The sequence below is a fragment of the Priestia sp. AB genome (assembly GCF_028369225.1).
GTDB classification, from domain to species: domain Bacteria; phylum Bacillota; class Bacilli; order Bacillales; family Bacillaceae_H; genus Priestia; species Priestia megaterium.
Genome location: NZ_JAQMYN010000001.1, coordinates 1091348 through 1149018, shown reverse-complemented (window position 1 = coordinate 1149018; position 57671 = coordinate 1091348). Strand labels below are relative to the sequence as shown.

General features: G+C 34.7%; 67 protein-coding genes and 2 pseudogenes (2 of these 69 running past the window's edge). 24 read left to right on the top strand and 45 right to left on the bottom strand.

What is annotated here, in order from left to right:
- Positions 1 to 5: the beginning of an ANTAR domain-containing response regulator gene (locus POF52_RS06030; protein ID WP_074676596.1), read on the bottom strand. 568 nt of this gene lie to the left of the window's left edge; only the first 5 of its 573 coding nucleotides appear in the window; it begins with the start codon at positions 3 to 5; the stop codon falls past the left edge of the window.
- Positions 1 to 1431: the 5' portion of a sensor histidine kinase gene (locus tag POF52_RS06025; protein WP_074676598.1), read on the bottom strand. Its footprint begins 3 nt before the window's first position; only the first 1431 of its 1434 coding nucleotides appear in the window; it begins with the start codon at positions 1429 to 1431; the stop codon falls past the left edge of the window. Before POF52_RS06025 ends, POF52_RS06030 begins: the two co-directional genes overlap by 8 nt.
- A 568-nt stretch (positions 1432 to 1999) precedes the next feature.
- A complete protein-coding gene (locus POF52_RS06020) occupies positions 2000 to 2281 on the bottom strand; it encodes a hypothetical protein (protein WP_176583137.1) in 282 nt (93 codons plus the stop codon).
- A 10-nt stretch (positions 2282 to 2291) separates the two neighbouring features.
- Positions 2292 to 2681 (bottom strand): SHOCT-like domain-containing protein, encoded by a 390-nt coding sequence (locus POF52_RS06015; protein WP_176583138.1) that lies wholly within the window; start codon positions 2679 to 2681, stop codon positions 2292 to 2294.
- Between the two features lie 11 nt (positions 2682 to 2692).
- A complete protein-coding gene (locus POF52_RS06010) occupies positions 2693 to 3058 on the bottom strand; it encodes a DUF2089 domain-containing protein (RefSeq protein WP_271990726.1) in 366 nt (121 codons plus the stop codon).
- A 225-nt stretch (positions 3059 to 3283) separates the two neighbouring features.
- Positions 3284 to 3589, bottom strand: coding sequence for a DUF2262 domain-containing protein (locus POF52_RS06005; RefSeq protein WP_334314398.1), 306 nt, complete (start codon positions 3587 to 3589; stop codon positions 3284 to 3286).
- Positions 3590 to 4587: 998 nt separating this feature from the next.
- Positions 4588 to 4740 carry a hypothetical protein gene (locus POF52_RS06000; RefSeq protein ID WP_176583140.1) on the bottom strand — a complete coding sequence of 51 codons (153 nt, stop codon included), beginning with the start codon at positions 4738 to 4740 and terminating at the stop codon, positions 4588 to 4590.
- Between the two features lie 45 nt (positions 4741 to 4785).
- Complete coding sequence (locus POF52_RS05995) at positions 4786 to 5676, bottom strand: prephenate dehydrogenase/arogenate dehydrogenase family protein (RefSeq protein WP_261590898.1); 891 nt, start codon at positions 5674 to 5676, stop codon at positions 4786 to 4788.
- A gap of 20 nt (positions 5677 to 5696) precedes the next feature.
- Positions 5697 to 6377, bottom strand: a complete 681-nt coding sequence (locus POF52_RS05990) for an RraA family protein (protein WP_176583142.1) — start codon at positions 6375 to 6377, stop codon at positions 5697 to 5699.
- Between the two features lie 436 nt (positions 6378 to 6813).
- On the opposite strand from POF52_RS05990, the gene POF52_RS05985 reads away from it, so the two are divergent.
- Positions 6814 to 7665: a MurR/RpiR family transcriptional regulator gene (locus tag POF52_RS05985; protein WP_013058390.1), complete on the top strand. Its 852-nt coding sequence runs from the start codon at positions 6814 to 6816 to the stop codon at positions 7663 to 7665.
- Positions 7666 to 8391: 726 nt separating this feature from the next.
- Positions 8392 to 9690 carry a CitMHS family transporter gene (locus POF52_RS05980; RefSeq protein WP_271990718.1) on the top strand — a complete coding sequence of 433 codons (1299 nt, stop codon included), beginning with the start codon at positions 8392 to 8394 and terminating at the stop codon, positions 9688 to 9690.
- A 258-nt stretch (positions 9691 to 9948) separates the two neighbouring features.
- On the opposite strand, the gene POF52_RS05975 is transcribed toward POF52_RS05980, so the two are convergent.
- Together POF52_RS05975 and POF52_RS05970 are read right to left on the bottom strand one after the other, a co-directional pair.
- Entirely contained in the window at positions 9949 to 10416 is a 468-nt protein-coding gene (locus POF52_RS05975) for a hypothetical protein (RefSeq protein WP_047933111.1), read from the bottom strand.
- Positions 10417 to 10510: 94 nt separating this feature from the next.
- Complete coding sequence (locus tag POF52_RS05970; protein WP_176583144.1) at positions 10511 to 11956, bottom strand: DHA2 family efflux MFS transporter permease subunit; 1446 nt, start codon at positions 11954 to 11956, stop codon at positions 10511 to 10513.
- A gap of 563 nt (positions 11957 to 12519) precedes the next feature.
- On the opposite strand from POF52_RS05970, the gene POF52_RS05965 reads away from it, so the two are divergent.
- Positions 12520 to 12714, top strand: coding sequence for a hypothetical protein (locus POF52_RS05965; protein ID WP_043978207.1), 195 nt, complete (start codon positions 12520 to 12522; stop codon positions 12712 to 12714).
- Between the two features lie 561 nt (positions 12715 to 13275).
- Here the strand turns inward: POF52_RS05965 and POF52_RS05960 are convergent.
- The 3 genes from POF52_RS05960 to POF52_RS05950 all read right to left on the bottom strand — a co-directional run bounded on the left by POF52_RS05960 (position 13276) and on the right by POF52_RS05950 (position 17053).
- A complete protein-coding gene (locus POF52_RS05960) occupies positions 13276 to 14973 on the bottom strand; it encodes an MFS transporter (RefSeq protein ID WP_271990710.1) in 1698 nt (565 codons plus the stop codon).
- 135 nt (positions 14974 to 15108) lie between these two features.
- A complete protein-coding gene (locus tag POF52_RS05955; protein ID WP_013084376.1) occupies positions 15109 to 15741 on the bottom strand; it encodes a TetR/AcrR family transcriptional regulator in 633 nt (210 codons plus the stop codon).
- Positions 15742 to 16237: 496 nt separating this feature from the next.
- Positions 16238 to 17053, bottom strand: a complete 816-nt coding sequence (locus POF52_RS05950; RefSeq protein WP_013084377.1) for a DUF2935 domain-containing protein — start codon at positions 17051 to 17053, stop codon at positions 16238 to 16240.
- Positions 17054 to 17217: 164 nt separating this feature from the next.
- Between POF52_RS05950 and POF52_RS05945 the strand changes: the two genes are divergently transcribed.
- Positions 17218 to 17697 carry a hypothetical protein gene (locus tag POF52_RS05945; RefSeq protein WP_016766325.1) on the top strand — a complete coding sequence of 160 codons (480 nt, stop codon included), beginning with the start codon at positions 17218 to 17220 and terminating at the stop codon, positions 17695 to 17697.
- A 270-nt stretch (positions 17698 to 17967) separates the two neighbouring features.
- Here POF52_RS05945 and POF52_RS05940 read toward each other — a convergent pair whose 3' ends face one another.
- Positions 17968 to 18201, bottom strand: a complete 234-nt coding sequence (locus POF52_RS05940; protein ID WP_074895612.1) for a cyclase — start codon at positions 18199 to 18201, stop codon at positions 17968 to 17970.
- A 218-nt stretch (positions 18202 to 18419) separates the two neighbouring features.
- Here POF52_RS05940 and POF52_RS05935 point away from each other — a divergent pair, with 218 nt between their 5' ends.
- The 4 genes from POF52_RS05935 (at position 18420) to bioC (ending at position 21605) form a co-directional block, all read left to right on the top strand.
- Positions 18420 to 18557 carry a hypothetical protein gene (locus tag POF52_RS05935; RefSeq protein WP_013084380.1) on the top strand — a complete coding sequence of 46 codons (138 nt, stop codon included), beginning with the start codon at positions 18420 to 18422 and terminating at the stop codon, positions 18555 to 18557.
- A gap of 309 nt (positions 18558 to 18866) precedes the next feature.
- Entirely contained in the window at positions 18867 to 20045 is a 1179-nt protein-coding gene (gene bioF, locus POF52_RS05930) for an 8-amino-7-oxononanoate synthase (RefSeq protein WP_271990698.1), read from the top strand.
- Positions 20042 to 20788: an alpha/beta fold hydrolase gene (locus tag POF52_RS05925; RefSeq protein WP_034649823.1), complete on the top strand. Its 747-nt coding sequence runs from the start codon at positions 20042 to 20044 to the stop codon at positions 20786 to 20788. Before bioF ends, POF52_RS05925 begins: the two co-directional genes overlap by 4 nt.
- Positions 20781 to 21605, top strand: coding sequence for a malonyl-ACP O-methyltransferase BioC (bioC, locus tag POF52_RS05920; RefSeq protein WP_271990693.1), 825 nt, complete (start codon positions 20781 to 20783; stop codon positions 21603 to 21605). Before POF52_RS05925 ends, bioC begins: the two co-directional genes overlap by 8 nt.
- A gap of 108 nt (positions 21606 to 21713) precedes the next feature.
- Here the strand turns inward: bioC and POF52_RS31110 are convergent.
- The 4 genes and pseudogenes from POF52_RS31110 to POF52_RS05905 form a co-directional block, all read right to left on the bottom strand.
- A pseudogene (locus tag POF52_RS31110) lies at positions 21714 to 22151 on the bottom strand (PTS sugar transporter subunit IIA); the annotation flags it as partial.
- 123 nt (positions 22152 to 22274) lie between these two features.
- Positions 22275 to 23666: pseudogene (locus tag POF52_RS05915) on the bottom strand (PTS transporter subunit EIIC); the annotation flags it as partial.
- Positions 23667 to 23698: 32 nt separating this feature from the next.
- A complete protein-coding gene (murQ, locus tag POF52_RS05910; protein ID WP_271990687.1) occupies positions 23699 to 24589 on the bottom strand; it encodes an N-acetylmuramic acid 6-phosphate etherase in 891 nt (296 codons plus the stop codon).
- A gap of 447 nt (positions 24590 to 25036) precedes the next feature.
- A complete protein-coding gene (locus POF52_RS05905; protein ID WP_013084386.1) occupies positions 25037 to 25879 on the bottom strand; it encodes a TrmB family transcriptional regulator in 843 nt (280 codons plus the stop codon).
- A 157-nt stretch (positions 25880 to 26036) separates the two neighbouring features.
- Between POF52_RS05905 and POF52_RS05900 the strand changes: the two genes are divergently transcribed.
- The 3 genes from POF52_RS05900 to POF52_RS05890 all read left to right on the top strand — a co-directional run bounded on the left by POF52_RS05900 (position 26037) and on the right by POF52_RS05890 (position 29636).
- Positions 26037 to 26984: a DMT family transporter gene (locus POF52_RS05900; RefSeq protein ID WP_271990680.1), complete on the top strand. Its 948-nt coding sequence runs from the start codon at positions 26037 to 26039 to the stop codon at positions 26982 to 26984.
- 651 nt (positions 26985 to 27635) lie between these two features.
- On the top strand, positions 27636 to 28409 hold the full coding sequence (locus POF52_RS05895; RefSeq protein WP_271990677.1) for an alpha/beta fold hydrolase: 774 nt from the start codon (positions 27636 to 27638) through the stop codon (positions 28407 to 28409).
- A 426-nt stretch (positions 28410 to 28835) separates the two neighbouring features.
- Positions 28836 to 29636, top strand: coding sequence for a DUF2935 domain-containing protein (locus POF52_RS05890; protein ID WP_271990675.1), 801 nt, complete (start codon positions 28836 to 28838; stop codon positions 29634 to 29636).
- Between the two features lie 357 nt (positions 29637 to 29993).
- Here POF52_RS05890 and POF52_RS05885 read toward each other — a convergent pair whose 3' ends face one another.
- The 3 genes from POF52_RS05885 to POF52_RS05875 all read right to left on the bottom strand — a co-directional run bounded on the left by POF52_RS05885 (position 29994) and on the right by POF52_RS05875 (position 32375).
- Positions 29994 to 31196 (bottom strand): iron-containing alcohol dehydrogenase, encoded by a 1203-nt coding sequence (locus tag POF52_RS05885; protein WP_271990673.1) that lies wholly within the window; start codon positions 31194 to 31196, stop codon positions 29994 to 29996.
- 92 nt (positions 31197 to 31288) lie between these two features.
- Complete coding sequence (locus POF52_RS05880) at positions 31289 to 31798, bottom strand: GNAT family N-acetyltransferase (RefSeq protein WP_271990670.1); 510 nt, start codon at positions 31796 to 31798, stop codon at positions 31289 to 31291.
- Between the two features lie 235 nt (positions 31799 to 32033).
- On the bottom strand, positions 32034 to 32375 hold the full coding sequence (locus tag POF52_RS05875; protein ID WP_271990668.1) for a hypothetical protein: 342 nt from the start codon (positions 32373 to 32375) through the stop codon (positions 32034 to 32036).
- Positions 32376 to 33056: 681 nt separating this feature from the next.
- Here POF52_RS05875 and POF52_RS05870 point away from each other — a divergent pair.
- On the top strand, positions 33057 to 33248 hold the full coding sequence (locus tag POF52_RS05870; protein WP_016766338.1) for a hypothetical protein: 192 nt from the start codon (positions 33057 to 33059) through the stop codon (positions 33246 to 33248).
- Between the two features lie 399 nt (positions 33249 to 33647).
- On the opposite strand, the gene POF52_RS05865 is transcribed toward POF52_RS05870, so the two are convergent.
- The 3 genes from POF52_RS05865 to POF52_RS05855 form a co-directional block, all read right to left on the bottom strand.
- Complete coding sequence (locus POF52_RS05865) at positions 33648 to 33815, bottom strand: hypothetical protein (protein WP_165572880.1); 168 nt, start codon at positions 33813 to 33815, stop codon at positions 33648 to 33650.
- A 195-nt stretch (positions 33816 to 34010) separates the two neighbouring features.
- On the bottom strand, positions 34011 to 34394 hold the full coding sequence (locus tag POF52_RS05860) for a hypothetical protein (protein WP_016766340.1): 384 nt from the start codon (positions 34392 to 34394) through the stop codon (positions 34011 to 34013).
- Between the two features lie 95 nt (positions 34395 to 34489).
- On the bottom strand, positions 34490 to 35092 hold the full coding sequence (locus POF52_RS05855) for a type 1 glutamine amidotransferase family protein (protein ID WP_013084414.1): 603 nt from the start codon (positions 35090 to 35092) through the stop codon (positions 34490 to 34492).
- Between the two features lie 226 nt (positions 35093 to 35318).
- On the opposite strand from POF52_RS05855, the gene POF52_RS05850 reads away from it, so the two are divergent.
- Positions 35319 to 36032, top strand: a complete 714-nt coding sequence (locus POF52_RS05850) for a hypothetical protein (protein WP_016766342.1) — start codon at positions 35319 to 35321, stop codon at positions 36030 to 36032.
- A 53-nt stretch (positions 36033 to 36085) separates the two neighbouring features.
- On the opposite strand, the gene POF52_RS05845 is transcribed toward POF52_RS05850, so the two are convergent.
- A complete protein-coding gene (locus tag POF52_RS05845) occupies positions 36086 to 36232 on the bottom strand; it encodes a hypothetical protein (RefSeq protein ID WP_016766343.1) in 147 nt (48 codons plus the stop codon).
- Positions 36233 to 36275: 43 nt separating this feature from the next.
- Positions 36276 to 37196, bottom strand: coding sequence for a CPBP family intramembrane glutamic endopeptidase (locus POF52_RS05840; protein WP_271990658.1), 921 nt, complete (start codon positions 37194 to 37196; stop codon positions 36276 to 36278).
- Between the two features lie 948 nt (positions 37197 to 38144).
- On the opposite strand from POF52_RS05840, the gene POF52_RS05835 reads away from it, so the two are divergent.
- On the top strand, positions 38145 to 38363 hold the full coding sequence (locus POF52_RS05835; protein ID WP_271990655.1) for a hypothetical protein: 219 nt from the start codon (positions 38145 to 38147) through the stop codon (positions 38361 to 38363).
- A 108-nt stretch (positions 38364 to 38471) separates the two neighbouring features.
- Here POF52_RS05835 and POF52_RS05830 read toward each other — a convergent pair whose 3' ends face one another.
- Both POF52_RS05830 and POF52_RS05825 read right to left on the bottom strand, forming a co-directional pair.
- Positions 38472 to 39032 (bottom strand): SMI1/KNR4 family protein, encoded by a 561-nt coding sequence (locus POF52_RS05830; protein ID WP_271990652.1) that lies wholly within the window; start codon positions 39030 to 39032, stop codon positions 38472 to 38474.
- Positions 39033 to 39051: 19 nt separating this feature from the next.
- Entirely contained in the window at positions 39052 to 39315 is a 264-nt protein-coding gene (locus tag POF52_RS05825) for a hypothetical protein (protein ID WP_176583159.1), read from the bottom strand.
- 259 nt (positions 39316 to 39574) lie between these two features.
- Here POF52_RS05825 and POF52_RS05820 point away from each other — a divergent pair, with 259 nt between their 5' ends.
- A complete protein-coding gene (locus tag POF52_RS05820; protein ID WP_271990647.1) occupies positions 39575 to 40687 on the top strand; it encodes a type II asparaginase in 1113 nt (370 codons plus the stop codon).
- Between the two features lie 153 nt (positions 40688 to 40840).
- On the opposite strand, the gene POF52_RS05815 is transcribed toward POF52_RS05820, so the two are convergent.
- The 6 genes from POF52_RS05815 to POF52_RS05790 form a co-directional block, all read right to left on the bottom strand.
- Positions 40841 to 41227: a hypothetical protein gene (locus POF52_RS05815; RefSeq protein ID WP_074892926.1), complete on the bottom strand. Its 387-nt coding sequence runs from the start codon at positions 41225 to 41227 to the stop codon at positions 40841 to 40843.
- A gap of 310 nt (positions 41228 to 41537) precedes the next feature.
- The gene (locus tag POF52_RS05810) at positions 41538 to 42401 is read right to left on the bottom strand and encodes a DUF4097 family beta strand repeat-containing protein (protein ID WP_271990643.1); all 864 of its coding nucleotides are present in this window, start codon (positions 42399 to 42401) and stop codon (positions 41538 to 41540) included.
- Positions 42391 to 42954 carry an HAAS signaling domain-containing protein gene (locus POF52_RS05805; RefSeq protein ID WP_271990640.1) on the bottom strand — a complete coding sequence of 188 codons (564 nt, stop codon included), beginning with the start codon at positions 42952 to 42954 and terminating at the stop codon, positions 42391 to 42393. Before POF52_RS05805 ends, POF52_RS05810 begins: the two co-directional genes overlap by 11 nt.
- Positions 42941 to 43270, bottom strand: a complete 330-nt coding sequence (locus POF52_RS05800; protein WP_013084425.1) for a PadR family transcriptional regulator — start codon at positions 43268 to 43270, stop codon at positions 42941 to 42943. The genes POF52_RS05805 and POF52_RS05800 overlap by 14 nt, the downstream gene beginning before the upstream one ends.
- Positions 43271 to 43553: 283 nt before the next feature.
- A complete protein-coding gene (locus POF52_RS05795) occupies positions 43554 to 43709 on the bottom strand; it encodes a hypothetical protein (RefSeq protein ID WP_271990635.1) in 156 nt (51 codons plus the stop codon).
- A 293-nt stretch (positions 43710 to 44002) separates the two neighbouring features.
- A complete protein-coding gene (locus POF52_RS05790; protein ID WP_271990632.1) occupies positions 44003 to 44905 on the bottom strand; it encodes a LysR family transcriptional regulator in 903 nt (300 codons plus the stop codon).
- 178 nt (positions 44906 to 45083) lie between these two features.
- On the opposite strand from POF52_RS05790, the gene POF52_RS05785 reads away from it, so the two are divergent.
- From POF52_RS05785 to POF52_RS05775, 3 genes are all read left to right on the top strand, one after another.
- Positions 45084 to 45599, top strand: coding sequence for a cyclophilin-like fold protein (locus tag POF52_RS05785; protein WP_271990629.1), 516 nt, complete (start codon positions 45084 to 45086; stop codon positions 45597 to 45599).
- An 81-nt stretch (positions 45600 to 45680) separates the two neighbouring features.
- Positions 45681 to 46850, top strand: a complete 1170-nt coding sequence (locus POF52_RS05780; RefSeq protein ID WP_271990626.1) for an MFS transporter — start codon at positions 45681 to 45683, stop codon at positions 46848 to 46850.
- 244 nt (positions 46851 to 47094) lie between these two features.
- Positions 47095 to 47376, top strand: coding sequence for a YrhK family protein (locus POF52_RS05775; protein ID WP_271990622.1), 282 nt, complete (start codon positions 47095 to 47097; stop codon positions 47374 to 47376).
- 88 nt (positions 47377 to 47464) lie between these two features.
- Here POF52_RS05775 and POF52_RS05770 read toward each other — a convergent pair whose 3' ends face one another.
- Positions 47465 to 47878 carry a general stress protein gene (locus tag POF52_RS05770; RefSeq protein ID WP_013084431.1) on the bottom strand — a complete coding sequence of 138 codons (414 nt, stop codon included), beginning with the start codon at positions 47876 to 47878 and terminating at the stop codon, positions 47465 to 47467.
- A gap of 236 nt (positions 47879 to 48114) precedes the next feature.
- Here POF52_RS05770 and POF52_RS05765 point away from each other — a divergent pair, with 236 nt between their 5' ends.
- Positions 48115 to 48525 carry a YndM family protein gene (locus POF52_RS05765; RefSeq protein ID WP_013084432.1) on the top strand — a complete coding sequence of 137 codons (411 nt, stop codon included), beginning with the start codon at positions 48115 to 48117 and terminating at the stop codon, positions 48523 to 48525.
- 187 nt (positions 48526 to 48712) lie between these two features.
- Entirely contained in the window at positions 48713 to 48847 is a 135-nt protein-coding gene (locus POF52_RS05760; protein WP_271990617.1) for a hypothetical protein, read from the top strand.
- A 239-nt stretch (positions 48848 to 49086) separates the two neighbouring features.
- On the opposite strand, the gene POF52_RS05755 is transcribed toward POF52_RS05760, so the two are convergent.
- The gene (locus tag POF52_RS05755) at positions 49087 to 50802 is read right to left on the bottom strand and encodes an NAD-dependent malic enzyme (protein WP_271990615.1); all 1716 of its coding nucleotides are present in this window, start codon (positions 50800 to 50802) and stop codon (positions 49087 to 49089) included.
- Positions 50803 to 51128: 326 nt separating this feature from the next.
- On the opposite strand from POF52_RS05755, the gene POF52_RS05750 reads away from it, so the two are divergent.
- Entirely contained in the window at positions 51129 to 52319 is a 1191-nt protein-coding gene (locus POF52_RS05750; protein ID WP_176583169.1) for a DHH family phosphoesterase, read from the top strand.
- 364 nt (positions 52320 to 52683) lie between these two features.
- Here the strand turns inward: POF52_RS05750 and POF52_RS05745 are convergent, their stop codons facing one another.
- The 8 genes from POF52_RS05745 to POF52_RS05710 form a co-directional block, all read right to left on the bottom strand.
- A complete protein-coding gene (locus POF52_RS05745; protein ID WP_013084435.1) occupies positions 52684 to 53154 on the bottom strand; it encodes a DinB family protein in 471 nt (156 codons plus the stop codon).
- Positions 53155 to 53415: 261 nt separating this feature from the next.
- Entirely contained in the window at positions 53416 to 53568 is a 153-nt protein-coding gene (locus tag POF52_RS05740) for a YjcZ family sporulation protein (RefSeq protein WP_013058439.1), read from the bottom strand.
- A 288-nt stretch (positions 53569 to 53856) separates the two neighbouring features.
- Positions 53857 to 53964: a YjcZ family sporulation protein gene (locus tag POF52_RS05735; RefSeq protein WP_016766356.1), complete on the bottom strand. Its 108-nt coding sequence runs from the start codon at positions 53962 to 53964 to the stop codon at positions 53857 to 53859.
- Between the two features lie 201 nt (positions 53965 to 54165).
- Entirely contained in the window at positions 54166 to 54504 is a 339-nt protein-coding gene (locus tag POF52_RS05730) for a CotD family spore coat protein (protein WP_271990602.1), read from the bottom strand.
- Between the two features lie 186 nt (positions 54505 to 54690).
- The gene (locus POF52_RS05725) at positions 54691 to 54879 is read right to left on the bottom strand and encodes a hypothetical protein (RefSeq protein WP_013084436.1); all 189 of its coding nucleotides are present in this window, start codon (positions 54877 to 54879) and stop codon (positions 54691 to 54693) included.
- Between the two features lie 130 nt (positions 54880 to 55009).
- Positions 55010 to 55753, bottom strand: a complete 744-nt coding sequence (locus POF52_RS05720; protein WP_271990599.1) for an HAD family hydrolase — start codon at positions 55751 to 55753, stop codon at positions 55010 to 55012.
- Between the two features lie 220 nt (positions 55754 to 55973).
- Positions 55974 to 56156: a hypothetical protein gene (locus tag POF52_RS05715; protein ID WP_271990597.1), complete on the bottom strand. Its 183-nt coding sequence runs from the start codon at positions 56154 to 56156 to the stop codon at positions 55974 to 55976.
- A 133-nt stretch (positions 56157 to 56289) separates the two neighbouring features.
- A complete protein-coding gene (locus tag POF52_RS05710; protein ID WP_013084439.1) occupies positions 56290 to 56496 on the bottom strand; it encodes a hypothetical protein in 207 nt (68 codons plus the stop codon).
- Positions 56497 to 56682: 186 nt separating this feature from the next.
- Between POF52_RS05710 and POF52_RS05705 the strand changes: the two genes are divergently transcribed.
- The 3 genes from POF52_RS05705 to POF52_RS05695 all read left to right on the top strand — a co-directional run bounded on the left by POF52_RS05705 (position 56683) and on the right by POF52_RS05695 (position 57620).
- Positions 56683 to 56847, top strand: a complete 165-nt coding sequence (locus tag POF52_RS05705; protein WP_271990595.1) for a hypothetical protein — start codon at positions 56683 to 56685, stop codon at positions 56845 to 56847.
- Between the two features lie 42 nt (positions 56848 to 56889).
- On the top strand, positions 56890 to 57096 hold the full coding sequence (locus POF52_RS05700) for a hypothetical protein (RefSeq protein ID WP_271990593.1): 207 nt from the start codon (positions 56890 to 56892) through the stop codon (positions 57094 to 57096).
- A 314-nt stretch (positions 57097 to 57410) separates the two neighbouring features.
- Complete coding sequence (locus POF52_RS05695) at positions 57411 to 57620, top strand: alpha/beta-type small acid-soluble spore protein (RefSeq protein WP_013084442.1); 210 nt, start codon at positions 57411 to 57413, stop codon at positions 57618 to 57620.
- The last annotated feature ends 51 nt before the right edge of the window (positions 57621 to 57671 follow it).

The following is a 57671-nucleotide window of genomic DNA, read 5'->3' as shown; positions in this document are numbered from 1 at the left end:
GTCATGGTGTCCCCCTCTTTCTAATGGGAACCTAGCTGATGCCATGGTGCCATTTGAAGTTCTCTCAATCGAAAATTGACCAGATAAATCGTGAGTAACCATCATGGTAACTATATCTAACCCTAAAGATGGCTTGGCTTCTTTTGAGTACCCAATACCATTATCTTTAATTGTAACCTCTATTTCATGGTTATTCTGTTGAAAAGAAACGTGAATGTTACCTTCTTCTCGCCCCTTAAACGCATGTTTCATACAGTTTTGAATAAGCTCATTAATAATTAACGCTATGGAAACAGCTTTATCCGACTTTGCAAAAAGCTGAGTGCCCGAATATTCAATTGAAATATTTTTATTTTCATCAGTAGCGCTATACACTAGCATATTACCAATTTTCTCAATCAAACTAAGAATATCTACATTATCTACGCTAGAGTTAGAAAGAATAATCTCGTACACAGAAGCGATACTTAAAATCCGGTTAAGACTCTCAATAAAATGAGCCTTGCTTTCTTCAGGCAGTCCTCTTCTCATCTGAAGCCTTAATAAACTCGCAATAGTCTGTAAATTGTTTTTGACGCGATGATGAATTTCTTGAATCATGACTGATTTGACAACAAGTTCTCTTTCTCGCTCTCTAAGTTCAGTCATATCTCGAAATGTAATAAAAGCACCATTCGTTGAGCTTTCTTGTTTTAAACTAACTTTTTTGACTTGAAATACCTTATTCAAAATAGTCACTTCTTGCATAAACAACTTTTCTGGATGATAAAATAACTCTTCTAAACAAGGGAAATATTCGATGATTTGATTCCCTACCTTACATTCTGAGGAACAGACTTCAGAAACCAAATTGAAAGAAGCTGAATTAAAATATAGAATGTTTAAATTAGGATCAATAAAGAAAAGTGCCTCTCCAATAAACTCTGGAATAAGCGAAGCATTTTCTGTCATCTCCATTAAAATTTCGCTTAACGTGTCATTTGTGTTTGATAACGTTTTCATTTTTTCTTGACGTTCAACCATTTCACTGATATCTTTTTCCATAATCAATGTAGCAATTACACGATTATTAAATCCTTTAATAGGAACCACACTTTGTTCTACCGTTTTTCCTTCTTGTGTTAAGGCGCGATTTAAAGACATCGGTTTTCCATTTTTCAGCGTGTAAAATACTGCCGGTTCAAACGCTTCGTACACAAATTTCCCTGCCACTGGACGTTCATAAACTGACGGTGCAGTTTCTGGTGCAGCTTCTGCCACTACAACTGCATGCTGTCCTTCTTTTGTTAAACAATCGATAAACACATTTGCTCGGTTTAAATCAGCAATAAGCGGCAAATTTTTAGCAACTTCATCAATCTTTTGAATATCAACTTCTGCTAGATTTGTATGAAGCCTGCATAAAGAATTTAAGGATAATGTATGAGTCATATGTAAACTCCTAGCTGCTTTTAAACATTTAAGCATTAAAATATTAGAATATAATAAGTATTATATTTTTCTGAACTTTCTTTGTCAATGACCCATTTTGATGCAAAAATATTTACTTTACGAAGGAAATCTTATTTCTTCTATGACTTATCACTTCTTTTTCTAAAGGTAAAAGTGGACGATCGTGGTCTATCTGCCAGTTGAATTCGCATAGATATAGTCCTTGGGCTTTGAATCTTTTTACATAAAAATTAGCATTCTGTTATTTTGTTAGTAATAGCTTATATAGTAAGTTTTGAATTTTTAAAAAAGATAAAATCATGTAGCAAAGGGGAGTTTTAATACGATGTCAGTGTGGATAGGAATATGGATTGCTATGTTTGTTGCCATATTTGGAGGCACATACTTCGGGTACAGATTAAAACAAAAAAAGGAAAGAAGCAGAGAAGAAAAGAGATTATACAGCACGATAGCAAACTGTATGATCTCTTTTTTCAGCCTTTTTTACATCTATATAGACGAATAAAGTTTTATTTTTACACGCGGGTAGGCACTTTGCAAAGCTACATCATAGTTTAACTCTTACCTCCGTACCGTCAGTAGCTTTGACATCTACTAGTACCATTCCCTTATGTTTCTTCAGTTCCTTAACAATAGGCTTTAGCATACTTTTATCTATTATCGGAAAAGTAAAGTTCAACTCTTTTCTTTTTAAATGTTCTTTTGTCCATTTATCCGCATGCTTCTGGATAAATTTCGAAAAAGCAACGCTAATAGCAATGTTTAAAAGAGCATATGGAACTGGAATGCTAAATCGAACATCTTTTGTTTTCACTTTTACATGAATCATAAGCAAACCATTACTCAATGGTGACTGAAACGGTATCTCCGTTCGCCGATTTAATATCAACAATTTGGCCATCTAACTCGTTTTCAATTGCTTCAACAATCAGGTTTATGTCTATATCTTTTACATATTTTTCCGATTGAGGAATACTTGCTGCGATACTGTGTCCCGCCATTAATACCAGCTTGACAAGCTTTATAGGCAAATTAACCTTCACATTATCGTTTTCAGTTGACACAACTCGAATTTTTAACGTTTTATCTAAATACGCATTCGGTTTCTTCAAAAGCTTATTGCCCGTTTCTTCTTTTTCTTTTAATACTTGAATTAGTTCTGATCCCTTTTCTGCATCAATTTTGCCTTCTTGAACCATTGTTAACACTTTTGTAATTTCCTCTTTCACAAAAATCACCCCTATTCTTCTTTTAAGAGCTTGATGGCTTCTTCGGCTGTAATTTCACCAGTTTCTAACATGGAAACAACTTTTTTCTCATCTACTTCGTTTTTCTTCTTTTCTACATATCCAAGAGATGAAATGATGTCAGTCAGCTTGCCTCGAACGGTTGGATACGAAACTCCTAGTTCTTTCTCAACTTCTTTGATATTTCCTCTGCATGTTAAAAATACTTCTACAAAATGCAGCTGATCACTCGATAAGGATGCCAACTTGGATAATTCAAACTCATTTTCAATCGTCGTGTGACAATGGCTGCACTGCAGCTTTGTAATTTTTAACGTTTCACTGCAGACAGGACAATTTGTAAGTACTTTATAAGCCATAATCAAATCTCCTTCTTTTAGTTAATTTGATTATATAACAAAGAATTAAAATTAAAAACAATAAAATTAAATTATTTTAACTAATAAATTCAAAAAATCAACTTACACTTTAATAATATTAATAACTCGTTTTGATTTACACACAAGATTAAATAAAAAAGAGAAGGATAAAACCCTTCTCTTAAAACACATACTTGTTTTTCAGCTATCATTCAATCCATCTATTTATCCTGCAATCTGAGCCCTAGTAAAAGTCTCATTTATATTTCCCTCTACAATGATGCTATGTCCTCCAAACATATCTCTATCAGAGAAGTAAAAATCAAAGTCACCTTCTGGATAAACGGATATAGTGTCTAAACTCATCAGATCCATAAACATTTCTTCTGTCATTTCCTCTATTTCATCCTCTTCCTGTATCCAATCGTTTGCTAAATCCACCAGTTCCGCTGCCGCATACATTCTAATTTTTTGACTCCATTTATCCTGCTCCTCAAAAAGTGTATGTGCTGTCTTCAGCGCTTTAAACAAACTTTATAACCCATATCCCGATTTAGTAGTAACGCTATAAACGGGTTCAACCCAATATATTGAAAATCAAGTTCTGCTTGGACAAATTGATGTAGCTTATACGATTGGATCATTAAACAATAAAAAGATAATGTATAAAGAAGTAGGAGTAGAAGAAATGGTTGTAATTGGTCGAGGAATTGATCAACACACAACATTTGATGTTATGTAAGACAAAAAAATATACTTGTACTATCTGATAAGTGCTTGTACATGACAATACTACATAATATTTATGTAAGCTTACAGATTGAGCAAGGTGCCATTATTAAAGTAGGCGCTCCAGAATTGCATTAATGGATATGGGTATTTCCTTAGTAGCTAAGCGTATCGCAAATCGTTATAACATAAACAATGATTTAGAAGTTCCATCACCTTATAGATACACTGACTTCTATCTCATCTCTCGCCTACATTATGAATTTACCCCTATAGAAAAACAGTTTATTGAGTTAAATAACTCCCTTAGCGACACTTTTAAAGGAATGGAAGTTTAACATCGAGGTTACAGTTCTTCCTGTAACCTCTTTTACAATTCCTTACCTGCAATTATCTTTTATATAAGTGTCATTATGAGGTGTTTTTTAATTTCCACAAGTTTGATCATGGGAAGCAGCCTTTCTAATTCGTGGGCCGCCATTGGCTATCAACACTATCTTATTTTTAAACATAACGTTTACATCTCTTTTATTGTCAAGCTCTGGAGAATTACTATATTTGCGTGTTCACTCATTTGGCTTGGCCTTCTTTACTATCTTTTTTAAGTAGATTTCCTAAACCCAAAAGAACTCAGTTAACAGCTAGAGTAGAAGCCGGATTATAACAACAGATAATTTCAGAAAAAATTTTATGGTTTTGTAATTTCATGAAAGTTTCTCTTGCCTCCCTTTCTGTGTTAAATTCAAACATGATAATATTATGTTCTCTTGAATAAGCATTGATTACAGTAACCACCCACATTAAAAATCTCCTAGGGCTGTTACAATTACATTTGATTCTGATAAATAAATATCTCTGGAATTCTTATGAGTAGCTGCTATACTTGTAGACTTATTTGGAATAAACCCCTTTTCTAACCAAATAGAACCGCTTTGAAAATCCCATGTTCCCAAGTAAATCTCCCCGTCTCTTACTATTGATATAATAGATTAGTTTATTTAATTGTTTACAGTAGCATCTTCTTTACATGCTTTGATAACATCCAACCAATGATCTGGCTTTTGTCCTTTAAACTTTTCTTTTAAATTAAATGAAGCCAATGTTTCTAACTTACTTTTTGCTGCTTTAGACATAACAGAATTTAAATTAGAAGCCTCTAGCATTTGAATAGAGCCGTCTAACTCAATTGATCTTCTTAATGCATGTATAGAGGTTCCAGTTACCAATCGGTTCATTGTTTCTCTAAAGCTCTTACTATCTAAAGTTTCACTAATAGAATCTAAGACTAATTGTTCTACATTAAATTCATGAGAAGCTTCTAATAACTCTAGATAAAGAGCAACTACACCTTTCATATAAATGCTGCGAATTAGCTTTACAGCAGAGGCATCACCAGGTTTTTCACTTACTTTAGTTATGTCCATACTGTACGGAGTCATTAATGAAATCAGTCGATCTACACCATTACCACTTGCTGAAATAGGAACCTTATGTTTATAAACTGGCAGGGGACCTAGCATTGCGGCATCTACAAAGAATGCATTCTTCTCTTGTATATTTATGTTAATTTTTTGCTTCACGATAGGAGTGGAAGCTGATACATCTACATAGATACATTCTTTCTTTATAAATGGTTTTAGCATCTCACTAACTTCAAGTGCTTTATCTGCGGGTACTGCTACTATTACTATATCCACTTGTTTTAAAACTTCTTCGGGTCTATAAAGAAGTTCTACTTGAGCTTGAGCAGCCCGTTCTTTAATTTGTGGACCATATGTAGGATGGTCTATCATAACATCATGAGCAAAAATGATTTCTAAACCTTCGCCTTTTAAGCCAACTGATAACTCAAAGGCCGCCTCTCCAAATCCAATAAAACCCAATTTCACTTTAAAGCTCTCCCTTCTGTTTATAATCCATATGCTTTCATCTGTTCTCTTAACCATGAAGGCTGAATGTTACCTCCAGATTCACCTTGCAGACGCGCTCTTTCAAATGCTTCGATCGTTTCTAAACGTGTTTTCTCATACTCTAGTTTTTTTTCTGCTTTAAAAAGAACCTCTTCAATCTTTTCTTTTGGAACTACAACAACTCCGTCATCATCACCTATAATTAGATCTCCTGGAATAACAGCTACGCCTCCACAAGAAATAGGTTTATGTAACTCACCTGGACCATCTTTAAGAGGACCATTCGGAATAAATCCTTTTGAGAAAATAGGAAATCCTGATTGACTAAGGGTCTCTTTGTCCCGAACTGCCCCATCTATAATAATCCCCTCAAGTCCAATAGCTTTAGCTGCAGCTGCCATTAATTCTCCAAGGTAAGCATTTGCCGTATGCCCCTTTCCATCTACAACTAGTACATATCCTTCTGTACCATCATAGATTGCCTGATGAAGAAATAAGTTATCTCCAGGTCTTAAACTTACAGTTAGAGCGGTTCCAATTACCTTCATTCCTGTAGATACAGGCTTAATTTTATAATCCATTGAGCCTGTACACCCCATTGCGTCGGATATAAGAGTTGTATTAAGAAGGTTTGCTCTCTTAATAATGTCTTCAGATAATACTGGTGCTAAATTACTCACTGATATACACTCCTCTTCGATTTTAATATATTCTAATCAATGCTCTACTCAGGATAACGCTTACAAAATTAAATTAATAAAATTAGATATTGCCCCCCTATTCGCAGAATATCTACAGTTTATTTGCTGCATTTTTGAAAAAGATAGAAAAACGTCGTAAAAAATAAATAAAGTAATAAAAATTACTACTTTTTTTATTTAAGTAATATTTATTACTATAATCTTAAATGTATCTTATCACCGGTGCCTAATAAAGTAAATCTATTTTTGTAAATAAAGCACAGGAAAAACATATCCTAAGCTTTATTGCTTAGAAGAAACATTTTTACATAAAAAAGTAAACATGCTAAAATTCAAGTAAGTATTGTGATAAATACTTTTTATATGCTTAAAAAAATAAAATTTACAATATAATCTGTTTAATTGGAGCGAAGGTATGGAAAATCCAATATTAAAATTAAAAGATAATATCTCACAACTAACAGAAACTCAACGGAGAGTAGCAGACTATATCCTTAAAAATCCTGTCGATGTAGCTTTTTTAACGGTTGATCAATTGGCTTTGACAGTAAAAACTAGTACGACCACGATAATGAGGTTAGCTTTTAGTCTAGGCTATTCTGGATATGCAGAGTTTCAAAAAGGACTTCAGGAGCTTCTACGTAACAATGCTGCTCCTCAAATCAGATTAGAAACAAATTTGAAGGGCTTAGATGAGAGTGATTTGTGGATGCGCTGTGCAGAAAGTCAATTCAATAACATTCAATCAACAGTAGAAATGATTTCTACAGAGAGCCTAAATAAAGCGTTAGAAATGATTGTCTCTGCAGACCGAATATTTTGTACAAGCGTTAGAAGTGGTTTACCCGTGGCACAGCATCTATCCTTTGGGCTTAATCGACTACTCGGAAACTGTGAGCTAATTGTCTCTGACTTAAGTGATTGGGTGGATAAAGGAATTACTTTAACTTCTAAAGATTTAGTTATTGCAACCTCCTTTCCAAGGTACGCTAGAAGAACTGTTGAGTTTGTAACAGCTGCCAAAAGTAACGATGCCAAGGTCATTTCAATTACCGACAGTTATTCTTCTCCTTTAGTTAAGTACTCAGATTTAGTACTGACTTGTAGCTCGAGTAGTATCGCTTTTCATAATTCACCTATAGCGTCGCTACTTGTGGCCGATTATCTTGTAAGTGCCATAGCTATAAATTATCCAGAAAAGACAAAGGATCGTCTCGATAAAATCACTTCAGTCCTTACAAAAATTAATTATCATTACACTGATTAAATTTACGAATGTGGTAAAAGCATGAAATATCGAATGTATAAAATAATTCGATATTTCATGTTTTTACCGCTTTTTTATTTTTTAAATTAAGTCTAATACTTCCCTTTCACCTTTCATTTCTATAAAAAAACATTTACTTTTCATTAGAAGCCATGATAGTATACTTTTAAATAGTCACAATTATTACAACAATTAAATAAAAAGTAATAATTATTACTTCAAATGATGGGTTGTAATAATGAATATAGTTAGTTCTGTAAAATCATTTTTAGATATCATCCGGAGATATCTGACTGCTCCCCTACTAAGATATTATAAAGTGACTATAAGTTTATTAATCCTAACACTTGTATTTTGCTTGTTAACACGCAAATGATGAGAGCACTACCTTTAGTTCTAAGCAATCATCAACAAAAGATTTTAGTAAAGGGGTGATTAGTTAAAGAAACACGAGAATAGAAAATAATCTATTAATGATTCTATATATACAGTGGGCTTAAGGGGGGAATTCACGCTAGATTTTTTGTAAACCCTTACATCCGTTCTGATAACAGGTTTCAAACCAATAATATGTAAAAAAATCCAATTGTTTTTACTAATGAATGATTGTGAAAAGCAGCTTTATAATAAAGAATGATAGTTAGATAGTTTAATGAGAATTTAAAAAGTATGACATTAAAGATAAACAAGAGGGAAAATGAAAGAAAGTTCTAGAGGGGGTATAATATGTTAACATTTTTAGGTTTTTCGATGATTGTAGTATTTATGTATTTAATCATGAGTAAGCGTTTGTCTGCCTTTAGTGCATTAACAGTGGTTCCTATTGTTTTTGCTTTATTGGGCGGCTTCACTGATTTAGGACCAATGATGATGAAGGGTCTTGAAACCATTGCTCCGACAGCAATTATGATTATCTTTGCCATTCTCTATTTCGGGGTGTTAATTGATACAGGATTATTTGATCCTTTAGTAGCGAAGATTATAAAGATGGTTGGCGGTGATCCTCTAAAAATTGTAATGGGTACTGCAGTACTTTCTTTAATAGTTGCTTTAGATGGTGACGGTACCATTACATATCTAATTGTAGTAACTGCATTTCTCCCACTATACAATCGATTAGGTATGAATAAACTTATTCTAGCCTGTATTCCTGCGTTAGCAATGGGTATTATGAATTTGACTCCCTGGGGTGGTCCTGCTGTACAAGCTACGGCGGCTGTAAAAGCAGATGTAACAGACTTGCTATTACCACTTATTCCTTCTATGATTGCAGGAACTATCTGGATTTTAGGGGTTTCTTATTTCCTTGGACGACGCGAGCGTAAAAGACTTGGAGTTATCAATATAGATACAGAATTTAATAATGAAATTGCTGCAGCTCTTGATGTAGGAATGGATGCATCAATAAAGCGTCCAAAATTATTTTGGTTTAACTTAGTTTTAACACTTTTACTTCTTACTGCTTTAGTTCTAGGGTTCTTACCATTACCAGCTTTGTTTATGATTGGATTTGCTATCGTGATGATTGTTAATTATCCAAATTTACAAGATCAAAAGGAACGCTTGCATGCTCATGCAGGGAATATATTAACGGTGGTTTCCATGATATTTGCTGCAGGTATATTTACTGGAATTATAGATGGAACAGGTATTGTTAAAGCTATGGCGGATACTTTAATAGCAGTTATTCCTAATGCTCTTGGCCCAAAATTAACAGTAATTGTTGCCCTTATAAGTATGCCATTCACATTTTTTATGGCAAATGCTCCCTTCTATTTCGGGATTATTCCTATTATGTCTGAAACGGCTGCTCATTTTAGCATCCCTCCACTAGAAATTGGTCAAGCTTCTTTACTAGGGCAACCCATGCATCTATTAAGTCCACTTCAAGGTTCTATTTATGTCTTAGTAGGACTCCTTGGCATTGATATAGGTGACCATATTCGCTTTGCTGCCAAGTATGCCATTGGAACAGCGTTAGTTATGACGATTGTGGCTGTATTATTTGGAATACTATCTATATAAATGATTTATGGGAACATAAAAAAGAGAGAGCTGATTCTTCAAAACAGCTCTCTTCTATATATTTAACTTTAAATTACATTAAAGATTGAAATATAACATAAGCAAATCACTAATCAATCATGACTGATACAGTATCTCCGTTTGTCAATTTGATCTCAACAGTTTGGACATCAAATTCATGTTCAATTGCTTGAATAATAAGGGGAGGTCTATATCTGCGAAATTTAAAAAAGGTGCCTACCCACTTAAGTTTTTAAATCAACTCCATCTTTTCGCCTTTTCAAATAAATACTGCACTCCATATAACAAATATGCTTTGTAATGAAGGTAGATAAAAAATTGAAAATGACTTAATCGGTTTAAACTTACAATTTTCAACCTTTTAAGAACATCAATAAAGTAAAAAGCAAAGATTCCATCAACTATAATATTCAGTAATAAAAACTTCTTAAAGTTTCCATACGAAGATTTAAGAAGCCACATTGAAAGAGGCATATAAGGCCCAATACTAAAAGGAAGTTCATCTTTTATAAACGAATCTTTTTTATCATAAAATTTCCACCACTTCCTCTGATGCCCATACAAATGATTAATAATTTCAAAGATAATAATAAAAATCCCTGCTAACGAATAACGTCTTATGCTGCGTTTTCCTATAAATAACAACGACAACCAAGGAATCGCTATTATAGATAGGTTAAATCCTAAGTGTTTTCTTGATATCATAAGTGAACTCACCTCAACGTACTTTATCTAGTTCTTCTTATAGTGTCCGCTTATTACAAAAAAACACAGACCATCCAATGGTCTGTGTTTTTTATTAATGTGCTTTTTGTTCAACATTGACTCTCTTGATAAAGAACGAGATAACCAATCCAACAATTGACACAATAATCGCAAAGACGAACGCGTGTTGAACACCGTTGGTAAAGGCAAGAATTTGATTTAGTGGATCCATTTTATCTGATACCGTCGCAAGGAAACTTCTTGAACCTGATGACAGAATGGAAATTCCAACAGCTGTTCCAATTGCGCCTGAAACCTGCTGCAAAGTGTTCATAATCGCTGTTCCATGCGGGTACAGCTCAGGTGGAAGCTGGTTTAATCCGTTTGTTTGAGCCGGCATCATAATCATCGAAATGGCTATCATAAGCGCAATGTGCAGAGCAACGATAAACCCTGTGGACGTTTCCAGCGTTACGGTTGAGAAACCGTACATGGTGCCGGCTACAATCACAAGACCAGGGATAACTAACCATTTGGGACCAAAGCGGTCAAATAATCCGCCCATAACCGGTGAAAGAATTCCGTTAATCACTCCTCCAGGAAGAAGCATTAGGCCAGCGGCAAAAGTTGATAAAGCTAATGATGTTTGTAAGTATAAAGGTAAAATCATCATCGCAGACAATAGTACCATCATGCAGACTAGAATTAATAAAAGACCAATTGTAAACATTGGATACTTAAAGGCTTTAAGGTCTAACATTGGCTCTTTCATCTTCGTTTGACGAATAGAGAATGCAACTAATGCAATAGCTCCAATCACAAGAGTTAGAATAACCTGTAGACTTCCCCAGCCTCCGCCTTCTCCGGCGCTGCTAAATCCAAATACGATTCCTCCAAAACCGATTGTTGAAAGAACAACAGAAATCATATCGATTTTTGGCTTTGTTGGTGTGGTAACGTTCTGCATAAAGAAAGCTCCAAACACTAAGGCAACAAATAACAGCGGAAGTGAAATCCAGAAAATCCAGTGCCATGTTAATGTTTTTAAGATTAAGCCTGATACAGTTGGTCCAACAGCTGGCGCAAACATAATAACAAGGCCGATGATCCCCATTGACTTTCCACGCTTATGCGGCGGGATAATAACAAGAATCGTGTTAAACATAAGCGGTAAAAGTAAAGCAGTTCCAACCGCTTGCACAACACGGGCAATCATGAGTACCCCAAATGTTGGTGCAACAGCGGCAATAAATGTTCCAATAATCGAGCAGATTAGAGATGCTATAAAAAGCTGTCTGGTTGTAAAGCGCTGAAGAATAAAACCTGAAATAGGTACCAAAATTCCTAACGTTAACAGATACCCTGTTGTCAGCCACTGTGCAGTTGTTTCGTGAATACCAAAGCCAGAAATTAGCTCTTTCAATGCCATATTTAGCGCTGTTTCACTAAATAAACCGATAAACCCAGCAATAAGAAACGACGTTATAATCGGCAGCACTTTGATGTTAGAGCTTTCGGCCACTGTTTGTTGATTACTCATATTAAATTGTCTTCCTCTCTTTTACATACTCTTTTTGGTGAACGTTTTTCTATCTCAATGATAAGTTGATTAGCAGACAAACAATGCATATTGATATAAAGATTAGTGATAAGTTTAAGGCATTATGTTGACTAAGTTTTTTCTTTCTCTTCTCTTTTGACCGAAGTGCTTTTTGTCTTCTAAATTCGTTTCTTTCCACAGATACCTCTCCATTTCATTTCTAAATCAACTTTAGAAACCTTCCTATGTAAACTAATTTCTATTCATAATCTGGAATTTTTAATAAGTAAGTTAAAACGAAATAGAACTATAAAATGAATTTCATTTTACATAACAGGAATATTGTAACACAGCTATAAGTACTGTTTCTATCTAAAATATACTAAATAACAACAGCTATATACCTAACTTAGTGCCCTGTGACAATTAAAATTTGTTTCTGTTATATGCTTTTTGTTCCGTTTGCCCTAACAGAATACAGCTAACTTTTTAATCATCAGTCAAAAGAAATAGTATCAGAAATGAGGTAATAGTAAAAATTGATACTATGGAGGTGTTTTCTTATGAAAAAGTATGAAGTAACATTTCATCTAATTAATGGTGAAATAAGTCATTTAGTTGAAGCTAAATCACTTATTCGTGCAAAGAACTACATACAGTATAGGTTTGAAGATAAAAGTAAAATATTGGATTTATCAAATGAGTTGGTCATTGTTAAAAGGAACGTCCAATACTTTACGGTAGTTGAAAAAGAATAATTAGCTATGTAAAAGGACGTTATCACAAAAGTAATGTCCTTTTATATGGATGTAATATCCTTATAGGGTAGTCTCTTTTTCCCATTCTGTCACTAAAATTTTTCTCCAACTTGAAGCCAAAATAGATTTGGCGCCCTCCAAGCGTATCTTTAATTTAAGCCTACTAATTTTCCTTTTTTGATAAAATTTCGCATTCCATACTTTTCTCCTTAAAAGTATTAGATCAACTAAGAAAAAAGCTAAATACATGCATTTAATATGCAGAGAGAAGCTCTCTGAGGAAATTATCTTTGAAACAAACAACTCGAATTCACATACTAAATATATCCAAATAAAAGGCTCTATTAAATTTTGGTATTGATATTAAGCGTAAAAACAGAACTCCCTATTTTATGAAAGTTCTGTTTTGTTTATTGGCTTACTATGTATATTTTCTGCGTCACAACGTAATTTATAAAAATCCACATATCTGTAAAGAGTACATATAGAAATGAAAAGAGCAAACTCTCTTACACGTGAGTTTGCTCTTTCTGTTCTTTATTCAAATTTCTTCAGTTTAACTTATTGTCCTATATCCTTCATCCTTTTAAGAGCTTTTCTATATTCTTGATCTCTCATACGCAGCATTTTATCAGCAGAAGGTTTAGGCTGACCAAACTTTTTTAAAGCTGCTCTATACTCGCTGTCACCAATGACTCGATTCGAAACAGCCTCTTTAGGCGAACGCTCAAAAACGGGAGTATCTTTTTTAATGTGAACCTCTTCGGTACTCTGCTTTTCTTTATTTTTTTCTTTATCATGCGGCTTATGAGCCAGCTTGTGGCCTTTACCTGTTAGGAACATCAAAAACGAAAGAATGAATACTACAATGCTTAATACACACGAAAACGTAGAAAATGTATGATAAGTAATGATTTCAGATTTTACATGTAGAGACTGAGTGAAATTTTCTTTACTAGCCACCTGGCTCTCTCCGCTTACCGTTGCAAAGTGACCTTTATACACCTTTGCAAAGACAATACTGCTGATTACAGGGATGACCGCAGATACTGTAACTCTTATAAATTGAACCGTGACCATCCGAGGGACTAAACTTGGTAGTGGTCCGCCTAAAGCTGCACCCATAAGACCTGCAGCAACTGTGAAACCCACTCCTGCAATTAAAGCGGCAAAGCTACTAACAAAGAGAAAAGCTGAAGCATGACCGTCTAAATAAATCCATTGTATGTTCACTCCCATAATAATGACCGCTCCTATAATACCTAATACGCCCGGTCCAACTTTATCATATAATACGGCACTTAATATGGCGGCAATTACTATTCCAGCAAAAAGCCCGATATAGATCAGTGAAGTGTCTCCTTTATCAAAACTAGATCCACTTTTAAGCAAGCCTTGTAGAGATAAAAGAGTTAAACTCATACTAACATTGCCTATAACAGCAATTAAGATAGCGAGAGCTGGTTTTCGAGAAGCCACTAATCTAAAGGGAATTAAAGGATTTTTAATATGCCATTCTGCGGCGAATAAAAAGCATAGAAAAATGATGCTTCCCACTATGCCTATCCATACATAAGTAGATGTCCACCCTGATTTTTGGAGATTAAGTAATGTAAACGTAATAAATGCAGTAACCATAAACATTAATGCTACACCGATGATGTCAAATGGTTCATGATGCTTGTGCTGTTGCTTGGCATGATCATTTGTTAAAAATTTGTAGCTGAAGCATATTCCCAGTAAGGAAAGGACGGCCGCTATATAGAATAACCATCTCCAGTGTCCGTAGCTGTTCACTAACATTCCGAGAAAAATGCCCACAACGCTAGATCCATAAAATCCGCCGATAAGAATCAGTAATGCCAAGTTCCGTTTCTGAATCGGAAAAGAAAGAACCAGCATTGGAATCATCATCATAAGTGCTAAACCTGTTCCTGTTCCTTGTAAAAAACGACCAATGCCCATTCCTAAGAAGCTGTTAGAAGCAATGCTTACAATAGCTCCTATAAAAAACAGACACATCGAAAGAACATACGTCCTTCTCTCCCCTAACTTATGTCGAAGAATAGGTCCAAACGGAATACAAAATGCAAAGCTCATAACCCCTATTAAAACCGGTGTTATCGAAATATAAGATTGATCATTAAACGTTTGTTGGAGAATTTCACGTATAGAATTTAATGAAGTGTTTAACATTAAACCAGGACCAATAGCTAAAACTGCCAGTAAAGAAATCCCCCAATGTTTTTCTATTTTCATACTACAATTCCTTTCTGCCTTTCATGATTGTAAAAAACTAAAAATGCGGCGTTCATGTTTCTTCAAACCATTACGGTAGCTATGATAAAGAAGAAAGATATTTATCCGCATTTGAACAAACTAAAAAATAAAGCTTCAGTAAGGAAGCTTTATTTTATTTTCTAAACCCGCCACTCGAATTGGCCCTAAAAGTGTTAGGCTGGTTAATTTATCAGCCATAAATGCAGGGCTGAATTTCATATCACTTTCTAACCAAGAACAAATGACACCTATATGAGCTGATGTGATATAGCTAATCAGAATATCTTCAGGGATATCAAGTCCATCCTCTGCTTCTCCAATTGAAGAGATTAGCTCTCCATACACTCTTTTCTTTACAATTTCCGTCATATGACTTCTAAATTGAGGCAATCCTCGATCACTTAGCATAACTTTAAAATAATCGGAATGGTCATAGATGAATTCAAAAAGCTTTAAGAAAGAGACGGATTCATCATTTTCTTCTACTGCTGCGGAATCCTCATTATTTTGTTTAGGCTTTACTTTCTCTATTAGCTCTTCTAGAACTTCATTCATACTCTGCATGAGAAAGTCTTGCTTATCTTGGTAATGCAAATAAAAGGTTCCCCGCGTTAATTCCGCTTTTTCCGTAATTTCTTGAATTGTAATGGATGTGACGTCTTTCTCTTTAAGAAGTTCGACTAAAGCGTCTCTTAAGTATTTATTTGTTCTTTTTATCCTAGGATCTACTTTTGTTTTTTTAGACATCGTTCGTCTCCTTGTATAACTTTTATTAAATATATGATTGTAACTTGCATAGTTGCAGTCATTGAGACCTTTTCTGATGATTGACTATTTAAACTATCCTGTATCATCAATGTACATTCTATACACGATGTAAACTAATGAACATTATGTATATTAAGTTTTACAAAGTATAACCAATCTGTCAATATCGAAAATTGGTTAAGAACAAATCTTTTGATCGTTATATATGGATTGCGTGAACTTGAGAGTGAAATCTTTTGTATGAAAGAAAAAGAACTGAAGGTTGTAACCAGTGATGTAAGATCTGCTTAGCTTTTATATAGCAAATTAATAAAATACAAACCACATCTTCTTTGTTTTCAGTAATTAATTCTTCTCGAGAAAGGTCTACCTTCTAAGGTAGACCTTTCTTTTTTATATCCATATAAATAACGCATACAGAAGTACAATATAATATAGAAACGAATCTAGATTCTATGAAATGGTTTACCTTATCTTAAAGATAAGAAATTCTTCGTAATGAGCATTGGTTGGCTTCTTGCTGCAACTCCGGAGCATAGTAACTCAATTTTTTAATAAAATAACAAGTCTCAGGAAAATGATGTATCAGAAACCTTAACGTCTCCTTATTTAATAGCTTGTTCTCCTTATACTTTTCAGTCATAGCATAAACAAACTGGCTCATCTCAATAGTTGTTTTCCCCACTTCTAAAGCAAATTCTGTTTGTCTTGCAAAACCTGGCTGCTTAAACCGCAAATAACCTTTTAAATGATGATTCTGTACAATGAATGCCTGAAATTTCCCGATATATAAATCTGCTTGTTTAGATATCATAATCTCAATCGGATCAAGCAGGTTTTTAAACAAAACAGCATGTCCAAGCTGATCTTCGAGCCATAAATCCATTAATTCGACTAAGCTAAGGGGAACCGGCTCCTTTCCTTTTACTAGATAAGATAAAAATCTTAAATATTCCTGATTTTCACTTAACGTACCATTAAGATAGGTTGGAGATAAGTTTAGATTCACTGCGTTTTCAATTCGAAGAGCCTGAAGAGACCCTTCAAAATCAAAATATCCTTTGGTAATTGGCCAGGCCTTTCTCGAGAATTCTATTAATGCAGGATCGTTGTGCATAACATCAGGGGATAAATAGTTCAGTTGTTTTAGCAAGTCATCAAACAAATGAATATATTGCTTAGCTGTTCGGACGTATTCGACTTCCTTCACCGATAAGTGATCTCGTACAAAATAAGCATGGTCCTGAATTATTTCTAACCAAAATAAATGTTCCTCCCATAATGAAATCATTACTAGCTCTCCCTTCGGTTTCCTTACTACTACATGTTTATTAGAAGCTTTAGAAGAAATGAACCAAAGTAATAAAAAACAGGATCTCTTATTTCATCACATAAACACTCATAAAAAAGGGAATATATATACATATCCATATTTTTAAAAAGGGAGAATATCAGTTGAAGAAAAAAGATAAATTGCTAATCATTTTAATGACGATTTTACCTTGGCTTAGTATTCCGTTTATTGGTAAAAAAGCGCTAAAAAGATTCCTTCCAGGGAGTCTTTTTATGAGTTTGTATCTTATTGCCGAAGGCAGGTTTGCAGAGAAGAAAAAATGGTGGTGGTTTCCGTACTCAATCAAGCCGAATGTTCTAGCAGAATTACCATTAATATTTGGCCCCTTTTTAGTTGGAGCTTTGTGGATATTAAAATATACTTACGGAAAGTTCAACTTATATCTTTTAGTAAATATACTTATTGATTCTTTTTTTACTTACTTCGGACTAAAATGGTTAAAAAAAATAGGATACGTCTCTTTAGCCCGGTTGACTAGATTTCAATTATCCATTGTTTTTTTAATAAAAACGTTCGTGCTGTATGGGTTTCAGATTGTTTATGAAAAGTGTTGCCACCTATCAAAGAATTCGTCTTTATAAATTTTGCAGTCTAAGATAAAAAAACAAAACAAAATGTCTATAAATGGGAGTATATTAAAGAAGAACATTAATGAACTAGATACTAATTGCTAAGTGGAATTATGATTTTTTAGATACTATGTAGTTGTAGTTACCTCAGGAAGCTAATGAATCCTATGTCTTAAGGCTTAAAAAGAGTGAAAATAAGGTTAAATAAAAAAAGAAGTCACCTTTTGGTAACTTCTTTTTTTACTATGCATATGTGATTAAAACAAATAACATATAAGTGTTTTATTTTTCACTATCTTCCTCAGCAGGTTTTCGTTTATGTTTCTCACTAATAATTTTTTTGTTCAGTATCCTTACCTCACCCACCATCAGCAGCCTCATATCTTTTACAATATATTTTGCTAATTCTTCATCAGAGATATCATCACCCTCAATATCGAGACGAAATTCCTGCCCTTGTATTCCACCGCCATTAGTAAAATCGACTTCAAAGTCAAAAATGACTCTTTTATCCATGTCTAATCCACCTTACTTTATTTTAATTACCTAATATATATTCGGTTTATGAAAACAAATTCCCGATCTAACTATCTAAGGAAGCATATTGTCTGATAAGTCCTGATAAAAGAACTTTTAAGTTCTAGAATGTTATTTAAAAAGGACAATGGGTTGAATAAGCTCCGCTCTATTAACTCATCTTAACAGTGTAACTATATTTGAAGGGAGATTTAAAAATGAGTCAGAAACGCGATAAAGGCAATAGTCAAAAAGGCAAATCAACTAGCAATACGGTAGATCCAGTAATCGCAGCAGAAGACGTGGAAAAAGCAATTTTTCCAACTAACAAGCCTCCTGGCAATGCAAAACCTTAAATAAAAATTAGAGCTGTATTATTAGCTGCCTATTTGGCAGCTTTTTCATTAAGAAAAGAAGTTAATTAATAAATACGAGTAGTGAACAAAGTATTAATTTTTCAGGTTTTATTTGAGTACTGAAGTAAGGTTGCACGTCTACTCATGAGATTAAAAAATGAACTGTAGGAAGCTATGTGGCGACAATTATCTAGTATCTCTTCTTTAAACTATTTTATCTTGACACTGTTCTAAAGGCGTGATTAGATATAATTGTTAACTTTAAATATAATTAAGTTAACATATATTTATTTCGGTGGTGAAAGTGTATTGAATTGGGAAGAAGATATTAAGAGAGAACTTGCCTATTTAGATGAGATTTTTCAAAAACGGCACCTTGTTACTACAGAATTTGCTGAACAACCATGGCTTACAGTCAATGGCCATAGGATGTTAAACCTTGCCTCTAATAACTATTTAGGCTACGCAGGAGATAAGGTGCTGAAGAAAGCAATGAGTGATGCTGTGATGACATATGGAATAGGAGCAACGGCTTCACGCTTAATAGTAGGAAATCACTCTCTTTATGAGAAAGCAGAACGAGCACTTGTTAATTGGAAGAAAGCTGAGGCAGGACTTATTATCAATAGTGGTTATAATGCAAACCTAGGAATCATCTCAGCCTTGGTTCCGCGTAATGGCTTCATCTTCAGCGATAAGTTAAATCATGCAAGTATCATTGATGGGGCCCTGCTGAGCCGTGCAAAGCTGCAACGCTATCGCCATAACGATATGAACCACCTAGAAAATTTATTAAAAAAAGTTCCCTTAGAGTCACGGAAGTTAATTGTAACAGATACTGTTTTCAGCATGGATGGTGACTTCGCCAAGCTCAAGGAGCTTGTTAAATTGAAAGAGCAGTATAACGCCCTACTAATGGTTGATGAGGCTCACGCAAGCGGTATATACGGAAAAAATGGTGAAGGATATACGCATTTTCTTGATCTGCAAGATAAAATTGATATTCAAATGGGAACGTTTAGTAAAGCGCTAGGGTCATTTGGAGCTTATGTTACTGGAAAACAGTGGCTCATAGCTTATTTAAAAAATAAAATGCGAGGATTCATTTATTCAACTGCTCTTCCCCCTGCTATACTCGGTGCAATAACAGTTGCGATTAAAAAGGTACAACAAGACATAGAGCGTCGCACACTTCTTCAAGAACATGCATTATTTTTTAGAAGAGCACTTACATACGAAGGATTTAACACATGCAAAAGTCAGTCTCAAATCATTCCAATTTTAACGGGAGGAAACAAAAGAACAATGCAGTTTGCAGAGCGTTTACAGAAAGAAGGAATTGCTGCTATTGCAGTTAGGCCCCCTACTGTTCCTGAAAACAAAGCAAGAATTCGTTTTACTGTAACAGCAGATCATACTCGAGAAGATTTAGATTGGGCCATAAAAAAAGTTTCTCTAATTGGAAAAGAAATGAGTGTGATTCAATGAAACAATCCACTATTATAATATTTCCTGGATGGGGAATGGAAAAAGCAGCGTTTCACCCAATCAGAAAATCATTGTCTACTATATGTAACGTTTTGTGTACAGACTGGAGAGGTGTAAAAGAACTAAGTGACTTTAGAGAGCGAGCAATCCAATTGCTTACTTCCACTCAAGGTACTGTTTATTTAATGGGTTGGTCATTAGGTTCCCTTGTAACGCTTGAACTTGCAAGTTTATACCCTAACAAGATAGAAGGACTCATATTGATTGGCGGAACTAGTCGCTTTACAAACGACGTGCATAATACATTTGGATGGGAGCAACGCATCGTTGAACGTATGAAAAAACAGCTACAGCGTAATAAAGAAAAAACCCTCACTTCATTTTATAATGCTATGTTCACTAAATCTGAAAAAGAAGAGAAATTTCATCATCAATTTATTGAATTTGCTCAGCGTAATTATAAGGGAGACAGTACGCACTCCCTCCTTACAGGGCTGGATTATTTACTCCAAAAAGATGTTAGAATGCAACTCGATCAAATTCAAACTCCTTGTTTGTTAATCCATGGAAGAGATGATCAAATATGTTTACCTGAATCTTCTTCTTTCATAGCTGAAAGAATTGGTGGAAAAGCTCAGCTGTGTATCCTAGAAAAAGCTGGCCATATTCCTTTTTTTACAAAGCCTCAGCACTGTACGCAACTTATAGAAAAATTTCTCGAAAAGGAGCTCATTTATGATTAATAAGCAACTTTTAAAGAAAAGGTTCAATAATCATGCTAAAACTTATGATGCTTATGCCGATGTACAAAAAAATATGGCAAATCAGTTAATAGATCAATTTTCTACCAATTTCTTTAGACAGGAAATAACGATTCTTGAAATTGGCTGCGGTACGGGTTATTTAACACAATTATTGTGCAAAAAATTTCCTAAGGCTGCTATTACAGCAGTTGATTTGTCATCAGGAATGATTGAGCTGGCAAAGAAAAAAGTAACGGAAGATCGAGTTTCATTCATATGCGGAGATATCGAGGAACTAAGTATAGAAAGGCAGTATGACCTTATTATTTCGAATGCAACATTTCAGTGGTTTAATAGTCTCCATACGACAATCAAAAAATTGTATAAACAACTTAATCCTGCAGGCAGCCTGCTATTTTCAACCTTTGGTAATGGTACATTTCAAGAGCTTCATTCATGCTACAGTCATGCGAAACAAAAGCTTGGTCTTTTCAGTAACAGTTCACCTGGCCAATCGTTTTTTTCTCTTGAAGAGTTGTCTCAAATTTGTGAACAAGCATTAGTTCCATTGAGAGAGCATCCATTTAAACTATCAAAAATGGAGAAACTAGAGGTTCAATACTTTCCGACCGTTCAGGCATTTTTTACATCAATAAAAAAAATTGGAGCAAGTAACAGTAACGAGGAAAGCTACTGTCAGCGCCCTTCCTTTTTTCGTCAGTTAATCAATTTATATGAAAATAATCATCGTGACGAAAATGGCGTAAAAGTAACCTATCATTGCTTAATGTTTAATATTACAAAAACGAACCAATAGCCAATCCAGCCCTGGTTACTCTCTAGAAGTGATGAATTGCCGCCAGTAAAAAAGGGTACTCTTCTATTTAGAAAAGTACCCTTAAATAATCAATTAGATTTAATTAACTTACTGTTTTTTAGAAACTAACTCAATAATATTTGTTATACCTTGCTCATTGTACCCTGTTTTTAATAACTGTATTTGATTATGTTCAGATAAATTTGTAAAAATGATTGGTGTAACAAGTGATTTAGCACTTTGTTTAATGTAGTTTAGGTCTATTTTTAAAAGCGGGGTTCCTTGTGTAACCTTTTCTCCCTCTTTAATTAGACATGTAAACCCTTTCCCATTTAAGTTCACTGTTTCTAACCCTACGTGAATTAATAACTCTAGACCTTGATCTGTTTTTAGACCTATGGCATGTTTTGTAGGAAAGATGCTAACAACCTCCCCATTGATAGGAGAAACAAGAGTATTATTAGTTGGTTCGATGGCAAAACCGTCTCCCATCATCTTTGAAGAAAAAACGGCATCAGGGACTTCTTCTAGAGGCACAATATATCCGTCAAACGGAAGGTTGAATGCGCTTCCTAAAGTTGTATCGTTCATTTCTTTTTTCTCACCTGTTGCAGCAACTTCAGTTTTTGTCTTCGCTTCAGATACTTCTTTGTTATTAGAGCCTTCTGTAATAGCCTCTTTTGGTATGCCAAATAAATATGTGCAGATGAACCCTCCAGCATATCCTGCAAGTAAGCCGATGATATATTTCAGCCATAAACCATGAGCAATTAATGGAATTAAAGCTAGGCCAGATGGACCGATAGCAATGGAACCAACATTTCCGAACATTCCAATTACAGCTCCTCCAATTCCTCCACCGATACAAGCAGTAATGAACGGGCGTCCTAATGGAAGAATAACTCCATAAATAAGCGGTTCTCCAATACCTAATATTCCGACAGGAAGAGCCCCTTTAATAATGGTAACAAGTGATTTATTTTTACGACACCGAACCCAAAGTGCTAAAGTTGCACCTACTTGTCCAGCACCAGACATTGCAAGAATCGGAAGCAAGATGGTCATACCGGCTGTGTTAATCATTTCAATATGAATAGGGATTAATACTTGATGCAGACCTAGCATCACCAATGGTAAAAATGCCACTCCTAGTACAAAACCTGCAAAAACCCCTCCACGTTCAAGTGTCCAATCTATTCCACCAATTAAATTACTAGAAATGAGACCTGCAAAAGGCATAATAAAGAAAATCGTTAACAATCCGACAATCAGAAGAGCAATTGTTGGCGTTACAATAATATCGATTGCATCGGGAATAAACCTACGTAAGAATTTTTCTAAAAATGAGAGTAACCATACAGCAATCAAAACGCCAATTACCCCGCCTTGCCCAGCAGTTAGAGGCTGGTCAGTAAAGATATTCATAATAGGAAACTCTTCTGTAACTCCCGTTAAAAGGGTAATACCTCCGATAACCCCACCCAGGGCCGGAGTAGCCCCAAACTCTTTTGCTGCGTTAATACCTACATAAATAACTAAATAGCTGAAGATTGCATTTTTAATTACATTAAGAATCGTCACGTATTGTTGCCAAGTATCTTTATCAAGATCTCCCGCGGTTATGCTATTGGCTAAAATAGAGGCAATACCAGCTATTAAACCTGCACCTACGAATGCTGGGATTAAAGGTATGAAAATGCTTCCAACTTTTCGTAAAAAATTTTTGAATGGCGTATTGTTTTTCTTTTTTAGCTCAGACTTCATATCTGTACCTTTTGAAGTCAAATCTTCAGATGAAGGAGCTGCAGAATCTTCTTGAAGTACAATACCAAATTGTTCAGCAACTTTCGTAACTACTCCTGGTCCTAGAATAATTTGATACGTATCATCATTGACAACTCCTACCACTCCTTTCACTTGTTTTATACTTGCTTCATCGATTCTATTATGATCCACTGGAGTGACACGGAGTCTTGTCATACAGTGTGTATAATTCGCTATATTAGAACTGCCTCCAAGAGCTTGAAGCAGTTCTTTAGCTGTTTGATGATGTTTACTCATAGTTGCTTCCATCTCCCTTATAGTTTCGCTACTTAATTCACGATCGCTTGACGGATAAATCCTTGTGTTTGTTCTAAGCGATGTAAAGATTCCTCATGTGAAAGGCCTGTCAAAATCATGACTATAGCAAGCTTAGAATTACAATTTGCTTTTGCTAAGTACTCTTCTGCCGTATCATACGTGCATGAAGTTGCTTCCATCACAATTCGTTTTGCGCGTTCTACGAGCTTTTCATTCGTCAGCTGAACGTCTACCATTAGATTTCCATACACTTTTCCGATACCTACCATGGAAGCTGTCGAAAGCATGTTACAAACCAATTTTTGTGCTGTTCCGGCTTTCAAGCGAGTCGAACCTGTTAATACTTCAGGACCATTTATTACTTCAATTGCAATGTTTGCTACCTTTCCAATATCAGAACCTTTATTGCAACTAACAGCTACTGTCTGAGCTTCAATTGAGTTCGCATATTCTAATGCTCCAATGACGTAAGGTGTACGACCACTTGCTGCAATCCCCACAACGATGTCCGCCTTAGTAAGTCGAATGTTTTGTAAGTCTTCCATGCCTAACTCTTTACTATCTTCTGCTCCTTCTACTGCTTTGATAAAGGCTTTTTCTCCGCCGGCAATTAAACCTATTACTTCATCTGGACTTGTACCAAATGTAGGCGGACACTCAACAGCATCAAGCAAGCCGATGCGTCCACTGGTTCCTGCACCTATATAAATAAGGCGCCCCCCTTGTTTCTTAGCTTCTATAATAGCTTCTACAGCTTTTGCAATAGAAGGAAGTTCTTTTTTTATCGCACTCGCAACTTTTTCATCTTCTTCATTCATGGTTGTAAGAAAATCAAAAATGGACATTTCATCCAGATTCATTGTTTTTTCATTACGAGTCTCAGTAGTTAAATGTTCAAGCATTTCTTATCATCCTATCTTTGTTTTTGTTTGAAATCGTTCTCAAGTACAGAATAACGTGTTTGAAATTAAATTTCAACAATTATTTTAAAATGTTAAAATTTAATTTCAAAAACTATAGTAATATGTGACTTTTAACAAACATCATATGACTAAATCTTAGTAAATAAGACAACTTTCGCTGTATAAAGATCAAGCATTTCTTATACCAATAATGACTCCTTGCCTACTGTAGGAAGGATTCTTTTTTACATACTTTCCTAAATAGGCCATTATGGTAACTAAAGATGTATACGATACATCGCTTAAAAACAGAAAAACCACTGACCTCAATCAGTAGTTTTTCTGTTTATTAAAAAGTAGTCAAATAATGCTTCATCCATCTTGAGTAGTTATCCAAAAATCATATGATAAGTAATTTTATTATTAGTATATATGCATTAATACTGGCTATTTAATCAAACCTAATTTTGCTGCTACGCTATAACCTGATGAGTTAAATTTAAATCGATTACGAAGTTCAATAAGGTTCGGCCCAAAGCTTGACTCTAAGATCTCTCGATGTTTTTTCATCATTTCATAGATATACAAGTCGTGAATGATAACTTCTGTAATTGGCATAACTAATCCCGGATGCATCGTCCAGGCAGCACGGCTGTCCTTACCAAGTGATAATATACCTGCAACTACTTCTCGATCATCAGCACTGAGAACAATCCATCGTCCGCCATATTCATTGGTTATTTCTTCGCTTGCATCATGCTGATGAACCTGCGCAAAATCAAATACTAAATCTCCATAGGATACAATTAAAATTTCTACGCCTCTTTTGGCTGCTGCTTGTAATTCTTCTTTTAGTTCCTGGGCATCTTCTGCCCATATTTCCAATAGAATACGACCTGTAGCTTCTTTTATAGCTTCCTTTGTACGATTTAGTATAGGCTCGTAACCTGTAATGTTCCAGATGTTTTCTCTATTTAAAGATACATAAGAATAATTTTCAAGAGCTTCTTCAGCTACTTCAAACGAGGATTCAGCTTTACGTTTTTTCAAGTTGATTAATTCATTAGGAGGTAACGGTGTATATAGAGCGGGATTTTCATGACTGATCATGACTTCTCCTCGATCCACTAGTCCCCCTAATACTTCATAAATTTTAGATCTGGGCACTCCAGAATTTAATGAAATAGCATACCCTGAAAGAGGAGATTTTTCTAGTAAAGCTAAATATGCTTTTGCCTCATATTCAGTAAAATTTACATCTTTCAAAATTTTTATTATATCTAGTGTCATGATTGGTCCTCCTTGATAATACCCGGATAGAGTCAATAATTTTAAACTAAGTATACCATTAGTACCCTTGACAGTTTGGGTTAAAAATTATAATTTAATTTTAGACGCTACAGAAGTAGCTACTATATAATTTTTAATACTGCTTGGAGGTGTAATAATGGATACAATGATAGCGAAACAACAAGAAAGCTTAACAACAAGAAAGGTTAGAAGAGGAAATGGTTTATACATAAGTGCTTCCGTAATAGCCGTCCTTTTATGGAGTACATCGTTTGTTGGAACAAAAATAGCCTATACATCTTTTCCACCCCTTACACTAGGAGCGGCTCGTTTTGTTATAGCTGCTGTTATTTTAGGATTTATTCTCTTAATCAGGAAAGATAAAATAAAGCCTTCATTCAAAGACATAGGGTTAATGTCTATAAGTGGTGTACTAGGTACTACCCTTTATTTTTCTCTGGAGAACATAGGAGTTGAACTAACAACAGCATCGAATGCCGCTATTATTGTAGCGTCGTATCCTGCTATAACGGTTTTAATGGAATTTCTCTTTTTTAGAAAAAAGACATCATGGGTAAAGGCCATAGGGATTGGAGTAGCGATGATAGGTGTATATCAAATATCCTACAGTCCTGAAACTCAGACAGATGATAAACAATTAATTGGTAATATTATATTAATTGCGGCAGGTTTTATTTTTGCTCTCTATAACTTCACAACTCGTAAAGTTGTCAAAAAATATTCCATGATTACGATCTCTTTTTATCAAACTTTGGCGGGAGCTATTACCTTTATTCCATTAGCCTTTATAGAGAAGTCAAGTTGGCAAACACCAGATATAAGATCATTTCTAACCTTATTGTACCTAGGCGTTTTCTGCTCGGTTATCGCTTTTTTATTATATAATTTTGGATTACGCAAATTATCTTCTAGTTCTGCGATGACGTTAATGAATCTTGTTCCTATTTTTGGTGTGTTATTTTCTGTTCTGCTCCTTAATGAAGTGGTAGGCATAAACCAATTTATTGGTGGAATCATTGTCCTTTTAGGTGTAGTTTTGAGTATGAGAGAACCGAGTAAAAAGCATGTTTTAGAAAATAAGTAAAAAATATGCACTATGTACACAAAAGATTCCTGATTAAGCACCAGAAGCTTTTCTTTATATATATATAAGTTATCAATAGCTTGCACAAACTAAAAAAGACGCTGCGATAGAGTCAATTACGACTACAATTCAATGAATGGGAGAAGACCATCTCTTTTGACTGGTAAGAGGTGGTCTTTTTCTATTTTTAAACTGTATATAATATATAGATTTAGTTAGGGTACTCACAATTATACGAAATAAGCCAACAAATACACTTAACATGAATAAAGTACGAAAACTTGATCAAACTATGAAATAAATGGAGAGATGTTCATTCTCAATTTCTCATTATGTAGTATAAGCAACCTATAAAAAGAGCTTCCCTTCGGCAGACCGGGGAAGTTTTTCTCTTTATATGATATATTTCATACATTTTTAGTCATCACGATTCACGTTACTAGAATTCTTATTAGCAAGAATACAGGACTTTTTTATAGTGAACGTAGTTTCTTCATAATAAATAATAAAAATTTTATTGATCTCAAACGGTCGAGAATCAACAAGGGACTATATTGAATTAACTGTAAGATAGTAAAGGATTATACCTTTTGTAAATTAGATTAGACTTAACTAAAAAGTACTCATCAACTGATTTTGGAGTGAAAAATAATGGCTTTTATTGAAACAAACACTAATCACTATCTGTATTATGAAGAGTATGGACAAGGCGCCCCTGTCATCTTTATTCATCCCCCTGGACTTGGATATAAAGTATTTCAATATCAACACGAGTTATCCAAACATATGAGAGTCATCTTTCCAGATTTAAGTGGTCATGGAAGAAGCTCAAAACCTAAACAGCCTGTATCAATTTCTTTTTATGCAAACGAGTTAGTACGTTTTATGGATTCGCTGCATCTAGACAAGGTGATTATATGTGGTTACTCTGCTGGCTGTCTAATTGCTCAAGAGCTAGCTATTCATTATCGCCATCGAATTGAATTATTAATACTTTCAGGAGCTTATCCTATAGTAAGAGATGTACCTGGACGGCTATTACATAAAACAGGAATGTATATGGTAAAAGAATATCCGAATATACTAATAACAAGCCTTGCTATAAGTCATACTCGAGACAAAACATTAAGAAAGAATCTAGTTAGTTACATGAGGAAATCAGACCAGGAATCCTGGTATCAGTATTATAATCATTCATTACACTATAACTGTGTAGACAAGCTTCATCGCTTAACAATGCCTTTATTGTTTATATATGGTGGAAAAAAGGATTGGACTGCTCACTATATGAAAGAGTATAAAAACAAGTGTAAGCATGCTGAATTCTTTGTTTTACCCAATCAAGGTCACCAACTGCCTACCAAACAGTGGACTCAGTTTAATGAGTTAATTACAGGATTTGTCTTAAATAGATCTCATTTATAAACCAAAGCAAAAAACCCTTTCTTTAAGTGTTTTTTTAACTATTATAAAATACATAACAAACAGAAAAAACTACTGAGCTTAATCAGCGGTTCTTCGGTTTGTTGAAAGGTAGTTATAGTGGTGATCGTTCGTCTAGAGTAGTTTGCTTAAAAGATTATAAATTAGAAAGCCTACTGATACGAAATGAATCAGTAGGCTTTTCCTTTAGCGTATTGTCCACTTGAAGCAATGGGATTAGAGAATCTCTTTCTACTTTACTCTTATAATCGGAAATAAAAAATGAAATATAATTGTTTTTTATAAAATGTATTTTGGTTTTGATAAAACATTCACCTTAAATGTGCTAGATTTTCTCTTATATATTAATATAAATAGGTTTTCTTTAATATGTATGGGAAGTGACGATCTTATTAAAGGAGGAAAACAATGAATAGTAGCTTTACTCAAAATGCAATTTTTGAACATACATTTTGGATTCAAATTTTGAAAGACCATTCCCAATTTATCTTAGATGCCTTGGCTGAAAAAGAGCAAGAAGAAATACAGGCGGCTAAAACTTTCATCCAAAATTTTAATAGTTTGTTAGAAGAAGTTAAAGCAGTCCATAACAACCTAGAAAGCATTACAATGAAAGCTAAAGCTCAAACAATAGCACTCAAAGAATTTAAACTTTCCTTATTAAGAAAGCATTTAACAACTGACTTTACGATTCACCTTACACCTACTTTTCTAAACCATATGGTCAACGAGCTGGATGAGTATTTATTAATTCTTAGCTACTTAGAACAACAACAAATTCCACCCATCTTTCATGAGCTTCACCATCATTTATTATGGATATTAGATGCTGCAGGACATGCTGGAGCTATTTCCGATAGTCTTGATGCAGTAGAAAAGCAACTAAAACAAAAGAGTATGCAATTTTCTACCCATTTTGAACATTTTTATCTGAAAGCCGTAGAATTAACTGGTTATTTAAGAACGAACCTTGAATCCTTTCCAGCATTAAAGAGAATGAACAAAGACGTTAAGTTAGAAATAGAGTTATTTCAAGTATTTCTTCATGAGATCGAAGAATTAGAATTATCGAACGAAATGCTTAGTACATTTTCTGCTTTAATGGCCGATCATATGATGAGGGAAGAATGCTATTATTTAACTAAGTTAGCACAATCAACCAAAACTGCAAAACCACCTTGTGACCCTACGTCATCTCATTACAAATAGGTGCCAATTTTACCCTTTATATTTGTGAACGATTTAAACGGAGAAATATATCCGATTTTATAAGAAAAGCTATCCCTTTGATTATTTTACAAAAAGGATAGCTTTGAAATGCTTGACGATGGTTTGAGCATCTGCCACGTGCACTTATTAAAAAGTTAGTATGTATTATTATCCTGATTTCTGGAGTACTTTTACTGATTAACACACAAAGAAGTGAAAGATATAAAAGAAGAATATAAACCATTAAGAGAGCGATGATTAAAAAGCACCTAAAAAGAATCCTTTGCTGATTATAAACTGGCTCCCCATTGTTAGACACAGCCTGACAATGGGGAGCCAGTATTTAATCTTTATCTTTTAATTTAAGCTCTCTACTTCAGAATTCCAATTTCTATCTACACGGTTAAAATAGGCTTGTTCAAGAATTTGCATATAATCAGCCTCGGTAATTAAACGGACATTACTTGACGTTGAGTTGTTTTCCATGGCCAACCTTACAATACTCGGAAAGTCTTCTTTCTTTACACCCGCTAAATCTTTTAATTTAGGAATGTTTAATAATTCTGTTAAGTCTATAATTCCTTGAATTAATTTTTCAACAGCTACTTCGTCTGAATCTGAATCTTTGGCAAAGCTCATATACCTTGCTAATTTTGCGTGCAGCTGCTTATTCTCCGTAGAATTAAATCGTAATACGTATGGTAAAAATACTGCGTTAGCAACTCCATGCGGGGTATCATAAAGTCCTCCAAGCGCTTCTGCTAGGCAGTGTACTGAGGCAACATCTGCAGATCCAAAACAAAGGCCAGCTAAGAGACTTCCTTCCAGCATATCTTGACGAGCCGCTTCATTTTTACCATCGGGGAAAACGATAGGCAATGCCGAAACAATGGTTCTCATTGCTTGAGCCCCAAGCGCTTGTGAAATAGGATTTGTGACTTTACAGGTATAGCCTTCAATCGCATGAACTAATGCATCAATGCCAGTCGCAGCCGTAACAGAAGGAGGAAGACTTAATGTTAGTTCAGCATCAAGAATCGCCAAGACAGGCCTTAATGTACTATGTTTGAGCGTCATCTTTCGGTGTGTAGCTGCTTCTGTGATAACGGCAGAACGAGTAACCTCTGAGCCTGTACCTGAAGTAGTTGGAATACAAATAACTGGTGCAATGTTTGAATACAGAAGTCGACCGTCTGCATAGTCAGATGGTTCCCCGCCGTTTGGGCCGCACAGTGCAATAGCTTTTCCTGTGTCCATTGCACTTCCGCCGCCAATGGCAACAACTGCATCTGCACCAAATTCACAAAATAATTTAGCACCTGCCAAACAATCTGTATCTCGAGGGTTCTGTTCAATTGAATCAAATACCGACACTCGATAACCAGAAGCCTCCAAGGCAGTTACAATTGGTGAAACTAATCCCGCACGAACTACACCAGGGTCACTAACGACTAAAATTGATGAACCAATATTTAAAGATGTTAGCATGTCTGGTAATTCTTTAGCTTTGCCCATCCCTACCTCGATTTGAGTAGAACAAAAATAGTTATAGGATTTCATTTCTATCTCTCCCTTTGTCTAAAATTAAATGCCTATCTTAAGAAGTACTAGCTTTTTAATTTCATAATAGCAAATGAATTTTAAAAATAAGCTTACTTATTCCATTCCGAAGCTAGTATACCCATAAAATATGTATCTACGTACTTCCCATCCACATAAGCATGATTTCTTAATTTCCCTTCGGTGACAAAACCAATTTTTTCATATAGTGCAATGGCATGTTTGTTTATTCCTCTTGTAGTTAAATAGATTTTATTTAGACGAAGCTGTTTAAATCCTAAATCAATCATTTGCTCCATAGCCATTCGACCGTACCCGTGACCTCTAGATTCTGAAGATAAAAGAATTCCTATACTAGCTCTTCCATGTCCATGGTCTATATCCTTGAGAAATACCCATCCAACTAATTCTTGTTCATCGCTTTTAATTCCTAAAATTAAATCGCTGTTCATTCTTTTCTTTTCTACTTCTTGTACCACCTCTTCATAAGTTAAAGGTGTTCTGCCTATCATTCGTATTGCCCGTTCATCATTTAACCATTTATGTAAGTATTGAATGTGAGTAGTTTCAAATGGCGTAAGATGTATTTTTTTTGTACTCATTGATTTATCTTCTCCTTCTAAAAAAGTTAACCACAAATTATAATTCATTCCATACTTGATTCAATAAATATCGCTAGCGAAAGCAAATATACATTTCTGATTACAATATACTTAACAGTCAAATTGAAATAAGTAGATACATAATTGAATGAAACCATTAATCTGTTTAAATAGAACACTTTTGTATGTAATTCTGGAATCAATAAAAAAATCCTCTCTTACATTTTACGTATACTTAATCTTTGTCTTTAATTAGGGTTAATTTATCGGTTTGAGATATTAAATCAATTATCTTATTTCCTTTTTCATAATAAGTAGAGGCCCCTTCTCGGTTCCTTTCCTTCCACCCTTTTGATTTAATTACTAATTTATATCCTGGCGGGATCCCGTTTTCTTCAGAAGCTTTAGACCAATCATATATGTTTACACGTTCTTTTCCTTTTACTAGTTTTGCATTTTTAGGGACAGGAAAACTGAAAAATTTATTAGATGGGATATAGGCAAAGAATGTAACAAAATAAAAAATCGCTGCTCCTATTAGTAGAATTGCTAAAACAGTCGTCACGGCTTTTTTCAACTTATTGCCCTTCTTTCAATGACATTTTTACAATGAGATGGATCTTATTGCATTAAGATTCCTTTTGTTTTAGATTTAAGCACCTTTTTGTACATTCGTCCTATATAGCTTTTTCAAACAGGAATAAAGAATACATTCGCTAATTATAAAGAGAAGAACGCTTATAAACGTAGTCGCTAAAAACTCAAAGATGTTAAGAATAGACATAGCGTGTCCCCACCACCAATATCTAAAATCCGTTCCGAACAAAGCGAAATGAATAAAAAGAGAAATTGCCTGAACTTCTCCTACTGATCTATAAGAATTTATAATAAGTATTTTTCCAGTAAAGAAACTAATTATGAAAGATAGAATAATGAATACAAAATAAAGAGAACCAGCCAATAAGGCTTCCTGTGGGGAATGCATGGTAACCTCCTTTTATATTGATTATTTTACCATTAATTATAATTAAAGGAAGTTAACTTTTAAGGATTTGCACCTTAAAAAATATTTAAATGGAAAAAGAGTCCTTTTGTAGCATCGTTGACACATTGTTTCTCAAAAAAGGATTAATTTTCCTCTAATCTAAAGTTCTTACTTCTGACTACCCCCACTACCCCAATCCGATGTAATATGAAGAAGGATTTTTACTTTTTAAGATAGAATAGTTTCTTAAAGAGTGATAAAGGAGTTGATTTCATGTCTAAACAAATAAAAGATAGAAAAGAAATAAAGCTTTTGGATTCTCAAATTTATTTATGTGATGAAATTAGAAAGTTGTTGAAGAAAAAAGAAAAAAGAAGTCTAGCCTTTGAACAAGAGTATACAGAACATGATATATTACACATTGCTTTAAACAGGTTAATGAGTGAGTTAATCTCTAGACATTAAAAACGTCACCTATCATTTTTGATATTTTTCGAGATAGATAAGTTTCATATAAATAATAGACAGAATATTTCATTAATATCTTTACTTTGTAAACGCTTTCGTTTATACTAAGTATAGGTTGGATGGCATGAGTGGCTGTCATAGTATTTAGCGTAGGCGGGGCTGATACGAGGGAACAGGACATAGAAGAAATGTCCTTTTTTGTTTGGGCAACATTTCTTAGAAACTAGGAAATGTTATAAAATACTTTCAAACGCTTTTTTTACTTAGTGTGCCCTATCCAGTCTGGAAATTGAAAAAGACCACCTCTTCCCAGTTACAAGAGGTAGCATTTTTTAAAATTGAATGAACAGTAGTCGTTAGATAATACTTTATTGCATCTTAAGTAAGTTGCTTAATTTAAGAAACAGTATTTATAGACAACATATTCACCGCTTTTTCTAAGAGTAAAATATCTTCTTCAACCATTCTTTTCATATCATCGAGATCAAGTTGAATATATTCTTCTTTTAAACGTTCTAATTCCCTGACGAACAGGGATCCCGTATAGTACCTATAATTTGTCACTAAGATTTATCCCCTTTGTATACTCTTAATAGATGTAATTCCCCTTTATTTAGATTAACAACCGATAAAAGCAAGATTTATAAAAAAATCCTTCCCTGGTGTAGGCAAAGGATTTTTAACTTTATTGGAATAAGGAGAATAGGTTATTAATGTGGTTAGATTTTCAGTTTCATATACATACAACGTTTTATCGTTCTACTTTGATGTTAAATCAAATTTATCTTCTTTCCCATTCCATTTTATTGTCACATGAAAAGGAGCGTTGCTGCTTTGAGTCGCGCATCCGCTGCAGCTCCCATTTAAATTAATTTCCCCTTCTGTCTCGTCATCCGTACCTGACAATGTGCTTGTTTCCCCTTCTACAACATAAGAAACTTTTCCTACTTTCTCCTTGTCTTTTCCTTTATAGATGATACTGCCTTGCCCGTTTTGAGTATTCTCTCCTTTATTTAAAAGATATAAAGCCTTCCAATGATCTCCTTCACCTTCGAAACGCACACTTTCTTCCTTGCTACCACAGCTGCTCAATACTAATAAAAGAATAGACATGAATCCTAAAAACAACAAATTTCTTTTCAATTTTGAATCCTCCTACACGGTAAAAAAGCAGCCATATATTCTATTGAGTAAATTTTTATTACTATCTGGCCTTTTTTTAAGTAATTTAAAGTGAGTTATTTTTCGATATGTTCTCCTGTTATCGGAATAAAACCATTTTTAAATAAAGCGTACCATTCTTCCAGTTCTTTACTCTTTAAAACATTTAATTTATTTAAAATGTCTTTCGAAAATTCTAATGCACCGCTTCCATTAGCTGTAATTAGACAGCCATCACTAACAGATTGTTTTTCTATATAATTTTCATCCCCTCGATAATTAGGTGCTCCTTCTTTCAAATAAGCTAATGAATTACCTGTATGTTTATTCTGATCAAGAAACCCATAGTTCCCTAAAAAGGTCGTTGCATCACAAATCGCTGCAACCGGAATGTTATGTTCAAAACAAAAGCTCACCAGTTTCTTTACCTGATGATTTTTCTTTTCTCTCCATCCCGTTCCCCCAGGTATAATTAACATCGCAAAGTCAAGTTTAAAAGGAAAGTCTTTTAGGCTGTAATCGGGAAGAACGGTCAATCCTCCCATTGAAGTTTTAGGGTGTTTGTCGATTGCCATTGTCTGAACTTGAAATCCTGTTCCCTGTTTATTTAACTCAGCTGTCACATAACTGGCTTCCCAATCAGCAAAACCATCTGTAATAAAGACCATCACTTTTTTCATACACATACCACCCCTAATTCTTGATTAGAAATATAACTAAGCACATGATCAATCACCTATTTTAATTTACCACTTTATATATATAGTGTAAAATAAAACCAGTATTAAACTATTACGTTTAAAAACATCTATCTATAATTGAACAATGTTTCCATCTAAATCATGGTTTCTCTTCTTCTGTTAAAGGGAATTAAACCCTAAAAGTGAACCTTAAAAGGAGACCACCATGGTTACAATTGAATCAATCATAATAGGTATTGTTTTTATCCTCATTCAACTATACGCATTAACGATCGTCGAACGTTCTCCAATCGGGGAGAAAAAGCTGCTCTCATTATCAGGCGGTGTAGCTATTGCCTATGTATTTATTTATATCTTACCGACGCTTCACAAGAAACAAGAAGAGTTTGGAGGATCGCTAGCCCTTGATACTGAATTATATTTTCTTGGTCTTCTCGGCTTACTCGTCTATTTTTCTGTGTATTCATTTGCTCAGACAAAAGCAGCCACACACCTAACGGAACTGACCGTGTACATGGTACAGGCTAGTTTTTTTATGGTTTATTCTTTTATCATTTCTTATGTCGTATTTTCAACCGATGTTAAACGAGTTGAATCAGTATTCTACGGACTGGCTATCAGCCTTCATTTTATCGGGTGGTCTTACCATCTTGGAAAAAAACATCCGCGCTTACACAAAACTAGAGGTCGCTATATGCTGGCCGGAGCAACTTTTCTTGGGTCCATTCTGGGCGTCTTCGGACCTTCATCAGGACTGCTTATTGAATCTATGATTGCTTTTAGTTCAGGTGCAATGTTATTCAACGTGATCAGTAAAGAGCTCCCTTTTGAAAAGCATGCGCATTTGCCTACCTTTTTAATCTCATCTCTTATCTACGCGGCTACAATGATTTCGTTAAAAGCTTTTTTTAATTGGTAGTTGCGTGCGCGTGTTTTTACAAAATAAAAAGAGTAGCCTTAAAGGCTGCTCTTTTAAAATATGGTTTTTATTACTAGATATACTGCAGCAATCGATGCAAGAACGATAAGTACATTCAAAATACGATGTTGAGTAGCTAAGTGGCCTCGCTTCATTTCTGCACGAGTCAACGGTTTATTTTCATCGTGATTTCCACTCACTCTGTTACATCTCCTATCCTGTTTAGTTATTGGTTCTGCTAATTTAAGCAATAAGCTGATCTTTGTCAGCTGCTTCTTCCTTTTTTATCTTCCCTCTACATAAGATATAGAAAACACTAAACATAACAATCGACCAAATAAGATTAGCTCCTGGCTCAGTGTCAGCTACCTTAAACAAACTCGGTATAGATCCGAAAACAGAATCGTCCGTTGTAAGGAACAGAGCGAGAAACATGTTGTTGGCTGCGTGTGCGCCAATGGTAATTTCTAAGCTTTTTGTTTTAATCGCGATATATGTAAGAGCAAAACCAGCTACAATATAATCTAGTCCCACCAATATAATGGATTTATTCATTTCAGGATTAGCAAAATGACCTATTGAAAACATTAGTCCAACAATAATCGCAAGTAAAATGGGACGCTTCACTTTCTTACTCACCCATTGAAGAAGAAGTCCTCTAAAGAAAAGCTCCTCCGTTGTTGTTTGAATAGGTACTAACAAAAATGTAATAAGTATTAATAGTACATACTCTTTCACACTTACATGGTTCCATGAATAATCCGAATGGTTAAACACAACATCAATTAATTGTGAAATGATTAGTAACAGGCTAAAAGCTCCAAAAGACCATATTACTTTCTTCCAATTCACACGTTTGTTAGCAGTGATTAATGATTTCATTTTTCGTTTGTGAATAAAACGAATGCCGATCCATAAACCAAAAATCCAGCATATGTACATAATATGAGATAACAGAAAATCAAGGTTAGCATTGATTCCCACAGCCACTCCGCTATCAAAATCAAAATATGATTTTCCACTTTCATCAGCTGCAACCATTATCATTTCAGCAATAATATAAATAACTGATCCTAACAGCATAAACACAGAAGCAAGGATTGTTGTACTTACATAACGCTTCCAGCTATTTTTTCCTTCTTCCACATTTAAATAGTTTTTCATTTTCTTCTTACTCCCTCAGCCTTCTCTTCTCAATTACACCGTTCTTCTTTACTTTGTTGTTGTCTAGGCAATGTAAAAATCTATTGGGACCCGAAGTCCTGCAATCATTTTAACTACCGCCTGCTTTTTACCTTTAAAGATAAGGAAAGAGACTGACAATATTAAGAAATTACAACTCTACCCATTACCTCTTTATATAAAATTTAGCGTCTTAAAAGCCGTTAAAAAACAGCTTTTTCTAAAAGAAGACTCGACACCAAGTCATCATTAACCTTTATATCTTGCTCATACGTGCCCGCATACACATAATTTTGAAGAAAATACTTGCTACTCAAGAATATATATCCTAGAACAACTAAAATAAATATTTTTTTCAACATCGTCCTCACCTTTTTATCTAAAGTTTTCCCCGCATGGCTGCTACTACAACCGCTAAGAGCTTATCCATAAACAGCTTTTCATTTTTTAACATTAGCTACCATTCTATCTAACATCGCAAAAATGATATAAGTTACAAATATATTACATTATTATTACAAATGTAACAATTACATTATAACTAAGAAAAAGAGGATAATCAATATGAAGTGTTTAGTAACATAAATAAAATTGCTAGATTAATATAATGCATCTAAATAAATCAAAACATTATGCAAAAGTACACACGTTTTCTGGTAGGAATATTTAAATATTAAATAAAAGTGTTTTTAACTCTTTTCATCCCATTATGGACTGATACAGTATAATTTTGGATTTTAATTGAATTTTTGGTTTTATATTCTATAATAGTGAAGGTGAACTAAAGAGGCTGGTGAAAAAGGTGGATTTAATATGGTTGAATATGTTAGCGGTGCAAAGTACTAATGCCACAGTCCAGAAGTTTAGACCGTTACAAAATAGCATAGAAAGCAACTATGCTATAGCACTTTAGAAGAAGGTGGAAATAAAATGATTTTTATACCTATATTATCTTTAATAATTGGTTTGTATCTGTTAGTTTCAGGAATTTTTATAATTATAAGGGATAAAAATATAAAAGGAAAAACTAAAAAAGCTTTAGTTTTTTTAGCAGTAGCATCGGATATAGCAACTGATCCAGTGTCATCTTCAGGATTTCGGGTTATGCTTGGTGCTGTTTTATTAATAGCGGGATTTATTTTATTATAAGAAATAACCCTTAATGATTCGTTGTATTTAGAAAGGTTCCTACCATTTAGAGATAGGAACTTTTTTATGATCAAATATACAGTCTTAAATACTGATTTAGTTTACTTATTATTTGCGGCTATAACCATTTTTTAATTGTTTTGAATCTAATGGTAGTACACGAAATAGCTGCTTTAGAAAATCATCGAAAGTGTCTGCTATTTTAATATACTCCCATTCTGTAGTGTCGTATGTTGAAGTTGAGAAGTTTTCTGCGATATACATAACAGCAGGATTTTGTGATCTATTGCGATAATCCAACACGACCCAATAGTGAAAATCTGTCCATAACACCACAAATTCACCGGTGAGACTGACTTCTTTTAATAGTTCTTTAGAAGACAAGATGCTTGTATCTTCTTTTTTAAAATGTATAGGGTCAATGTCACTAATCCTTGCTCTCCCTCCATAAGGAATACTTTCGGTATCTCCATCAGGTAACATAAAGTATGGGTAATTAAGTCCTCCACCATTTCTTATTTTCATTAAATTCAATAATGAACTAGGTAACTTAACCCCTAAAATAGCTTCAGCTTGCTTTATGATTTCATCATTTATCGGATAATCTATACGCTTATATTCACTATCATCGCTCCAAAAACTATCCCCTCGATAAAATTCTTTTTTCAAACCTTCACCTTCTTCCAACTTAAGTATTAAGTAATTGTTTTAATTCTTTTTTTAAGCTTTTATAATGCCAATGAATATGATCAAGTTCTATCTCTATTTCAATTAATTGTTCGATTAGCTTTTCTTGATTTAGTGAAGAACGAAGAGTTTCTCTAATTAAGCGATCAAGTTTATTACTGCTTTCGTAAATGTCGTTTAAATCAACTGCTAATTCCACATACTCTTTTTTTGAATCAAGTAAGGAAAACTTCTTTATTAGTTCATCTACAATGATCGGCTTCACTTTAACCGCTCCCTTTTAACCCTTATGTATTTTAGATATTTCCATCATCTATATTAGAATAGTTCACTTCCATAAATTTCTTCGTTTGTTACATTATTGACTCATTTTACCATACAGCGTGTACCTTTTGTTCTACTTTATTTGTTTGGAGAAAGATATTTCAAATACAGATCTTAATAAAACAGCACCTTGGATATTTTGAGTTCAAATTACTCATAATACCGTTACATGTCTTTTGCCTAAAAGGAGCTAAGTAGCGATGAAACTGAAAAGAATAGTAAGCATCAACTTTTTATCAAGCGTTATCTTATTTTCGGGACCTTTATCATTGGTCAATGCATCGGTAAATGATTCTAAAATGACTGTAAAAAATTCAGTGAAAGCAGAGCAGCCCAATATAAAGATTTTGGCCACTGGAGGTACGATTGCAGGCTCTTCTGAAAGCAGCACAGACACCACTGGATATGAATCAGGAGCTCTTAACATTAAAACAATTATCAAAGCTGTTCCTGAGTTGAAAAAAATAGCGAATGTAAGCGGAGAACAGGTCGTAAATATCGGAAGTCAAAATATAGATAACAGCATTTTGTTAAAGTTAGCGAAGCGAATTAATACACTATTAGCTTCTAAGGATGTTGATGGAATTGTCGTGACACACGGATCTGATACGATGGAGGAAACGGCTTATTTTCTAAATTTAGTAGTAAAGAGTGACAAACCTGTGGTTGTGGTTGGCTCAATGAGACCAGCTACCGCTATAAGTGCAGATGGACCGCTAAACTTATATAATGCAGTGAAAATTGCTTCTACCAAAGACGCACGAAATACCGGTGTTTTAGTAGCGCTCAACGATCGAATTGGTGCAGCTCGTTATATAACAAAAACACATACAACGGCAGTAGATACGTTTAAATCCCCTGAACAAGGATATGTAGGAGAAATAGCTGGAGATAAGGTAATATTTTATAACAAACCAACTCGCAAGCATACGACACAATCAATATTTGATGTATCAAAACTAGATAAGCTTCCTCAAGTAGACATCATATATGGGTATCAAAACGATTCTAGGAACTTTTATGACACAGCCGTAAAAGCTGGAGCAAAAGGAATCGTCGTAGCTGGAGCAGGAAATGGACTGCTATCTGATGCTGCCCTAACAGGTGCTAGAGATGCGGTAAAAAAAGGCATAGTTATTGTTAGATCTAGCCGGGTAGGAAGCGGAGTTGTAACACATGAAGAATCAGATGATAAAGATACGTTTGTTACATCGGATTCATTAAATCCACAAAAAGCCCGTATTCTTTTAATGCTTGCTTTAACGAAAACAAAGGACCCTAAAAAGATTCAAAACTACTTTAATGAGTATTAAATCAAAAATATCTTTCATCCTCTGTTTTGACTAAATTTTTTAAGAACAATTGGTAACGACAGCTTATAAGAAGGACATAAAGAGGTTGAGACATCACTAACATACTTTTGCCTCACCCTCTTTTAAAAATGAAAGAAACTATCAGCAGGTCCCTTATTCATTTACCCAGTTCTTGCTTTCTATAATTAAATGATGGGATGTGTTGTCTAGTACACGCCATACCAAGGTCTTGCCTTCTATATCTTTTAACTCAATAATGCCCTCTAGCTTATTGGTATTCACATGGACACGCTCCTCATCTATTCTTTGCGCACTTTTTAATCTTGTTCCAAATGTTGCAGGACTTTCTTCCGTTAGCTTTACAATGACATCTATCATACGTTTGTCAGAAACATAGTTTTTGCTGTTCTCGTAGTTCTTATCAGCAGGCTTAATAGCATGTTCTAACCCAGTTTCGTATTGGCGCCAATCAACAATTAAAAAAACCGCAAATACTAAAGACACTGTGAGTAACAAGCCGTACGCAACATATCGTTTCATTTATTTTTGCTCCTTTCGCAGGAATAGGTTGTATCAGAAAATAGTATCGTTTTATTTAAAGAAATATTCCTTTTTTACAGAAAAGATAAAAGAAGATATATTTTTTATAGACCTTCCCTGCTCAAGTTGCATGAACCAAGAGAGATTTGTATACGGCTCGTTTTTAGCTGCCACTATTACTTCACCATAAACTAAATTAAAAAAGGTTCCACTCATCAACGTTCAATGAATGAAACCTTTTTTTGATTATCTGCGGCTAGCTGTGCCTAAGCTTTTTTGCAGATGAGCTTTGTGCCATATAGCTAACAGGCTACTTTATTACTGAAATACTGCCGTTATGAGTGGCTAGTTTAATGATATTCTTTCCTTTTCCAATAACAGCATTACGATCATATTTATTCAGAATATCGACTTTTCCATTGTCCACGGAAACGTTAAATTGAACGTCACTTGGTTCTTTTTCCGTCGTAATTTTAATCTTTCCATTGTGGGTTTTAAAGTCAATATCTCGATCAAGTTCTTTTGTTTCTAAAGCGATGCTTCCGTTATGCGTTTCGCCTTCTAAATTACCTTCCACGTTACTCAGCGTTATTTCCCCGTTATTTCCTTTTGCTTGAACTGTTTTTGCTGCAGCATTTTTTATGCTTGTAAGTCCATTGTGTACGCTGGTGTTCAAGTTTTGTGAATCAATGTTCTCTAATTCTACACGCCCATTGTTTGCACGAATGGAAACATCTGCTGCACGTACTTTTTTAACAGATACATACCCATTGTTGCTGGAAATCCCCAATGAATTATACTGTTTTCTAGGCAGGTAAACGTTGATGGATAGCGGTTTTAATACACTAACAATGTCAAAATTAACCCAGCTGCGCTGTTGTTCATTGTAGGAGATGAAAAGCGTTGAATTTTTAACGGCAGTAGTGAAGTCTCTTTTTATATTAGGAGATGTTTCTCCTTTTAATGTTACTTTGATATTATCGCCTTTGATAGGGTACACATGAACACGAGTATTATCCGTATCGATGTTTACCATGGATACTTGATTGCTGTTGATCGTTTTTTCTTTTGAAATAGGTTCAGGATCAATAGCACGATACGTAAGGAGACTTCCTATAATCCCAACAAGGATGAGAATGCCTGCAAGAATGGAGAGTTTCTTTTTATTCAGCACGTTTTAAACCGCCTTTCACCAGTGATACATTGTATTTTAGATAACGCACAAAGCCTTTTATAGCTAGCTTCGTTACAACTAACATACCTAGCATAATAAAATAGCCAATTCCGCAAAATGCTACAGACATAAATAAATTAAAGAAAAAAAAGCCGCTCCCATGTACAATAGCCTCACCAAGAACTAGAATAGGAGATAGCAAGAAACATAGACCTATGGCCCAAGCTGACAAAATGAACCCAGCTAATGCCACGGCGGGCCCAAGAACAATTACTACATTGAAAAAAGCTAAACCAATTACGGCCCAAGTGGCTCTTAAAATATTTTGAGTTGTTGCCTTAGCTGTTGCTTGCTCAACGTGATAATCTGCCAGCAATTCTTTAGCTATTTGATTTGGAGAACCTAGGGACGTTACAATTTCTTCTTCTGTTTTTCCTTCTTCTAAGCCGATGGAAAAATGCTCTTCATAATCTTGTAAAATATCTGCCCGTTCTTTTACGGATAATGGTTTTAAAGATTCATTTAATTGCTGTAAAAATTTACTCTTCGACATTGTTCACACCTTCTTTAATTAATTGATTAACCCCTCTTGAAAACTCGTTCCATTCATCGACAAGTTTGTATAAATAATCTCTTCCTTTATCGGTAAGCTGATAATATTTCCTTGAGGGACCTTCTGTAGATTCTTTTAGGTACGTTGTGAAGTATTCTTCTTTTGTTAATCGGCGCAGAAGAGGATATACCGACCCTTCTGATATTTCAATTTGATCGGAGATTTTTTGAACTAATTCATATCCGTAGCGGTCTTTTTTATCAAGTAACACAAGGACACAAAGCTCTAAAACTCCTTTTTTAAATTGCACGTTCATTGTTCTTCACCCTTTTCTTTTCACAGTCCACTACTGTTTATTGTATAGTACTGATTCATAATGATTTCCTAATAATTACAATATATCACCAACTATTGTTTATTGCAAGGTACTGTTTAATATTTTTTTCGAATGTTAACCACTTTTACAGTCGTAAGCTATTTTTTACAAAGCAAGGTTCAACCTTCTTTTTCTAATTAGCTCATAGATGGAATTATTTTTAACGCGCCCAAAAGAAAAAGCAGTCTATAGCTATAGACTACACAGTAGCGATCAAGCCAGGCTATTTTTCTTTTGCTTGTTGGATAAATAAAAAGAAAATCTTTATTAAGATAAAATAATTTAGCGAATTTTTGAAAATATCCCCGCCTAAAGCCAATTGCGATAAGATCCATAAAGCGAATATCACTAGTATGGCTGGTATTATAAGCTTGTTCATACATCACTTATCCTTCGTCTAAGAGTAACAAAGCAACCTGGTCTCTCCATATTTTTTATACTGTAAAATCAAATCCATAAATAGCTTTAAAAGCATACTGATTGAATGTTTATAAGAGTATCACTTTTAAGATAAAATTTAACAGCTGTTATCGCATTTGATAGAAATGTCTTACGTGTATTTGATTTTTTTTGTAATAAATTAAAGAAAAAATGAACCATCATTTTACATTTTTATACAATAAAAACCAGCCAATTTTATGGCTGTTTTAAAGTAGAATGCTATCAAAAATTTCATTTTCCAGGTGATGCAAATTCCTCCTGCAGTTCTTTTAAAAACGCATTCGCCGCAGTTGAAAGAACATGATGCTTTTTCCACACAATATTTAAACCTGATTCAAGTCTTGGCTGTAACGGCCTGAAACAAAGGTTGCTAGTAGTAGATGTATTGACTATTTTATCAAGTGTTATGGCATATCCAACGCCTTCTTCAACCATAATGCCCGCATTATATGCAAGATTGTATGTAGTGACGATGTTTAATTTATGAAAATCTTCGCCAAACCAATCCGCAAATTCATTTTTTGAAAACGTCTGTTTCATGGCCTGTCGTGAACAAATCAGTGGAACGTTTACTAAATCCGCAGCTTGAATGCTTTCTTTGACAGCAAGAGAGCTGTCTTTTTTCATAACGACGCCCCAAACATCTTTGGCAGGCATATTAAGATAATTGTATTTTGAAATATCGGCTGGCTGAATTAAAATACCGAAATCAAGCAGACCCTTGTCTAGCCGTTCCGTTATATCTTCTTCGTTTCCGCTGTAGAGGTGATATCGTATATTGGGATAACGTACCTGTACATCTTTTGCTACTCGTGCAATGTGTTTCATTGCTTCAGTTTCCCCGCCGCCTATATAGACATCACCACCTATTGTTTCTTCCATCGAACTAAACTCTGCCTCTAATTTATGCATCATATTAACGATTTCTTCTGCCCTGTTTCGCAGAAGCATTCCTTCATCTGTCAGAATGACACTGTGACTGCTGCGAATAAATAGTTTTTTACCTAACTCTTGTTCAAGATCTTTTAATTGTCTCGACAAAGTTGGCTGTGTCACATGCAAAAAATCAGCAGCTCTTGTGATGTTTCCTTCTCTTGCAACCGTAAGAAAATAGCGCAAAACGCGAAATTCCATATACCGCTCCTCCTTTCACAATCTTTAGTGTATACGTCTCAGAAATGCTTATCAAGCATACCACGATATAAGATATAAGCATTTTCTATATTTAAAAGGAGCTATTAGAATAAATAGCAACGAAGTTCATATCACAAAAGCACCATTTTTAATTATTCCAAGTGGAAAGGAGCTTAAAATGAAAAAATTTTTATGTCTGTCTTCTATCTTAGTAACAAGCCTTGGCCTCTCTGCTTGCAGCAACAATAATTCATTTGCAGCGGACAGAGATCATAATGCAAGTAATCCTTCAAACCAAGCACCAGAACAGCCAAAAGAAAATCGTATTTCAGCTACAAGAATTAAATTAACGTTTAATGATAAAGAAGTCTTGATTAGGATGTACGATAACCCAGCAAGTATGGCTTTTTTAGCTCAACTGCCTTTAACCATAACTTTTGAAGATTATATAGGTAAAGAAAAAATTAGTATTTTACAAAAGAGATTATCAGCAGATGATGTACAAGCTGGAGATACATCAAAAAAAGGCGACTTTGCTTATTACGCTCCTTGGGGAAATGTAGCTATTTTTTATAAAGGTTTTGAGGACGCCACAAATGACCTTATCATACTAGGTCAAATTGAATCAGGAAAAGAAAACGTTAAAAATATTCATGGTGATTTTACAGTTACCATTGAAAAAGTGACTAAGTAAAAACATGACAGTTGCTCGTTAAACAGCCCGCTTTGAAGCAGCTAGAACAGAACACTTTTTAGAAAGAAGGAAATTGATTTTATGTCTAAACAAAATAAGCTACTTATATTTGTCTTAACCTTAGGAGCTTTCGGGATTATAAATACCGAAATGGGGGTTATAGGGATACTGCCCTACATTGCGGATCACTTTCATATCAGTGTATCAAAGGCCGGGTGGCTGGTGAGTCTCTTTGCACTTACTGTATCAATATCAGGTCCAACTATGCCGTTATTATTTTCAGGAATCAATCGTAAGAAAGCGATGTTGCTTGTACTTGGTATTTTCGTTTTAGGTAACATTATCTCTATCTTTACGTCTAACTTTGCTGTTGCAATAATTGCGCGTGTGATCCCAGCTATCTTTCATCCAATTTATTTTTCAGCAGCTTTTACAATGGCTGCAAACTCAGTCAGCAAGGAAGACGCTCCAAAAGCTGTTTCCAAAGTCTTTATTGGCGTATCTGCAGGTATGGTACTTGGTGTACCAATCGCAAGCTTTCTTGCAAGCACAGTTTCATTTCAACTATCAATGGCATTTTTCGCTGTCATTAACGCTATAGTATTTATTGCTACATGGGCATTCTTCCCTTCTATGCCTGTTAAGGAAAGACTTTCCTACGTAGCGCAGCTCAGCGTATTAAAAAACCCCATTACTTGGCTTTCCATTATGGCCGTCCTTTTACTAAATTCAGCAGTATTTGGAGTATACAGCTATCTTGCTGAGTATCTTAAAACCGTTACGAACATCTCTGGAAAACTAATTAGCTTTATATTAATTCTATTCGGATTGGCCAATATTATTGGAAACATTATTGCAGGGAAGCTGCTTACGAAAAATGCCATCAAAACGGTAGTAGTTTTTCCTTTTGCATTGGGAGTCGTTTACATCATTTTATTCTTCACCGGACAGTTCACTTGGCCTATGGCTATCATGACTTTAGTTTGGGGAATATTCGCTGGGATAGGAACGAACATTAATCAATATTGGATTTCATCAGCAGCTCCAAAAGCTCCTGATTTCGCAAATGGACTATTTTTAGCATCCGTTAACTTAGGAACAACGATTGGTACAGCTGTAGGTGGACTATTTATATTAGGACTGGGTACAGAATACGTCGTACTAGTGGGGATCTTGTCATCAGTATTGAGCGTAGTATTTATTTTACCAAGAAGCTACATGAATCGTCCTATAAAACAGCTTTCTAAATAAATAAGGCATCAATTCAATTCTTTTTAGGGATTCCTTTGTTTTCTTTTATTGCATCTATGAAGAGCGGAAATCTATTCTAGTCAATGCTTACACCATTAATAAATAAAAAATGGAGATTTGAGATGGAAAAATACACTAAAGTTACGCTTGTTCCCTTACCATCATATACCTGTTACAAAAGACGTTTTTTTATGACTTGCTAAGGGAATAAAAAAAGGAAATTCAAGAAAAAGAGGGAGTTACAATGTCAGAAATGGGAAGAAAAGAAGACTACGGGGAGATTGAAATAGGTAAATACGAATTGTTCTTTAAAAAGAGTTATAAAGTTATAAATACGATTAATGACTTCTTGATAGGCAGCTGGTTCCTAATTGGCAGTATTTTATTCTTCTATGATTCCTTAAAAAATATAGGGATTTGGTTATTTATTCTTGGAAGCGTGCAATTGCTCATTCGTCCAACGATTAAATTAGTACACGATTTTCACTTACGAAAATATTTAAAAGAAGGTTATCGCAATAAATAATCTTCTTTGCAAACAATTTTTCTTGTGAATTCTATATATCAAAAGAGGGTGTACGCGTTAGCGTACACCCTCTTTTGAATCAAATATATCACCCTAGGTCTAACCCTTTTTCATTCAATTTATGAGAAGTCACAGCAATTACAAACTTTCCATCATCCAAATCTTTTTTATGAGAGGTTAGCTCCTCTGTGGGAATACCTAAATTTGTTGCACGGTCTTCTTCATTTGAGTAATTTTGGACCACAAAAAATTTCTTTAATTTATCTAAAAAAGAATCCGGCTGGGCCCCTCCAGTCATATCTTCCTGAGTGACCTTATCTTGGTCAGCAGCAGATAGCTTATCCACGTTTACATTCGTTCTATAAGCTAGGTTGCCCGCTGCGGTCTCTTGATTAGTTAGAACTGTAATTTCATTATCCTCATACCCTATCATTCTTAATTTCTCAATTCTAGTTAATGTTTCTTCCGGCGACTCATATACACCTATAATACTTTTACTCATAAAACCTTCCTCCTTCATTAAGATCTTTTCTCCTTATTTTTTATGTACCCGCTATTCTACCCTTATTAACAATGGAGCCGTAGTTAAAGGAGTGAATCAAATGATTTTCCCTTTTTAAGGAATTCGATTAAATAAATGCTAGCTTGCTTAAGGCAAAACGTTTATCTAAAAAAGATTACCTCCCCTAAGACTGGGTATATATTCATTAAAAGATAATAAAAGGGAGATGAAAAAAGATGAAACATGTAAAGGCTCTTATTATAAAGTTTGTAATGAGCGCTGTAGTCTTAGGCATAGTATTTACAGGCATTTATAATTACAATTTTAGTGACACTATACTAATCGGTTTAGTCCTCACAGTTGTCGCTTATGCCCTTGGCGATTTGTTAGTATATCGCAATGCTGCTGATGATTCAGACTACAAAAAAAGAAACATTGTCGCCACAATTTCTGATCTTATTTTATCTTTTTTAGTCATCTGGATAATGGGGGCATCCTTTTTTGGAAATACCATAACCGTTATTCAGGCTTCTGTAGTATCAGCTATTGTTATAGCCGTTAGTGAATGGTTCTTCCATAAGTATCTAGATAAACATGTTCTTAACACCGATAACGATAAACATACCGATGCGACGTATAATAAATAACTTATTAACAAAAAGAGCAAATATCAAAAATAGACAAATTAGTAAAAAGAAAGACTGGAATAAAAGTATTGTAGTCAAAAGAAGATCCGAACGATGAATTGAGATTCTTGATAGAGAATCAACTTCGTTCGGATTTTTTTATGGGTATGTTGAACGTAGATTTCATATATATATTTACTTCTAGCTGTTGATTGAAGAGCAAGGCGAAGACTCCTGCGGGAAAAGCGGAACAGATGAGACCCCGCAGGAGCGCAAGCAACGAGGAGGCTCACCGGCCGCCCGCGGAAAGCGAGGCCTTGCACGGAAATCAACAGCGCTGTAATAAGTAATTCATACTAAAGCATTCATCCCAGTTGTTCGTCTTTAGATTGAAGTGATTTAGTTATGTCTCAACCTTCTTTTTTAATTCTGAGAGATGTATTTATGGTAGAGAATTCATATATTATATTAAGAAAAAGCCCACTCCCTTTCAGTTGAAAGAGATGGGCTCTTCTTAACGTTGGATGTATATGTTTACATCAACTCGAGAAAGGAATAACCTTGAAAAAATTCACTAAGAGATCAATTCGCTTCTGCATTACTTATTGGTCGGATAGTCTTGTATTCTGGTTTCCACATAGCTTTTTCTATTAACCTTTCTACATCCTGTTCGTGAACTCTAGATACACCATCTTTAATAGCAGCTTTTGCAACAGCTATAGCCACTGTTTTGGATACGTTTTGAAGATCTTTAATATGAGGAAGTAACGTATCACCTTTGGTTTGAGTTTCGGCCATATAGGCGACTGCATTTGCAGCTTCAGCGAACATCGTCTCTGTAAATTTTTCAGCTTTTACAGCAATTGCGCCCAGACCAAGACCGGGAAATACAAATGCATTATTAGCTTGGCCAATTTCATATGTTGTTCCTCTATACTCCACTGAATCAAAGGGACTTCCTGTTGCAATTAATGCTTTGCCATTTGTCCAATGTATAATATCTTTCGGGATAGCTTCAGCTAACTTAGTAGGGTTAGATAAAGGCATAATCACAGGTCTTTCTACATGACGAGCCATTTCTCTAATCATTTCTTCCTTAAATGCCCCTGTTACTCCCGATGTTCCAATTAAGATAGTAGGCTTTACTTGTTTGATTACTTCTAACAAAGGTATTTTATTTTCATTATCTTTTTTCCAATTTTTTATTTCTTCTACTTTACGGGCATAAGGCTGCTGGAATGAAGCTAAATCATTTATCTCCTTTGTTAACAGCCCTCTATAATCATAGGCCCAAAACCTATCATATGCTTCCTCTTCTGAAAGACCTTCAAGAACCATCGCACTGTGGATTCGATCAGCGTTTCCAATACCTGCGGAACCTGGTCCAAAGACAACAATACGATGATCTTTTAGGGAGGTCTTTGTAATTTTTAAAGCAGTCAATACAGCCCCTAATGTAATCACACCCGTACCTTGAATATCATCATTAAATGTTAAAAGATGATCTCCATACTCTTCTATAATGCGTCTGGCATTTTTATTCCCTAAGTCCTCCCAATGTAACAATGCTTTTGGGAACTTATTTATTATTTTATTTACAAATTGATCGATAAATTGATTGTAAGCTTCGCCTGTTACACGTTCATGGCGATTACCTAAATAAAGCGGATCTTTAAGTAATTCTTTATTATTGGTTCCTATGTCTAACACAATGGGAAGAACACGGCTCGGATCAATACCGGCAGCTGCTGTATATACCGCTAATTTACCCACTGCAATGTTAATTCCGCCTACTCCCCAGTCTCCTATTCCAAGAATGCTCTCAGAGTCTGTAACTACGATTAAATCAATATCTTCTGAGCTTAATTCTACATTTTCTATCGCTTTGTCCATTTTGTCCGCTTCGTCAATAGACAAATATAGACCATCAGGACGGTGATATTGATGGCTATATTCTTGAATAGCTTCTCCAACGGTTGGTGTGTAAATAATCGGTAGCATTTCACTTAAATGATCTTTTAATAATCGATAAAACAATACCACATTTCGATTATGCAAATCGTTTAATAAATTATTTTTTTGCAAATCATTTGATGCATTCTTAAACTGTTGATAAGCACGCTGTACTTGTTCTTCTAATGTCAGTACGGTAGGCGGTAATAATCCATCTAACTTGAGTTCTTCTCTTTCTCTTTTTGTAAATGCAGATCCTTTGTTTAGATAAGGTCTCGATAAAATATTTTTCCCTTTTAATGGTGTTTGAACGAAACTCTTTTGTGCTTCAGCAGAAGATCTCATATGTTATCCCCTTTCTGTTCTTAAAAGAACGTAAAAAACCAATGTTTTTCTTATATCATAGATCTCATTATGGGTAACCAAGATGTTTTCTTGTTACATACAATACCTTTAAACGAAGATGCTCTTCCCTAAACATATAATTAAGGCAGCACTCTAGTTTGTATTCAGATAGGTCAAGTGGAAAGAAGCTTTATATGTTATGCTTTTTGGACGTTAACATAGTTACCTAAAGAAAAATTAGTTTTACCATAGTGCTCTTCAGCAAACTAAAGCTTCAGCGGTTAAAAACCTTTCTCTCGTATCATAATAATTTCGAGGTGAAAGATATGTATAAACTGTTATCACATACGGATTTAGATGGAGTTGGATGCGGAGTTTTAGCAAAGTTAGCTTTTGGAGATAGAATAAAAATTCGTTATAACTCTATTGCATCGCTTAACCGTGAAGTAGAATGGTTTTTAGAAAATGAAGAAAGAAATACACATTTATTTATCACGGATTTATCAGTAAACGAAGAGAATGAAAAAAGACTTGAAGAGTTTTATCAAACAGGAGGAAAAGTCCAGCTGCTTGATCATCATAAAACAGCTCTTCATTTCAACGAATATGAATGGGGACACGTTGTCGTAGAAGACAACGAAGGGAGCTTAGCCTCAGGAACGTCCTTGTTTTATGAATACCTTATAGAAAATGAACTTATCCAGACTTCCAATGCGGTTGATGAATTTGTAGAACTAGTAAGGCAGTATGATACTTGGGAATGGGAAAAGAACAACAACCAAGAAGCACACAGGCTAAATGCTCTCTTCTTTTTAATATCTATTGACGAGTTTGAAGAAAAAATGGTTAACAGACTTCAAAACAGTGACCACTTCTTTTTTGACGAGTTTGAACAGAAGATATTAGATATGGAAGAAGATAAAGTAGAACGTTATATTCGTCGAAAAAGACGAGAATTGGTGCAAACCTCTATAGATGACTATTTGGCAGGGATCGTGTACGCTGAATCGTATCATTCAGAACTTGGAAACGAATTAGGAAAAGAATATCCTCACCTTGATTACATTGCCATGTTGAATATGGGAGGAAAACGAATTAGTCTTCGGACCATTCATGATCATGTGGATGTATCAGAAGTTGCTGGTCACTATGGAGGCGGAGGTCACGCAAAAGCTGCTGGATGTTCGTTAACTAATGAAGCTTATAACCAGTTTGTAAAAGATACATTTCATCTGGATCCTGTACGAGAGGATGCAAGAAGAAACCGATATAATTTGAAAGAATCTTCATCTGGTTCTCTCTACGAAACTCAAAATGATGATATGTTCCTTGTTTCTCTTCAGAATGAAGATGAATGGATAATTGAAAATAGCAAAGGGCTATCGATTCATACATTTAAAAGCTTTAAGGAAGCAGAAATCTTTTTAAAAAGGAATTATGCCGCCTGGTTAGTAAGAGATGATATCTTTGTAAAGTATTTAATAAGGTATATAAAAAAACTAAAGCACGGAGAATAAGCACCGAAACATATTTTGATTCATCTAATGAATGAAAGACCCAGAAAAGCTATTAAACGAAAATGAAGTAGCGTTCCCCCAGCTCCGCTTGAACGTTCAGGAGCAGGTTTGGATAATATTCCATGCGGAGCATGTTTTCAAGATCCAGAAGTCGCAGCGGCTATCTTCATGGAGATAGCCGCTGGTATAGTTGCTTATAGCTAATTAATTGGCTCGTCTATTCGGAAAGATATTGCAGCGATGTTTGGTCAAATTCACAGATTGCAAACAATGAGCTTTCTATAAATGCCAAAAAATGTTTCTTAGAAAATAGGGACATTATGGTAACTAGTTTTATCTATGATATACATATTATCTAATTTGTTTAATCCCATATCCTAGGTCGATCAACCTCCATGATTCTCAAATACTGTAAGAGTTGTCCAGCGTGTACGGATTCATGATAGCCTATCCGCATCAACATATCCCCTAAAGAACGAATATAACCAACATCTGAACGGTCTATTTTAATATTAGTTAAATCTTCTTCAGAAAAAGTAGTAATCATGTCTAAAAATTGTTGATGGTAGGATGCTGCAAACTCCAATTCATCCTTTATAGATTGTAAGGGTCTTTTTTCAAAAGGAGAATCAAATTCCTTTAAGCTGCCCAAATTTTCGATAGCTAGATGATAATAGTATTCTGACTCCAAGACATGACGAACCATTTCTATGCATGTCATAGCTTCTTTATCCGGCTTCCAATCGAGTTTATCATCAGGAATTGCTTGCCAAACCTTTATACTTCTTCTTCTAATCTCTTTTATATTTAATACTATTGCATCTGTTCCATTCATTTCCATACCTCCTCTTATCATCATTTTACATCATTTTCCCAAAACAAAGAGGTGAATTTTCAACTAAACTTATTTCAAATATTCATGGTTCTTATGCTGAGTATAATAACTTTCATCCTTAAACGCTTAGTAACAAGCTGTAAACCATTGGTTAAAACAGCAGGTATTAGTACTAATCACTATACATGTCCCTATTTAACAAATAAAAAAAGCTAGCATAAAGCTAACTTTTTTAAGTTAGAGAGAAAGGCAGGCTAATAATTAGCAACCGCCAAATCCTCCCCAACAAGCACAGCCAATAATGATTAATAAGATAAACAGCACGATAATTAAAGCAAAACCACTGCCACCGCCGTAACCGCAGCCGCCGCCATAACCATAGCCACAACCTCCGCCATAACCGCCAAAGAACATAAACTTCACCTCCTTCTCGTTCATACATTTAGCATATGATGAAAAACGAAATTTGCTCCACCAAGTGGATAGACTACGTTTTATATCACTATAAATAAAAAAATAATAACCTTTTAGTTTCTTTTACATACAATGAAGCATCCTCAGATCCCATATATGAGTTTTACTCCCTCTGCAATAGATTGTTTGAATTCCGCCCAATCAGTTCTATTGCGTACAAAAGCACTCCCTGCACAACCTAGAATAAAAAAGTCTTTCTCACATTAGAGAAAGACTTTTTTATTGTTATTAATAGCCAAATCCGCGGCCGTAACAGCTGCATCCAATAATGACAAGAAGAATAAACAGGACAACTAATAAAGCAAAACCAGAACCAGCTCCACCATAACTAGACATATAAACACCTCTTTTCGTGGTATTTAACTAAAGGAAAAAACTTTAAATATACATGGGTTAAGGTATTATATGTAGACATAGCTCATATCGATTGGATTGTGGTCAAAAATAGGCTACTTTGTTTAACGATAGCTAGATAACATTATAAATTTCACATAGTAAAAACCCTTCATTGTTAAAATGAAGGGGCTTTTTTGGCTATCAGCACCAAGGACGAGGTCTAGGAGGGCAGCTTGGAGCACAAAAATGTTGATGCGTTTCCTGACATACAACGGATTCTGTATACGGGAATGAGTGCATATATTTATAATTTTTTTGATAAACATTTGTGGTATGACTAGGATGCACCACTGGCACAAACACATCTTGACCAGTAAAAGATGTATTTTGTTTAACTGGGTCATACTGAGCAGGCATAGTTTGAGGAGGTAATTGGCCACATGGTTTAGCTGGAGGATAACCGCAGCTGCCTTGCTGAGGATACATAGCCCCTTGATAACCACCATAATTAGAGTGCTGATAAGGATAGTTGTTTCTCATATTAAAAATCTTCTCCTTTCTGTTAGTAGACTCCTCTTACTGTATGTGAAACAACCATAGAATGTTTGGACAAATACCTAAAGAAGACCCTAATTATTTAGGGTCTTTTCTACTAAGAGAAAAAGAAATGTGTATCCTTAGTAACATAGCTATGAGACTAAGAAATAAAAGGTTTTTTAATGCCCATTATTCCTCAAGATTAACATCCATCGCTCCGTTATCAATATTATTTAAAATGGTTTTGTTTTTATCGTCTAATTCATTACGTAAAAGTGAATTACGCGTCGCTTCGTATAAATCGTAGCTTCTTTCATCAACTGGAGAATTATGATCTTCACATATCATTTTTTCTGATTCTTTAGAGTGATCTGCCATATCAGTCACCTCCTCTGTATAGTATGTGAGTTGATTAGAAAAAACATAAGAACTTTATCTGGCTACCGTTGGGTAAGGTTTAATCAACGGTTAGCTGTTTCTATATATTGTGTTTACATATGACCTAATATTAGGTGGACACAACCGTTTCTTGAGCATGCTTTTGAATGATTTCTGGAACTTCCAGCAACGAATTAACGGTTATCAATTTACCTTTTGGCGCAACATCAATTTTAACTTGGTTGTAGCTCCACTCCAGTTCAGAAGGTACGTGAATCGCATGTATTCCAGCTTCTACTGCCGGTCTTATATCGGTTTTTAATGAATTGCCAATCATCCAAGTCTTTTTTGGATCGTACTTAATTTGGTTTAGTATTTCTTTTAATGCAGCTGTATCTTTTTGTTCAGAAATAAATACCCTTTTTTCAAAGTATTTAGCTAGCTCTAGCTGAACAATTTTTCTACCTTGATTTTCCTCGTCTCCACCTGTGTGTAAGTAGAGATCATGTCCTTGTTCTTTAAGCTTATCTAATACTTCATACATATTTGGCAAAGGCTCTATCGGTACTTCAAATACACTTTGACCAATTTTTTTGACTCTTTGGACTCTATCTTCATGGATATCTTGATGATTTTGTTCACTAAAAAATAAATAAGTAGCTACTAATGATTCTGGAAATCGGGAAGAGTGAAGGCCATACTTTTCGATACTTTTTAAATCTATCTCTAACTGCTTTTGTTTTATTTCTTCCTTAGTCAGATTCTCAAACCATTCCTGCAATTGAGCCACAAAAGCATTTATGGTGTCTCTAAAATATTTATTACAGTGAACAAGCGTATCGTCTAAATTAAAAAGTACGGTTTGCTTCTGCATTTCGTTAAATCCTTTCTACAATGGATGTACAGACAATATATGAAAAAACACTAACCACTTTTATTACCTATCCACATCTAACACGAAGGTGAATTTCTCAATACGTTAGGCACAAGCAATTGATTACTATACTGAAATGAGAATATTTAGTGGAAAGACCCTTCTAGCGTATAAAATAGAAGGATCTTTTTATAAGATAAAAAGCTGCAGGATATTCCTGCTAATAAATATAACGTTCAAAATGCTTTCTATTCATGCTCGTTTTGAACGTAGAGGTACTCAGTCCTGAACGATTTATTAGCGGTTGGCTGCCTTCGTCTTCTTTAGGTATATTCATTTCAAGACCTTGTATAGTGAAAGGATCGTACATGTACGTTGTTCGCTCAGATTCTGTGTGCGACATTAACTTCACCTCTATTAATAGTCCTCATTTTTTTAAATCATGTTAACTCGTTTACAACAGGTTCTTTAATGAAAATATCTGCGTTTCATAGGTCTTTCCGCTAAAAAAGATCCGCCGTTTTCTACTTTTTTTATTAAGTTGTAATTTCTTGTGGCTCTTCGCCTTCAAGGTCAGTAAAGAAATTTTCTAAGGTTTCCCTCGGATCAAGAGCACGCCCATCTTCTTCGACAATACGGTTAAGCGTAGGATCATTATTGCTATCTTTATTTTTATAGTTGTTATAATCAACTCTTTCTGCGATTCCTGAATTATCAACGCCTGTAAAGTCTTTCTTTGGCATAAAAACACCTCCTAGCCCTATTGTTTGAAAATTTGAAGATAAAATAAGTGGAAGGTTAAGTTATATTTTTATTTCCCCAGAATTAATTAGATACTTGTTGCAAAGAGCCATGTACAACATGCTTAATTGTTTTACGAACTGGGGAAACTAAAGCGTCAAAACTTACTTTACTGAGGAGGAATATAAGTGGAAGGAAATCCAAGCACAAGACAGTTTCAAGATGATTTAAAGCAGTATCAAATGCCAGATTCAGTAAAGCAACAAAAATCTGGAACTTATCGAGTTGGATTTGAATCAAACACTGGAATTGAAAAAGTACGGAATGAGCAAGAAGGAAAAGAAAAGAAATAAGCTTGATCAATTTATACTTTTACATGACGAGGAGGGCATCCCATGGATCAACAAAAAATGTTAGCAAATGAATTAAGTAACATGCTTACAGAAAATAAGCTGCCGATTACAATTGAAGAAGATATCCATGAAATCTGCAGAGGTTTACAATCAGGTGAAATCAGCGTGAATGATTTGAAAGAAAAAGACCCTTTTGTTGTAAATGCAGTCCAAGAAGCAATGGCTAGAATAACTAAACACACTTCTTAAAACAGCTATAAAAAGCAATCATTTTTATTAAGCCCAGGACTAACTCTTTAAAGAGTTAGTCCTTTGTCATTCAAATAATATACCCATGAACATGAAAAAAGAATGACAAACGAGTTGTCATTCTCTCTCCTACACATGGCAACCGTTTAGTTTTTAGTCACAAGGAAATGAAACATCTAATCCCACTTTTTACAGTGTCGGTTGTTTCTAAAAATTAGTATGTCATCCTAACAAGGAAATATACATCCATTATTTACCACGAATACATCTCTTCCACAATAGGAAACTTAAGAAAAACAAGGAGGTGACACAACATGGCAAACAATAACAGCAGCAACAACAATGAATTATTAGTATACGGTGCTGAACAAGCAATCGATCAAATGAAATATGAAATCGCTAGTGAATTTGGTGTAAACCTTGGTGCTGATACAACTGCACGTGCAAACGGATCAGTAGGTGGCGAAATCACAAAACGTCTTGTACAAATGGCTGAGCAACAACTTGGCGGCGGACGTTTCTAAGACAACTTTATAATTGATGGCTGAAGGAAGAATGGGGCTCCATTCTTCCTT

Coding starts and splice junctions, on each gene's coding strand:
- bioC (WP_271990693.1), top strand. CDS start 20,781: ATGATTAATAAGCAACTTTTAAAGAAAAGGTTCAATAATCATGCTAAA.
- POF52_RS05730 (WP_271990602.1), bottom strand. CDS start 54,504: ATGAGAAACAACTATCCTTATCAGCACTCTAATTATGGTGGTTATCAA.
- POF52_RS05710 (WP_013084439.1), bottom strand. CDS start 56,496: ATGCCAAAGAAAGACTTTACAGGCGTTGATAATTCAGGAATCGCAGAA.
- POF52_RS05755 (WP_271990615.1), bottom strand. CDS start 50,802: ATGAGATCTTCTGCTGAAGCACAAAAGAGTTTCGTTCAAACACCATTA.
- POF52_RS05985 (WP_013058390.1), top strand. CDS start 6,814: ATGGAAAATCCAATATTAAAATTAAAAGATAATATCTCACAACTAACA.
- POF52_RS05965 (WP_043978207.1), top strand. CDS start 12,520: ATGAAAAAGTATGAAGTAACATTTCATCTAATTAATGGTGAAATAAGT.
- POF52_RS05840 (WP_271990658.1), bottom strand. CDS start 37,196: ATGAAAAACTATTTAAATGTGGAAGAAGGAAAAAATAGCTGGAAGCGT.
- POF52_RS05820 (WP_271990647.1), top strand. CDS start 39,575: ATGAAACTGAAAAGAATAGTAAGCATCAACTTTTTATCAAGCGTTATC.
- POF52_RS05715 (WP_271990597.1), bottom strand. CDS start 56,156: ATGTCGCACACAGAATCTGAGCGAACAACGTACATGTACGATCCTTTC.
- POF52_RS05725 (WP_013084436.1), bottom strand. CDS start 54,879: ATGGCAGATCACTCTAAAGAATCAGAAAAAATGATATGTGAAGATCAT.
- POF52_RS06010 (WP_271990726.1), bottom strand. CDS start 3,058: ATGGCTTATAAAGTACTTACAAATTGTCCTGTCTGCAGTGAAACGTTA.
- POF52_RS05880 (WP_271990670.1), bottom strand. CDS start 31,798: ATGAGTACAAAAAAAATACATCTTACGCCATTTGAAACTACTCACATT.
- POF52_RS05895 (WP_271990677.1), top strand. CDS start 27,636: ATGGCTTTTATTGAAACAAACACTAATCACTATCTGTATTATGAAGAG.
- POF52_RS05980 (WP_271990718.1), top strand. CDS start 8,392: ATGTTAACATTTTTAGGTTTTTCGATGATTGTAGTATTTATGTATTTA.
- POF52_RS05955 (WP_013084376.1), bottom strand. CDS start 15,741: ATGTCTAAAAAAACAAAAGTAGATCCTAGGATAAAAAGAACAAATAAA.
- POF52_RS05925 (WP_034649823.1), top strand. CDS start 20,042: ATGAAACAATCCACTATTATAATATTTCCTGGATGGGGAATGGAAAAA.
- POF52_RS05815 (WP_074892926.1), bottom strand. CDS start 41,227: ATGAAACGATATGTTGCGTACGGCTTGTTACTCACAGTGTCTTTAGTA.
- POF52_RS05905 (WP_013084386.1), bottom strand. CDS start 25,879: ATGACACTAGATATAATAAAAATTTTGAAAGATGTAAATTTTACTGAA.
- POF52_RS05890 (WP_271990675.1), top strand. CDS start 28,836: ATGAATAGTAGCTTTACTCAAAATGCAATTTTTGAACATACATTTTGG.
- POF52_RS05935 (WP_013084380.1), top strand. CDS start 18,420: ATGAGTCAGAAACGCGATAAAGGCAATAGTCAAAAAGGCAAATCAACT.
- POF52_RS05735 (WP_016766356.1), bottom strand. CDS start 53,964: ATGTCTAGTTATGGTGGAGCTGGTTCTGGTTTTGCTTTATTAGTTGTC.
- POF52_RS05790 (WP_271990632.1), bottom strand. CDS start 44,905: ATGGAATTTCGCGTTTTGCGCTATTTTCTTACGGTTGCAAGAGAAGGA.
- POF52_RS05775 (WP_271990622.1), top strand. CDS start 47,095: ATGTCAGAAATGGGAAGAAAAGAAGACTACGGGGAGATTGAAATAGGT.
- POF52_RS05780 (WP_271990626.1), top strand. CDS start 45,681: ATGTCTAAACAAAATAAGCTACTTATATTTGTCTTAACCTTAGGAGCT.
- POF52_RS05835 (WP_271990655.1), top strand. CDS start 38,145: ATGATTTTTATACCTATATTATCTTTAATAATTGGTTTGTATCTGTTA.
- POF52_RS05740 (WP_013058439.1), bottom strand. CDS start 53,568: ATGTTCTTTGGCGGTTATGGCGGAGGTTGTGGCTATGGTTATGGCGGC.
- POF52_RS05745 (WP_013084435.1), bottom strand. CDS start 53,154: ATGAATGGAACAGATGCAATAGTATTAAATATAAAAGAGATTAGAAGA.
- POF52_RS05950 (WP_013084377.1), bottom strand. CDS start 17,053: ATGATTTCATTATGGGAGGAACATTTATTTTGGTTAGAAATAATTCAG.
- POF52_RS05795 (WP_271990635.1), bottom strand. CDS start 43,709: ATGAACAAGCTTATAATACCAGCCATACTAGTGATATTCGCTTTATGG.
- POF52_RS05770 (WP_013084431.1), bottom strand. CDS start 47,878: ATGAGTAAAAGTATTATAGGTGTATATGAGTCGCCGGAAGAAACATTA.
- POF52_RS05695 (WP_013084442.1), top strand. CDS start 57,411: ATGGCAAACAATAACAGCAGCAACAACAATGAATTATTAGTATACGGT.
- POF52_RS05765 (WP_013084432.1), top strand. CDS start 48,115: ATGAAACATGTAAAGGCTCTTATTATAAAGTTTGTAATGAGCGCTGTA.
- POF52_RS05970 (WP_176583144.1), bottom strand. CDS start 11,956: ATGAGTAATCAACAAACAGTGGCCGAAAGCTCTAACATCAAAGTGCTG.
- murQ (WP_271990687.1), bottom strand. CDS start 24,589: ATGCTTGAACATTTAACTACTGAGACTCGTAATGAAAAAACAATGAAT.
- POF52_RS05720 (WP_271990599.1), bottom strand. CDS start 55,753: ATGCAGAAGCAAACCGTACTTTTTAATTTAGACGATACGCTTGTTCAC.
- POF52_RS05940 (WP_074895612.1), bottom strand. CDS start 18,201: ATGGATAAAAGAGTCATTTTTGACTTTGAAGTCGATTTTACTAATGGC.
- POF52_RS05805 (WP_271990640.1), bottom strand. CDS start 42,954: ATGTCGAAGAGTAAATTTTTACAGCAATTAAATGAATCTTTAAAACCA.
- POF52_RS05800 (WP_013084425.1), bottom strand. CDS start 43,270: ATGAACGTGCAATTTAAAAAAGGAGTTTTAGAGCTTTGTGTCCTTGTG.
- POF52_RS05960 (WP_271990710.1), bottom strand. CDS start 14,973: ATGAAAATAGAAAAACATTGGGGGATTTCTTTACTGGCAGTTTTAGCT.
- POF52_RS05785 (WP_271990629.1), top strand. CDS start 45,084: ATGAAAAAATTTTTATGTCTGTCTTCTATCTTAGTAACAAGCCTTGGC.
- POF52_RS05855 (WP_013084414.1), bottom strand. CDS start 35,092: ATGAAAAAAGTGATGGTCTTTATTACAGATGGTTTTGCTGATTGGGAA.
- POF52_RS05885 (WP_271990673.1), bottom strand. CDS start 31,196: ATGAAATCCTATAACTATTTTTGTTCTACTCAAATCGAGGTAGGGATG.
- POF52_RS05900 (WP_271990680.1), top strand. CDS start 26,037: ATGGATACAATGATAGCGAAACAACAAGAAAGCTTAACAACAAGAAAG.
- POF52_RS05700 (WP_271990593.1), top strand. CDS start 56,890: ATGGATCAACAAAAAATGTTAGCAAATGAATTAAGTAACATGCTTACA.
- POF52_RS06020 (WP_176583137.1), bottom strand. CDS start 2,281: ATGATTCATGTAAAAGTGAAAACAAAAGATGTTCGATTTAGCATTCCA.
- POF52_RS05870 (WP_016766338.1), top strand. CDS start 33,057: ATGTCTAAACAAATAAAAGATAGAAAAGAAATAAAGCTTTTGGATTCT.
- POF52_RS05750 (WP_176583169.1), top strand. CDS start 51,129: ATGTATAAACTGTTATCACATACGGATTTAGATGGAGTTGGATGCGGA.
- POF52_RS05850 (WP_016766342.1), top strand. CDS start 35,319: ATGGTTACAATTGAATCAATCATAATAGGTATTGTTTTTATCCTCATT.
- POF52_RS05975 (WP_047933111.1), bottom strand. CDS start 10,416: ATGATATCAAGAAAACACTTAGGATTTAACCTATCTATAATAGCGATT.